At 61.3% G+C, this 43,696-nt stretch carries 39 protein-coding genes and 4 pseudogenes (1 of these 43 cut by a window edge); 25 read left to right on the forward strand and 18 right to left on the reverse strand.

Features of this window, described 5'->3' with window-relative positions; all coding sequences use genetic code 11:
* The 5 genes from AC1D05_RS20115 to AC1D05_RS20135 form a co-directional block, all read left to right on the forward strand.
* Positions 1-646, forward strand: partial view of a carbohydrate ABC transporter permease gene (locus AC1D05_RS20115; RefSeq protein WP_477443267.1) — the 3' portion only. The gene continues 245 nt to the left of window position 1, outside the view; only the last 646 of its 891 coding nucleotides appear in the window; its start codon lies beyond the left edge, outside the window; it ends in the stop codon at positions 644-646.
* A gap of 10 nt (positions 647-656) precedes the next feature.
* Entirely contained in the window at positions 657-1,754 is a 1,098-nt protein-coding gene (locus AC1D05_RS20120; protein WP_477443269.1) for an ABC transporter ATP-binding protein, read from the forward strand.
* Between the two features lie 32 nt (positions 1,755-1,786).
* The gene (locus AC1D05_RS20125; RefSeq protein ID WP_477443271.1) at positions 1,787-2,950 is read left to right on the forward strand and encodes a mandelate racemase/muconate lactonizing enzyme family protein; all 1,164 of its coding nucleotides are present in this window, start codon (positions 1,787-1,789) and stop codon (positions 2,948-2,950) included.
* A gap of 22 nt (positions 2,951-2,972) precedes the next feature.
* A complete protein-coding gene (locus AC1D05_RS20130) occupies positions 2,973-3,707 on the forward strand; it encodes a ribonuclease activity regulator RraA (RefSeq protein WP_477443363.1) in 735 nt (244 codons plus the stop codon).
* A gap of 166 nt (positions 3,708-3,873) precedes the next feature.
* Complete coding sequence (locus tag AC1D05_RS20135; RefSeq protein ID WP_477443273.1) at positions 3,874-4,509, forward strand: CapA family protein; 636 nt, start codon at positions 3,874-3,876, stop codon at positions 4,507-4,509.
* Positions 4,510-4,530: 21 nt separating this feature from the next.
* Here the strand turns inward: AC1D05_RS20135 and AC1D05_RS20140 are convergent, their stop codons facing one another.
* The 7 genes from AC1D05_RS20140 to AC1D05_RS20170 all read right to left on the reverse strand — a co-directional run bounded on the left by AC1D05_RS20140 (position 4,531) and on the right by AC1D05_RS20170 (position 11,558).
* Complete coding sequence (locus tag AC1D05_RS20140) at positions 4,531-5,358, reverse strand: PA3715 family protein (protein WP_477443275.1); 828 nt, start codon at positions 5,356-5,358, stop codon at positions 4,531-4,533.
* Positions 5,359-5,539: 181 nt separating this feature from the next.
* Complete coding sequence (locus AC1D05_RS20145) at positions 5,540-6,064, reverse strand: helix-turn-helix domain-containing protein (RefSeq protein ID WP_477443276.1); 525 nt, start codon at positions 6,062-6,064, stop codon at positions 5,540-5,542.
* A gap of 641 nt (positions 6,065-6,705) precedes the next feature.
* Positions 6,706-8,091: a dipeptidase gene (locus tag AC1D05_RS20150; RefSeq protein WP_477443278.1), complete on the reverse strand. Its 1,386-nt coding sequence runs from the start codon at positions 8,089-8,091 to the stop codon at positions 6,706-6,708.
* Positions 8,088-8,846: an SDR family NAD(P)-dependent oxidoreductase gene (locus tag AC1D05_RS20155; protein WP_477443280.1), complete on the reverse strand. Its 759-nt coding sequence runs from the start codon at positions 8,844-8,846 to the stop codon at positions 8,088-8,090. Before AC1D05_RS20155 ends, AC1D05_RS20150 begins: the two co-directional genes overlap by 4 nt.
* A complete protein-coding gene (locus tag AC1D05_RS20160) occupies positions 8,843-9,889 on the reverse strand; it encodes a ketopantoate reductase family protein (protein WP_477443282.1) in 1,047 nt (348 codons plus the stop codon). Before AC1D05_RS20160 ends, AC1D05_RS20155 begins: the two co-directional genes overlap by 4 nt.
* A complete protein-coding gene (locus AC1D05_RS20165) occupies positions 9,886-10,587 on the reverse strand; it encodes a creatininase family protein (RefSeq protein ID WP_477443283.1) in 702 nt (233 codons plus the stop codon). The genes AC1D05_RS20160 and AC1D05_RS20165 overlap by 4 nt, the downstream gene beginning before the upstream one ends.
* Positions 10,584-11,558, reverse strand: coding sequence for a GntR family transcriptional regulator (locus AC1D05_RS20170; RefSeq protein ID WP_477443285.1), 975 nt, complete (start codon positions 11,556-11,558; stop codon positions 10,584-10,586). The genes AC1D05_RS20165 and AC1D05_RS20170 overlap by 4 nt, the downstream gene beginning before the upstream one ends.
* 189 nt (positions 11,559-11,747) lie before the next feature.
* On the opposite strand from AC1D05_RS20170, the gene AC1D05_RS20175 reads away from it, so the two are divergent.
* The 6 genes from AC1D05_RS20175 to AC1D05_RS20200 all read left to right on the forward strand — a co-directional run bounded on the left by AC1D05_RS20175 (position 11,748) and on the right by AC1D05_RS20200 (position 18,752).
* Complete coding sequence (locus AC1D05_RS20175; RefSeq protein ID WP_477443287.1) at positions 11,748-13,325, forward strand: ABC transporter substrate-binding protein; 1,578 nt, start codon at positions 11,748-11,750, stop codon at positions 13,323-13,325.
* A gap of 76 nt (positions 13,326-13,401) precedes the next feature.
* Entirely contained in the window at positions 13,402-14,340 is a 939-nt protein-coding gene (locus AC1D05_RS20180; protein WP_477443289.1) for an ABC transporter permease, read from the forward strand.
* Positions 14,337-15,185: an ABC transporter permease gene (locus AC1D05_RS20185; RefSeq protein WP_477443291.1), complete on the forward strand. Its 849-nt coding sequence runs from the start codon at positions 14,337-14,339 to the stop codon at positions 15,183-15,185. The genes AC1D05_RS20180 and AC1D05_RS20185 overlap by 4 nt, the downstream gene beginning before the upstream one ends.
* Positions 15,182-16,183, forward strand: a complete 1,002-nt coding sequence (locus AC1D05_RS20190) for an ABC transporter ATP-binding protein (RefSeq protein WP_477443293.1) — start codon at positions 15,182-15,184, stop codon at positions 16,181-16,183. The genes AC1D05_RS20185 and AC1D05_RS20190 overlap by 4 nt, the downstream gene beginning before the upstream one ends.
* Complete coding sequence (locus AC1D05_RS20195) at positions 16,183-17,202, forward strand: ABC transporter ATP-binding protein (protein ID WP_477443294.1); 1,020 nt, start codon at positions 16,183-16,185, stop codon at positions 17,200-17,202. Before AC1D05_RS20190 ends, AC1D05_RS20195 begins: the two co-directional genes overlap by 1 nt.
* A 32-nt stretch (positions 17,203-17,234) precedes the next feature.
* A complete protein-coding gene (locus AC1D05_RS20200) occupies positions 17,235-18,752 on the forward strand; it encodes a carboxypeptidase M32 (RefSeq protein ID WP_477443296.1) in 1,518 nt (505 codons plus the stop codon).
* A 243-nt stretch (positions 18,753-18,995) separates the two neighbouring features.
* Here the strand turns inward: AC1D05_RS20200 and AC1D05_RS20205 are convergent, their stop codons facing one another.
* Positions 18,996-23,735, reverse strand: a complete 4,740-nt coding sequence (locus tag AC1D05_RS20205) for an autotransporter outer membrane beta-barrel domain-containing protein (protein ID WP_477443298.1) — start codon at positions 23,733-23,735, stop codon at positions 18,996-18,998.
* Between the two features lie 918 nt (positions 23,736-24,653).
* On the opposite strand from AC1D05_RS20205, the gene AC1D05_RS20210 reads away from it, so the two are divergent.
* Both AC1D05_RS20210 and AC1D05_RS20215 read left to right on the forward strand, forming a co-directional pair.
* A complete protein-coding gene (locus tag AC1D05_RS20210; protein WP_477443300.1) occupies positions 24,654-24,872 on the forward strand; it encodes a hypothetical protein in 219 nt (72 codons plus the stop codon).
* A gap of 207 nt (positions 24,873-25,079) precedes the next feature.
* The gene (locus AC1D05_RS20215; RefSeq protein ID WP_477443302.1) at positions 25,080-25,361 is read left to right on the forward strand and encodes a hypothetical protein; all 282 of its coding nucleotides are present in this window, start codon (positions 25,080-25,082) and stop codon (positions 25,359-25,361) included.
* Positions 25,362-25,461: 100 nt separating this feature from the next.
* On the opposite strand, the gene AC1D05_RS20220 is transcribed toward AC1D05_RS20215, so the two are convergent.
* Positions 25,462-25,665: a hypothetical protein gene (locus AC1D05_RS20220; protein ID WP_477443304.1), complete on the reverse strand. Its 204-nt coding sequence runs from the start codon at positions 25,663-25,665 to the stop codon at positions 25,462-25,464.
* Positions 25,666-26,289: 624 nt separating this feature from the next.
* On the opposite strand from AC1D05_RS20220, the gene AC1D05_RS20225 reads away from it, so the two are divergent.
* Both AC1D05_RS20225 and AC1D05_RS20230 read left to right on the forward strand, forming a co-directional pair.
* A complete protein-coding gene (locus tag AC1D05_RS20225; protein ID WP_477443306.1) occupies positions 26,290-26,580 on the forward strand; it encodes a hypothetical protein in 291 nt (96 codons plus the stop codon).
* An 829-nt stretch (positions 26,581-27,409) separates the two neighbouring features.
* Positions 27,410-27,793 (forward strand): hypothetical protein, encoded by a 384-nt coding sequence (locus AC1D05_RS20230; protein WP_477443308.1) that lies wholly within the window; start codon positions 27,410-27,412, stop codon positions 27,791-27,793.
* Positions 27,794-28,020: 227 nt separating this feature from the next.
* On the opposite strand, the gene AC1D05_RS20235 is transcribed toward AC1D05_RS20230, so the two are convergent.
* On the reverse strand, positions 28,021-29,067 hold the full coding sequence (locus AC1D05_RS20235) for a YihY/virulence factor BrkB family protein (RefSeq protein ID WP_477443310.1): 1,047 nt from the start codon (positions 29,065-29,067) through the stop codon (positions 28,021-28,023).
* Positions 29,068-29,378: 311 nt separating this feature from the next.
* Between AC1D05_RS20235 and AC1D05_RS20240 the strand changes: the two genes are divergently transcribed.
* A complete protein-coding gene (locus tag AC1D05_RS20240; protein ID WP_477443312.1) occupies positions 29,379-29,570 on the forward strand; it encodes a hypothetical protein in 192 nt (63 codons plus the stop codon).
* An 869-nt stretch (positions 29,571-30,439) separates the two neighbouring features.
* Entirely contained in the window at positions 30,440-30,670 is a 231-nt protein-coding gene (locus AC1D05_RS20245) for a hypothetical protein (protein ID WP_477443313.1), read from the forward strand.
* A 151-nt stretch (positions 30,671-30,821) separates the two neighbouring features.
* On the opposite strand, the gene AC1D05_RS20250 is transcribed toward AC1D05_RS20245, so the two are convergent.
* Both AC1D05_RS20250 and AC1D05_RS20255 read right to left on the reverse strand, forming a co-directional pair.
* Positions 30,822-31,826 carry a L,D-transpeptidase family protein gene (locus tag AC1D05_RS20250; RefSeq protein WP_477443315.1) on the reverse strand — a complete coding sequence of 335 codons (1,005 nt, stop codon included), beginning with the start codon at positions 31,824-31,826 and terminating at the stop codon, positions 30,822-30,824.
* Positions 31,827-31,973: 147 nt separating this feature from the next.
* The gene (locus AC1D05_RS20255) at positions 31,974-32,663 is read right to left on the reverse strand and encodes a DUF1236 domain-containing protein (RefSeq protein WP_477443365.1); all 690 of its coding nucleotides are present in this window, start codon (positions 32,661-32,663) and stop codon (positions 31,974-31,976) included.
* A gap of 203 nt (positions 32,664-32,866) precedes the next feature.
* Between AC1D05_RS20255 and AC1D05_RS20260 the strand changes: the two are divergent.
* Positions 32,867-33,167: pseudogene (locus tag AC1D05_RS20260) on the forward strand (DUF1236 domain-containing protein).
* Positions 33,168-33,598: 431 nt separating this feature from the next.
* Here AC1D05_RS20260 and AC1D05_RS20265 read toward each other — a convergent pair.
* Positions 33,599-34,030 (reverse strand): hypothetical protein, encoded by a 432-nt coding sequence (locus AC1D05_RS20265; protein WP_477443317.1) that lies wholly within the window; start codon positions 34,028-34,030, stop codon positions 33,599-33,601.
* A gap of 421 nt (positions 34,031-34,451) precedes the next feature.
* On the opposite strand from AC1D05_RS20265, the gene AC1D05_RS20270 reads away from it, so the two are divergent.
* The 4 genes from AC1D05_RS20270 (at position 34,452) to AC1D05_RS20285 (ending at position 37,871) form a co-directional block, all read left to right on the forward strand.
* A complete protein-coding gene (locus AC1D05_RS20270) occupies positions 34,452-34,622 on the forward strand; it encodes a hypothetical protein (protein WP_477443318.1) in 171 nt (56 codons plus the stop codon).
* A gap of 373 nt (positions 34,623-34,995) precedes the next feature.
* A complete protein-coding gene (locus AC1D05_RS20275; protein WP_477443320.1) occupies positions 34,996-35,943 on the forward strand; it encodes an HlyD family secretion protein in 948 nt (315 codons plus the stop codon).
* A gap of 8 nt (positions 35,944-35,951) precedes the next feature.
* Entirely contained in the window at positions 35,952-37,538 is a 1,587-nt protein-coding gene (locus tag AC1D05_RS20280) for a DHA2 family efflux MFS transporter permease subunit (protein ID WP_477443322.1), read from the forward strand.
* A gap of 24 nt (positions 37,539-37,562) precedes the next feature.
* On the forward strand, positions 37,563-37,871 hold the full coding sequence (locus AC1D05_RS20285; protein WP_477443324.1) for a GlsB/YeaQ/YmgE family stress response membrane protein: 309 nt from the start codon (positions 37,563-37,565) through the stop codon (positions 37,869-37,871).
* A 151-nt stretch (positions 37,872-38,022) separates the two neighbouring features.
* Here the strand turns inward: AC1D05_RS20285 and AC1D05_RS20290 are convergent, their stop codons facing one another.
* The 5 genes and pseudogenes from AC1D05_RS20290 to AC1D05_RS20310 form a co-directional block, all read right to left on the reverse strand.
* Positions 38,023-38,217, reverse strand: coding sequence for a DUF2934 domain-containing protein (locus AC1D05_RS20290; protein ID WP_477443326.1), 195 nt, complete (start codon positions 38,215-38,217; stop codon positions 38,023-38,025).
* A 754-nt stretch (positions 38,218-38,971) separates the two neighbouring features.
* Positions 38,972-39,178, reverse strand: a pseudogene (locus AC1D05_RS20295) (hypothetical protein); the annotation flags it as partial.
* A 58-nt stretch (positions 39,179-39,236) separates the two neighbouring features.
* Positions 39,237-39,317: pseudogene (locus AC1D05_RS20300) on the reverse strand (hypothetical protein); the annotation flags it as partial.
* Between the two features lie 121 nt (positions 39,318-39,438).
* Positions 39,439-39,780: pseudogene (locus AC1D05_RS20305) on the reverse strand (phage protease); the annotation flags it as partial.
* Between the two features lie 113 nt (positions 39,781-39,893).
* Positions 39,894-40,547: a hydrolase gene (locus tag AC1D05_RS20310; protein WP_477443328.1), complete on the reverse strand. Its 654-nt coding sequence runs from the start codon at positions 40,545-40,547 to the stop codon at positions 39,894-39,896.
* 152 nt (positions 40,548-40,699) lie between these two features.
* Between AC1D05_RS20310 and AC1D05_RS20315 the strand changes: the two genes are divergently transcribed.
* The 3 genes from AC1D05_RS20315 to AC1D05_RS20325 all read left to right on the forward strand — a co-directional run bounded on the left by AC1D05_RS20315 (position 40,700) and on the right by AC1D05_RS20325 (position 43,268).
* Positions 40,700-41,593 (forward strand): LysR family transcriptional regulator, encoded by an 894-nt coding sequence (locus AC1D05_RS20315; RefSeq protein WP_477443330.1) that lies wholly within the window; start codon positions 40,700-40,702, stop codon positions 41,591-41,593.
* A 394-nt stretch (positions 41,594-41,987) separates the two neighbouring features.
* Positions 41,988-42,728, forward strand: coding sequence for an SDR family NAD(P)-dependent oxidoreductase (locus AC1D05_RS20320; RefSeq protein ID WP_477443332.1), 741 nt, complete (start codon positions 41,988-41,990; stop codon positions 42,726-42,728).
* A gap of 189 nt (positions 42,729-42,917) precedes the next feature.
* A complete protein-coding gene (locus tag AC1D05_RS20325) occupies positions 42,918-43,268 on the forward strand; it encodes an ethanolamine utilization protein (protein ID WP_477443334.1) in 351 nt (116 codons plus the stop codon).
* The last annotated feature ends 428 nt before the right edge of the window (positions 43,269-43,696 follow it).

Raw genomic sequence — 43,696 nt, forward strand, 5'->3', positions numbered from 1 at the left:
CGGCCAGGACTTCCTCCGCTTCTTCTGGAACAGCCTTTACGTCTCCACTGCCACCACTATCCTTTCGGTGATCGTGGCGGTTCCCGCGGCCTATGCGTTTTCGCGCTTCACCTTCCCGGGCCGGAACTTCCTGTTCTTCGCCGTGTTGCTGCGCAACATGTTCCCGGCGGTGATCTTTCTCGTGCCGCTCTTCATCCTGATGCGCGCGATCGGGCTGGTGAACACACACGGCTCGCTAATCCTGACCTATCTCACTTTCGGCCTGCCGCTGGCGATCTGGCTGCTGAAGGGCTTTTACGACAACATCCCGGTGCAACTCGAGCAGGCGGCGCGCATCGACGGGGCGACGCGGTTCCAGGCTTTTATCCTGATCGTGATGCCGCTCTCGGCGCCAGGAATCATCGCCACGGCGATCTATTCCTTTATCGGCGCGTGGAACGAATACATTTACGCCTACACGTTCCTCTCCAAGAACGAGCAGCTGACGTTGCCGGTCGGCATCCAGCGCTTTTTCTCGGAAAATACGACGGACTTTCCAGGCCTGATGGCAGCCAGCTTTATCATGAGCGTGCCCGTCGTGGTCCTCTTCCTCGTCCTGCAACGATACTTCGTACGCGCCCTCACAGAAGGCGCGGTCAAGCACTAGGGAGTTGCCGATGGCCCATGTGGTCCTCAAAGATCTCGTCAAGACCTATGGCAGCTTCAAAGCCGTCAACGAGGTTTCGCTGACCGTCAATGACGGTGAGTTCGTTGCGCTCGTCGGTCCGTCAGGCTGCGGCAAGACAACGACCCTCAATCTCGTCGCGGGTCTGATTCCGATCACATCGGGCGATATCGTCATCGGAGACCGGGTGGTCAATGACCTCGACCCGAAGGACCGGGACATCGCAATGGTGTTCCAGAACTACGCGCTCTACCCGCAAAAGTCGGTCTATAAGAATCTCGCCTTCCCGCTGCAGATGCGCAAACTGCCCAAGGACGAGATCGACAGGAAGGTCAAGGAAGCGGCGCGCGTACTCGACATGACACAGCTGCTCGAGCGCAAGCCGCGCGAACTTTCGGGCGGGCAGCAGCAGCGTGTGGCCCTGGGCCGTGCCCTCGTCCGCGATCCCGCTGTGTTCCTGATGGACGAGCCGCTTTCCAATCTCGATGCAAAACTGCGCGTGCAAATGCGGTCGGAGATAAAGCGCTTCCACCAGGACCTTAAGGCCACGATCATCTACGTGACGCACGACCAGCTCGAAGCCGTGACCATGGCAGACAGGATGGCGGTGATGAACGGCGGCTACCTGCAGCAATACGATTCACCGGCGCAGGTCTTTGCCCATCCGGTGAACATGTTCGTCGCCAGCTTCATCGGCAGCCCGGCGATGAGCCTTGTTCCACTGGAAGCATCGACGACAAACGGCAACACCGTGCTGACGGGCGCGGAGCGCTGGAGCCTCGAGCTCTCGCCGCGCAACGCCCGGAAAGTCGCGCGGGCGACGACCAAGAAAGTCGTGCTCGGCGCACGTCACTCGACGATCAAGCTCCACAAGAGCGCGGTGCCAGGCGCCGTTCCTGCCAAGGCCTACACGGTGGAGCCTACCGGAGACATCACCTTCGTGCAGGCGTTTCTGTCTGGCGCCATCGTCAACGTCAGCGTACCGCCGACCATTGCCGTCGCGCCAGACGAGCAGATCTGGCTCGAGTTCGACCAGGAGCGGATGCACCTGTTCGACGGCGAAACCGAAATCGCCCTCGAGGCTGACTGAGACAAGGCGGGTGCGTTTGGAATGGGGGCCGAATGACCGAGAAGCTTAAGATTACCGCGATCAAGCCCTACCCAGTGTGGGTAGGAACGCGCAACCAGATGCTCGTCAAGATCGAGACCGACCAAGGCATCTTCGGCTGGGGCGAGAGCGGCTTGAGCGGCCGCGAGAGGGCGGTGACCGGCGCGGTCGAGCACTATCGCGAGTTTCTGATCGGCCTCGACCCCATGCAGATCGGGCGGATATGGCAGGAGGTTTATCGCAGCCAGTACTTCGAAGGCGGGCGCGTTCTGCAGGCGGCGATTTCAGCCATCGACATCGCGCTTCACGACATCAAGGGCAAGGCGCTGGGGGTGCCGGTCTACGAGTTGCTCGGCGGCAAGCAGCGCGACCGCATCCCCACCTTCGCATCGACCGGAGACGAGGCCGAGGGCGATGTTGCCATCGAACGAGCCCGGGAACTGCGCGCGCAGGGCTGGCAGGCAATCCGCTTCTTCCCCGCCGGGCAAAGCAGCCGAGACATCTTCGAACCGCGCGAGTCGATCGGCGCGACCGCTCGGATGTTGAACAAGGGACGCGAGGCGCTAGGCGACGAGATCGTCCTCGGCATCGACTATCATCATCGGCTGTCGGTGGCCGAGGCGGCGAGCTTCTGCAACAAGCTGGGCCGCGGCGTGCTCGATTTCTTAGAGGAGCCGATACGCGACGAGACACCAGAGGCCTACGAATCCCTGCGCACGATGACGGACATCCCGTTCGCCATCGGCGAGGAATTTGCCAGCAAATGGCAGTTCCTGCCCTACATCGAACGCGGCATCCATCAATTCAACCGGCTCGACATCTGCAATGTCGGCGGGTTCACCGAGGCGATGAAAGTCGCTGGCTGGAGCGAGGCGCACTATGTCGACCTGATGCCGCACAATCCCCTTGGCCCGGTGTGCACCGCCGCGACCATCCATCTCGGTGCGGCGGTGCCGAATTTCGCGTGGCTCGAGACCAGGGCGCCGGAAAGGAAGCTGGGCTTCGACAATTCCGAGTTCTTTCCCGTGCAACCACGGCTGGACGGCGCTGACTATCCGGTCAGCGACCTGCCCGGGCTTGGCGTCGAGGTCAACGAGGAGGCGATCCGGGCGCAGAGTTTCCGTTTCTGGGAAGCGCCCCACCTCAAGCGCCGCGATGGTTCTGTCACCAACTGGTAGTTCAATTCAACCGGAGTCCATCATGACGCATACCCCCGACATCACGCGGCCACCCAAGGACCTGATCGACGCCCTAAGGGAGATCGGCGCCGCGACGGTTGCCGGCACGCTCGGCCATATGGGCTTCCGCAATCCGCACATGGTTGGTCCGGTGGCCCAGAACCATGGGAAGTCGATCGTCGGGCCGGCGCTGACGCTGCAGTTCTTGCCGCAGCGGCCTGACCTCTTCAACGAGGGAGAATATGCCGATCCGGAAACGCAATTACACCGGCACGTGCTCTATCATGCGCAGGACGGCGATGTGGTCGTCGTCGACGCGCGCGGCGACATGAGCTCGGGCGTCTTCGGCGATATGATGTCGACCTATTTCAAGGGCAGAGGCGGCGCGGGCATCGTCATCGATGGATGCATGCGCGACCGACCGAATGTCGAGAAGCTCGATCTGCCGTTGTGGCTGCGCGGCTGGACGCCCAACTACCATGTGCAGACCAGCATCTATCCAAACGCCGTCAACGTTCCGATTGCCTGCGGCGGCGTCACCGTGATCCCCGGCGACATTATCGTGGCCGACGACGACGGAGTGGTGGTGGTTCCAGTCGCAATGGCCTCAAAAGTGATTGAAGAATCGCAGAAGCATCACGATTGGGAAGAGTTTTCGCGAGAGAAGCTCATGCAGGGCGCGCCGCTGCAACGCTACTATCCGCTGCATGACGATGCCCGCGCAGAATACGAGGCGTGGCGCAACGCGAAGCGCTAGCAGAACCAGCTGGCGTACGGATCACCAGCGCGTCTCGACCAGAACTTTGTGTACTTGGAGCGGTGCAACTTCAAACCAGGATGGGTGAACCGCTCCAAGTGCTTTCTGCTTGCAAAGCTCCCCCTTTGAACTGACCATTTATGCCCAACCGGAGGATCCGGTAGAGGTGTCGGCCGGCAAGGAGATCAATTTCTACGGCACCGTGTTCACGCAAGCCGCCGATTTCGGCCGGCTGATCGAGGTCGACCAGCAAAGTGCGGCCATCCATTTATCCGCTATCCGGCACGCCGCGGCACAAGGCGATTTCGTCATCGCCTATCTGCACCACCATCATTGGGAACCAGGGTGGCAGGACGTGCCGCGGTGGGTGCAGACCTTCGCGCGGATGTGCATCGACGCCGGCGCCAACCTCTTCGTCAGCCACGGCGCTCCAGTGCTGCAGGCCGTGGAAATCCACAATGGCGCGCCGATCTTCTACGGCCTCGGAAACTTCCTCTTCCACGTCCACCCAGACGAAATCGAATGGGATCCACCAGAAGTCTGGCAGAGCATCGTCGCCGCGTGCCGCTATGATGCGGGCGGAAACCTCGCAGGCATTGATCTCTTGCCCGTCGTGATCGGCGGGGAACCTCAGTCGCTCGGATCGACAACCGGCCGACTGGTGCCCATGGTCGCGACTGGAAACACTGCGCGAGACATCATCGAGGGATTCGCCACGCGATCGCGGGCGTTCGGCGTCGAGATCGAACTTTCCTCGACCTGCGGCCGCATCACTGCGCCCCTTGCCCGAAAATTCGGCTGATGAGGCCGGCGCCTGCACCGGTCAATTCGCCAGGGCCTTGAGCGTCTCGGGAACCGGATACCGGCTGCCATCGTAGCGCAGCCGGTAGGTTTTGCTTTCGGACTTTCCCGGATGCGATTCGCATTCGCCGTTGGCGTCAGGCGCGGGGTTGTCCGTATCGACCTGCTCGACGGCGGTGATGTCACTATAGCCACGGTGGCTTGTCGACCCCATCGACAAACTGACCTCGCTGGAATGAAAGGAGCCCGCGCAATTGGCGTCGCCCTCTCCGCCAGATCCCGAAACGACGAGGCCGTCGAGCATGACGCGCAGCATGCCCGCCACAAGCGCATAAAGCCTGAGGTCGGTTTCGCCGAAGGGATTTGGCTGTGACTGGTTTGCCATGGCGATGCGCAAGCCGAAGGCGGTGACATCTGGCGACAGCCTATAGCGGGCGGTATCGAACTCGATCTTCCGGATGGCGATGGCATCGTCGTTCAACAGCCCGGGCTGCAGCAGCCGCAGGCGCACCCGCAAATCCTTCCGGCTGACGACCAGGATTTCGATATCGCCAAAATGCCCGTCATCGGTGGACTGCGCACTGTCGATCAGAGGCACGGCGACCAGAAGCAGATCATCATGGGCGGGCCATGCCTTGCAGGTCAGGCCAAAAGGCGAGTCATCCGCAATCGCGCCAACCGAGATCCTGGTGTGTGGTTCGAGCGTGAACGAGGCGCCGTCGGCGCTTCTTGTGGCGGCAGGATAGGCCTGCCGCAAAAGAGTGTCGACATCGCCGCACTCGTCAGCCCGCGCCGCCGACATGCTGGCAGCGAGGCCAGCCGCAAGCAGGAAAGCGCTGGACAGTCGCATGGCGTATTTCGCCTCTGGGCGGGTTTGATCTGGCCTTCAATGCTCATACCTGCGTTTGGGCCATTCCGCGAGTGATGCGTCTCGTGATCATCAAACCAACAGACAAAACGGATCCACCGACTTCGGGGGGAACGCATTCCGCGATTGCCAGGAACGGCGCAGAGACACGCGCAACAAGTCGTCAAGCGATCTTGCGTTCGGCCGGCCCCGCTTCGCCCGCCGTCTTGCTGTTTGCATCTGATGATGCCAGCTCTTCCCCCAATGCGGCGATCAGCGCGGAGACGCGGCCGCGCACGCGCGGCGGCAGGATCATCAACCCTTCGATAAGACGCCGGCCTTCCGCGCTGGCGATGAAGTCCAGGCGCTCATCGACCGGCAGCGGCCGCGCCTCGACGCTCGTCTGGTCGTTTCCCGGCAGGCCTGCGAAGAAGCGGCCGACAGGGACGCCGAGCGAATTTGCGATCTCGTAAAGCATCGACGCGCTCACACGATTGCGCGCGTTCTCGTATTTCTGGAGCTGCTGGAAACTGATGCCTATCGATCGGGCAAGTTGGGCTTGTGATACGTCGGACTGGACGCGAACGGTCGCAATCTGCCTGCCGACATGCTGATCGGCGGGATGAGGGTCAGTGTCGATCTTTGGCTTCGGCCCGGTCCGAGGGAGGACGGAGCGTTGCGGTTTCAACAAGGCCTTTCGATCCTCCACTAGTCAGCCAGACAGAGAGTCTGTCGCCTACGCTCCGGGCTCTTCGCACCGACGTTATCTCCAGATCGAATCGCCATTTAATATACCTTATAGGGTGCAAAATGACCCTATAGGTGGCAAAAATCGGCCTGCCGATTGTGGTCTCATGGTCAGTCCACGACAGATTCGAGCCGCACGGGCTTTGCTTCAACCTCGAGGCCCGATCTTTGCTCCATAACCCTCATCAGTCCCTCCAACGACCACTTCGGGGCCGCAAGCGGACTATCCGCTTTGGGCATCGGACCTCGAAGAGCAGGCGCTGGAGTGACATTCGCCCTGAAGCGGTTCCCGCGGCCGGCCGCATCCTGGGCTCGACAAGATCGATCCTTCTGGCCGCGCTAAAGGAGGCCAGGAAGCGCCGGCATGTCTCGCTGCGCGCGCGACGATTTTCACGACGAGATCGTGCAGCCGGCAATACTTTCCACAGCGCGGCGCGCGCCGCCAGCATGGCGCCCAGGAATTCGGCCGTCGATATTCCCGGCCGATTGCACAGCTTGCTCATCAGTGACTTCGAGCGCCGGGGCCGCAGGCGCGTTCGGCCCCTCTTATGAAAGCATGACTGCCCGGTTTGCCTCCACGGAAGGCGGTGCCACGGAGCCCGGTTACTTTCCGCCCATCGATAAGCCCAGGCGCTGGAACAGTCGGGCCCAGGCGATCTGGCCGATGCTGAAATTTTCCAGCCGGAAGAATTCGTTCGGCGCATGGTAGTCCTCGTCGGAGGTCGAGAACGAGAAGAAGATTGTGCCGACGCCGAGATGCTCCTTGAAGACGCTGCCGATCGGGATCGTCGCGCCCATGGCAACCCGCAGCGATTTCGCGCCCATCATGTCGCCGAGCAGCGTCTCGGCGACGGCAAGCGCGGGCAGGCCGGGATCGATCGAGAACGCTTGGGTGCCCGGGCCGTGGCGGTTGACGTCAAGCGAATAGCCAGTCGGCAATTGTGCTTCGAGGTGGTGCCGGATCGCCTTGGCAACCTTGCCGGGCTCCTGCCCGGCGACGAGGCGGCAGGTGATCTTGGCGCCCGCCGACGACGGAATGACGGTCTTGGTGCCCGGTCCCGAATAGCCGCCGAATATGCCGTTGAATTCAAGTGTCGGCACCAGCCATTGACGAACCAGAAGGTCGTGGCCGGAGGGTTGTGGATCGGGCACCGGAGCGCCGATCCCGGCGAAGTAGGCAGCGGTATCGAAGCCGGCGGCATCGATCGCGTCGAGAATGGCTGGATCGGGCGATGTAACGCCGTCCATGAAGCCCGGGACGGTAACGGCGCCGTCGCTGTCGTGCAGGCTGGCCAGCATGGCCGCGAGCGCGCGAATGGGATTTGGCGCACTGCCGCCGTGGCGGCCAGAGTGAAGGTCCTTCGTCGCGCCCGTCACCACCACGTCGAGCGCGACCATGCCGCGGCTGGCCACGGTCATCGATGGCCGGTCGGCGCGCCACATGGCGCCATCGGCGGAGACAACGAGGTCGCAGGCTAGGCGCTGGCGCATCTTTTCGACCAGCGGCGGGAAATGCGGGCTGCCGGATTCCTCCTCGCCTTCGACCAGCATCTTGATGTTGAGCGGCAAGCGCCCGGCGGTCTTCAGGAATGCCTCGACGACGAGGATCGGGATCAGCATCGGACCTTTGTCGTCCGAGACGCCGCGCCCATAGAGGCGGTTGTCGCGCACAGTCGGCTCGAAGGGCGGCGTGATCCATTTCTCGACCGGATCCGGCGGCTGCACATCGTAGTGACCGTAGACGAGGATGGTCGGCGCGGCGGCGTCGCCGATGATTTCACCGAACACGGCTGGATGGCCGTCTGTCTCGACGATTTCGACGGTTGGGAACCCGGCCTGCGTCAGCCGCACGGCGACGAAGCTTGCCGCCTGGCGAATTCCGTCGCGATAGGCCGGATCGGTGCTGACGCTCGGAATGCGACAGAAGGCCTTCAAGTCTTCCAGTGCATCGTCGGCGTGGGCGACGAGATAGGCCTCGACGGCGCTCACTTTCCACCATCCACGCTGATCACCTGGCCGCTGACCCAGCCGGCGAAATCGGACGCGAAGAACATCACCATCGCGGCGATGTCGTCGGGTGAGCCAAGCCGTTTCATCGCGATGTTCTGGAGGAGCTTTTGCTGACCGTCCTCGCCCATCGCCTCCCATTGCCGCTCGGTGGTGGGATTGGAGCGCACGAAACCCGGTGCGACGTTGTTGACGGTGATGTTCCAGGGGCCCAGTTCATGCGCGAGCTGGCGCGTCAGCCCGATCTGGCCAGCCTTGGCGCTGGCATAGGCCTGGATGCCGGTGAGGCTGATGCCGAGCCCGGCGCCGCTGGAGATGTTGATGATGCGCCCATAACGGCGGCTTTTCATGCCCGGCGCCACAGCCTGCGTCAAGAAGAAGGCGCCGGAGAGATTGACGTCGAAAATGGTCTGCCAGTCGGCCTGCGAGATGTCCTCCAGCGGTCGGCCAACCTGCCCGCGCACGCCGCCAGCATTGTTGATGAGGATATCCACCGCGCCCGCATCGGCCTCGATCGCGCCGACGACCAGTTGTACAGCGCCGCGATCGCCGACATCGACGACATGCGGGCGGCAATTTTCGCCGCAGAGTTGATGGGTTTCCGCAAGGCCGGCGTCGTTGACGTCCAGGATATGAACCGCCGCGCCGCGTTCGGCGAACGCTTTGGCGATCGCACGGCCAAAGCCATGCGCGGCGCCGGTGACGATGACGGTTCGCTCGTCGAAGCTTATGTTCATTGGGCGCTTGCCGGAGTGCTCGGCATGACTTTGGCCAGTTCATCGAGATTGCTCAGAACGAGCCGCCGCTTACCGTCCTCGATCTCGTGGATCATCTCGACGGTGCGCGCCGTCAACGGCGTCGCGATACCGAGTTTTCGCCCGATCTCGACGATCGGGAAAATCTGCGCATCGACCTCCGTCTTGCGCTTGCGGATGGCGAGGTCGCGCCAGATGCCGGTGTGGGACTTCGCCGACCGACGGTTGTGCACGACCATCTCGTCAAAGGAGCGGTCGGTGGCGGCGGTGGATGAGCCGGGCGCGAAAGCGCCGGGGTCGAAGCCGTCGAATGCCTCTGCCCTGACGCCGTTCGCCTTGGCGACGGCGCCGACTTCCAGCCCCACCGCCGAGAGGACAGCGCGATAACGCCTGTCGGCAAACACGTCGGCGATGGCATCGTCGGTCAGCGCCGTGGCGAAGAGCAGCGCGCCGTAGATCATCTTGCCCCAGAGGTAGCCCCAGATGTTGTCGGTAAGCACTGCCTTCGGTTCGAAATCCTGCATCAGCCGGTAAAGCTCTGCGATACGCGGGGTGCGCTTACCGTCGAGTTCGCCGATGACCACCGCCCCATGGCCGCTGTAGTGGACGACGCCCGGCTCTAGATAATCCGCGCCGAAATTGACGAAACAGCCGATCGTGCGCTGGTTGCCGACGATTTCAGCGATGGTGAGTTCGTTCAACCCGTTCTGCGCCGAAACCACGCAGCCGCCATCGGCCAGATGAGGCAACAGCGCAGTCGCGGCAATGCGCGTATGGTGCGCCTTGACGCACAGGAAAATCCGCTCGAAACGGCCAGTTACGGCGGCAGGAAGGAAGGCCGGTGCCTTCACCACATCCTGAAGGATCGGCCCGGCGATGCGCAAGCCATCGGCGTTTATCGCCTTGACGTGGCCGACATCACTGTCGACGAAAGTGACGGCATGGCCGGCGCGGATGAAGGCGGCGCCAAGCGTGCCACCGATCGCCCCGGCACCCCAGATCAGGATCGGTCCGGTCTCCGTCATGACCATGGCCCTTCGAGCAGATCGCGCGTCTCCTTGACCGCGATGTCCCAGATCGCCTGCATCTCATCGTCCGGCCGCTCGTAGTAGCCCCCGAAATTGCCGTCGCCGAGATAGTCGCGAACAGCCATGGGCGACATCAACCTCATGCGGGCAAGGTCGATCATCGGCTTCTGCTGCGTTGGCGGTTTCACGCCGGCAAGCCGGGTCCAAGGGAAATTCTCCATCCAGGAGGCGTGCGAAGCGACTGGATCGATCTCCAGCACCTTGCTCATCGTTGCGGAGGCGGCCCACCAATTGTGGAACTTTATCGTGGTGTCCGGATTGTCGGCCATCCACTCGATGGCCAAAGAGCTTGCCGGCTGGTTGCCGCCATGGCCGTTGACGATCAGGATGCGCCGGAACCCCTGCCCGCGCAGGCCATCGAGAATGTCCCGCACGAGGCGTATGTAGGTTTCGGTGCGCAGGCTGATCGAGCCGGGATAGGCCATGAAATAGGGGGTCAGCCCATAGGCGACGACCGGAAATACCGGAATGCCAAGCGGCTCGGCCGCTTCCGTCGCGACGCGCTCGGAGAGTATAGAATCGACAGACAACGACAGCTGCGCGTGTTGTTCGGTGCTGCCTAGCGGAAGAACCGCGCGGTCGTCCTTGCCGAGATACTGCTCGACCTGCCGCCAGTTGCATTCGGAAATCTTCACGATGCCTTCCTCTCCTCGTCCGTTGCATTGATCAGCGGCACCAGCACACGCTCGATCTCGGCGGTGTCGGGGGCGTGCCGGTATTCGAACGCGGTGACGCCCGCCTGCAATTTCGTCAGGACGTCCTCGGCGCCGCTCGCGAACACCACGACATCGGAGCCACCGAGCAGTGCCTCCAGGTCCGGCGTTTCGAGCGTGGCACCGGTCAGATGCTCGACATGGGGGGCGAAGCGCTGAACGCCAGCCTTCATGATCGGCAGGAAATCCGGAAACCTGGATATGACCGCCACGCGCGCCAGCGAATCCAGCGCGGCCAGCGCCTTCCGCGTTTCTTCCGAAGGGATGAAGCTGATCGACACCACCTTGGTGTTGGTGACCAGCGACATCACCTCGCGCTGGCGATTGACGAAGGTGACGGCGAGATCGGCCGAGTTGGCGCGCGCCCGGGCGTCGGGATCCCGTTCGATGGCCGAGATCGTCAGCGGCTCGACGGTCACACCATTTCCGAGACGCGCGGCGATGAAGCGCGAATAGCTGGCCGTGGCGTCGGCGAACAGCCCGATCATGACGACCCTGGTCCGGGCACCTATGCTGTCGCGATAGAAGGCGCGAGCGCTGACCAGCGAGACGAGTTCGGCCGGCCGAATTCCAGCGGCTGTTCCGGCGTCAATCAGCGCGTCGATCCGCCTGTGCAACTCCGTCGCCTCCGGACGGGCGGCGAGGCGCGCGCGCCCACTGCCGGTGACGAAGGAGCCGGACCCGGGACGCGTCTCGATCATGCCTGAAGCCTTGAGGTCGCCATAGACCTGGCTGACCGTCATCGGGGCCACGCCGACGCGCTCGGCCAGTTCCCTGACCGACGGAAGCAACTCTCCCGGCACCAATTCGCCACAGGCGATGCCGTATTCGATCAGCCCCTGCAGCTGCGTTCGCAGCGGTACGGGCAGATCGCGGTCAACCGAGAACTCCATTCAGGTTAGTCCAATCAACTGTATCATCCACCTATAACGATTAGTCCGGCCGAACTTGGGTGACAAGCACGTTCTTGCGCCAGGACAGCGCTTCTAGTGGGATAATCCCGTTGACAGGATAGGCCACGCATGAAAACGTTATGGCCAACAAGAACACTTGAAAATTCCTCTGGAGATACGGGAGCCGTCATGAACACGCTCGTCAAGGCCGCGCTGAGTGCGGCACTTCTCGTTGGAACCAGCTACGGCGCGCTTGCGGTCGAACGCGGCGGCACGCTGAAATACGGCCGCTATGCCGACAGCCTCTTTCTCGATCCGGTGCTCAACGATGCCAATGTCGACATCTGGGTCCTGTCCAATCTCTACGACACGCTGATCCTGCCCACCGACGACGGCAAGGGCCTGAAGCCGGGCCTGGCGACGGACTGGAAGGTCTCCGACGATGGGCTTACCGTCACGCTGACACTGCGTGACGGCATCAAATTCTCCGACGGATCGCCGATCACCCCAGCCGACGTGCAATGGTCGCTGAAACGCGCCGCCGATCCGAAGAAAGGCATCTGGAATTTCCTGGTCGGCTCGATCCAGGACGTCGCCACCGAAGGCGATCACACCGTCATCATCAAGCTCAAGAACACCGATCCGGCGATCCTCGCCGCGCTCACCGTGTTCAACACCGCGATCCTGCCGATGAAGGCATTCGAAGCCTCAGAAGGGACGACCGACGAGGAAAAGGCGAAGAGCTTCTCGGCGCATCCGATCAGTTCCGGTCCGTTCGTCCTCAAATCCTGGGACCACGGCCAGTCGATGAAGTTGACACGTAATGAGAACTATTGGGCGAAGGGAGAGGACGGCAAGCCGCTGCCCTATCTCGACGGCATCGATTTCGAGGTGATCCCCGATGATGCCACCCGCATTCTGAAATTGCAGTCGGGCGAAATCGACGGCGCCGAATTCATCCCCTATGCGCGCGTCGACGAATTGAAGCAGGCCGACGGCATCGATATGAAACTCTACCCGTCGACCCGCGTCGAATACATCACCATGAACGTGCGCCCGAAGATCGGCGACAAGGACAATCCGCTGTCGAACGAAAAAGTGCGCCAGGCGATGAACTACGCGACCAACAAGGAGGCGATCATCCAGGTGGTGACCCATGGCGTGGGGTCGCAGATGACCTCGTTCATGTCCTCGGCGACGCCGCTGCACAAGGGTGACAAGCCGCTCTATCCATACGATCTCGACAAGGCCAAGCAGTTGATGAAGGATGCCGGCTTCGAGAATGGGTTCGAAACCAGCCTGCTCGTGCTTGCAGGCAACCAGGACGAGATCGGCATCGCCACTGCGGTGCAGCAGATGTGGGGGCAGATCGGCATCAAGCTCGACCTGCAACAGGTCGACAATCCAAGCCGCACGCAGCAATACCGCGACGGCACATTCACGATGCGCGAAGCGGCGTGGACCGATGATATCGCCGACCCGAACGAGATCGCTTCGTACTTCGTCTATTCGCCGACCATCGGCGCGCTGCACAGCGGCTGGAAGAACGAAGAGGCCGACAAGCTTTTCGAAGCCTCGCAGAAAGAGATCGATGCCGCCAAACGCGCCGATCAGTATGCCAAGATGCAGGACATCTACAACAGCAGCGGACCGATCGTCCCACTTTACGAAACCCCTTATCCGGTCGCGTTGAGCAAGAAGGTGCAAGGCTTCGTGCAGATCCCGCTCGGCAACAACATCTTTGGCGCCGCGTGGCTGCAGAAGTAGGCTGATCGCCTGAGGCGGCGAACGTCACGGCGTTCGCCGCTATCGTGCTCCTAGTCAACAAGGTCTGGATCGCCTCTTGCCACTGTTGGCCTTCATTTTCCGACGAGTTCTGCAGACCATTCCGACCATTGCCTTCATCTTGGTGGTCACCTTCATTCTCGTTCGGCTTTTGCCGGGCGATCCGGCCAGCGCAATGCTCGGCGACCGCGCCATCGACGCCGACGTCCAGCGCATCAATGCCAAGCTCGGGCTCGACCAGCCGATCCCCGTGCAGTTCCTCTACTTCACCAAGGCGGTCTTTACCGGCGATCTCGGCAATTCGATCGGCCTGAAGCTGCCGGTGATGGAGCTGATCTCACGCCGCCTGCCCGTCACATTGATGCTTACCGGAATGGCCGCCCTGATCGCACTGCTGGTGGCGGTGCCGCTGTCCTTCGTCGCGGCACTCAACCGTGGCGGCGCGCCGGACGCCATCATCCGCGGCACCTTCCAAATCGGCCTGTCCATGCCCGTCTTCTATGTCGGGCTGGTGCTACTGACCGTGTTTGCGGCAAAGTTGCGCTGGTTTCCGGTCGGCGGCTATGGCGAGAACTTCCTCGACGATCTCTATCATCTCTTCCTACCCGCCACGACGCTGGCTCTCAGCCTTTCGGCCGTCCTCATGCGCAATCTGCGCGCCGCCATCATCGGGGTGGTGGGCGCCGACTATGTCGACTTTGCCCGCGCCAAGGGTCTGCGCGCGAGGGTGATCATGGCGCGCCATGTCCTGCGCAATGCGCTGATTTCGACGGTCACGCTGTTCGGCCTGTCGATCGGCACGCTTCTCGGCGGCGCGGTTATCACCGAAACGGTGTTCGCGATTCCCGGCGCGGGGCGGCTGATGATCGAGGCCATCTATGGCCGAGACTATCCCGTCATCCAGGGGCTGACGATCGCGCTGGCGCTGCTCGTATCGTTCACCTTTCTCCTGACCGACATCGTCCAGGCCTGGCTCGATCCCCGGGTGGCGCGATGAGCGCGAGCGTGGTCCAGATCGCCTTGCCGGCGAAACGGCGCCGGGCAATGCCGGGCACCCTTGTGGGCGCGGTCATCGTGCTTGGCGCGAGCCTGGCCATGGCGTTCTTTCCAGGTCTCTTCGCGCCCTACGATCCGACTGCCTTCGACTACAACGCCATCATGCACGGGCCGAGTTGGGCGCACCCGTTCGGCACCGACAATTTCGGCCGCGACATGCTTTCGCGCGTCATCCACGCCTATCGCATCGACATGCAGATCGCGGTGTTTGCGACGACGGGCCCGTTCATCTTCGGCACAGTCGTCGGCGCCCTGGTCGGCTATGTGGGCGGCTGGGTGGAGGCGGTGTTCGGGCGTGTGGTCGATGCGGTCATCACCTTTCCGTTCCTGGTGCTGGTCATCGCCATCGTCTCGGTGCTCGGTCCCGGTCTCGGAAACATGTACATCGCCGTTGGTGTCGTCGGCTGGGTGTTCTATGCTCGGCTGGTCGCCGCGGAGATCAAGATCCAGCGCCGGCTCGATTATGCCGACGCGGCGCGAGGCATGGGCTACGGCCACATGCGCATCATCTTCCGGCATCTGTTGCCCAACGCGGTAACGCCGGCCGTCGTCTACTGGATGACCGACATGGCGCTCGCCATCCTGCTCGGCTCTAGCCTCGGCTATCTCGGTCTCGGCGCGCAGCCACCGGCGGCCGAATGGGGCGTGCTGATCGCCGACGGCAAGAATTTCATGACCACCGCATGGTGGGTGTCGGTCTTCCCCGGTATCGCAATCGTCATCACCGGTCTCGGCTTCAGCCTTGCCGGAGACGCGCTGGCCGATCTTCTGAGGGTCAACCGATGACGGCGCCGATGCCCGGCGTCGGCCTCAAGGTGCGCGGCCTCACCGCCACCTTCCTGACGCCACGAGGCCCGGTCACGGTTGTCGACGGCATCAATCTCGATGTCGCCCCGGGCGAAATCGTCGGCCTGGTCGGCGAGTCCGGATCGGGCAAGAGCATCACGCTGCGCTCGATCGCGCGGCTGGTGCACGAACCGGGCAAGGTGAGCGGACAGGTCGAGTGGCAGGGCCGCAATCTGCTGACGATGAGCCAGGCGGAGATTCGCAAGGTGCGCGGCGCAGAAATCGCGATGATCTTTCAAGAACCGATGACGGCGCTCAACCCGGTGCTGCCGGTCCGCCTGCAGATCGAGGAGAACCTTAGCGCCCACACCACACTCGACCGCCGCGGCCGCCATCAACGCGCGCTGGAACTGATGAACATTGTCGGCATTCCAGGCGCGGAGCGGCGGCTCGACGAATACCCGCACCAGTTTTCGGGTGGGATGCGCCAACGGGTGATGATCGCGATCGCGCTGGCCTGTTCGCCGAAACTGCTGCTCGCCGACGAACCGACAACGGCGCTCGACGTGACCATCCAGGACCAGATCCTGAAACTTATCCTCGACCTGCGCGATCGTTTCGGCATGAGCGTGGTGTTCGTAACCCACGATCTCGGCGTCGTGGCCGCGACCTGCGACCGCATGGCGGTGATGTATGCCGGGCGCATCGTCGAGACCGGCACGGTGACGCAGGTGTTCGCCGAGCCGCATCATCCCTATACGCGCGGGCTGCTCGGTTCCGTGCCGCGCATCGGCGCCGAGCGCAGCATGCTTTTGTCAATCGAGGGAACGCCACCGAGCCTGACCAATTTGCCGGACGGTTGCGCCTTTCATCCGCGCTGTTCCTTCGCCACGGATCGCTGCCGCGCCGAGCGCCCGCCGCTCGAAAGCTTCGCCACCGGCAGAGAGGTCGCCTGCTTCCACCATCGCACGGTGGCCACGATTTCCGAGGCAGCCTGATGCGGGAAATGCCGCTGATCTCCGTCGAAGGTGTCTCCAAGCAGTTCCGCTTTGCCCGGACCGCGTCCGACATACTCACGGGCAGACTTCCAGCCGCTGTCCATGCATTGAACAGTGTCGATCTGGAAGTGCATCGCGGCGAGACGCTCGGTATCGTTGGCGAATCCGGTTGCGGGAAATCCACGCTGGCGCGCTGTCTCGTGCGGCTCCTGGAGCCAGACGAAGGACTGGTGCGTTTCGACGGCAAGGATATCGGTCTGCTGCGCCCGGCGGAACGGCGCGACTTCAACCGCCGTGTTCAGATGATCTTCCAGGATCCCTACTCCTCGCTCAATCCGCGCATGTCGGTGCGACAGGTTCTGTCCGAAGCGCTGAGCGTCCATGCGATGCGGCCGAAGGCCGATATACCTGGGCGTATCACCGAGTTATTGGGCCTTGTGCGCCTCCCGGCGGACGCTGCCGACCGCTATCCGCACGAATTCTCCGGCGGGCAGCGCCAGCGCATCGGCATCGCGCGCGCTCTGGCTGTCGAGCCGGAGGTGTTGGTCGCCGACGAACTGGTCTCAGCGCTCGACGTCTCGGTGCAGGCACAAGTCATCAATCTTCTGCTGGACCTTCAGGAAAGGCTGAAGCTTACCGTTGTTTTCGTTGCGCATGACCTCAGGCTCGTACGTCACATCTCACACCGAGTCGCGGTAATGTACCTGGGCAAAGTGGTCGAGACCGGCCCAACGGAAGCGCTGTTCGCAGGGCCCCGGCATCCCTATTCGAAGGCGCTGCTCGATGCTGCGCCCGAGCTCGACCCATCGCGACGGACGCGCGTTGCGGCAGCACGTGGCGAACTGCCAAATCCGCTTGACCTGCCGGCAGGCTGCCTTTTCAACACGCGGTGTCCGTTCGCGTTCGAGCGTTGCTTTGCCGAGCGGCCCCATCTGTCCGCCCGAGGACCGGCTCACTTTGCTGCCTGTCACCTGACTGAATTCGGCAAACAGGCGCCCGAAACATCCGCAGCACAATGACCGGCTGAAATTTCCACCCAGATGAGACGCCGATGAGCTACGCCGCATTCGAAGCCCAGGTCGCCAAGGTCAACGACATTTTGTGTGCGGTGAACGTGCTCGTCTGGGATTCGCGTACCATGATGCCCCCGCTTGCAGCCGAGGCGCGCGCCAAGCAATTGGGCACGCTGGCGGCAGTCGCACGCGAAATCGCAACCAGCGACAGCATGCTGAAGGCCCTCGACACTGCGCGCATGGAACTCACGGGAATGCCCGGCGAGCAACTTCGAAGGCGGGCGCTCAATGACGCGGCGGCCGCGATCGCCATACTCGGCCGCATCCCGGCGCGATTGGTGCAGGAAGCAGCAGAGCGGCGAACCGAAGGCCAGGCGGCGTGGATCAGCGCGCGTGCCGAGAACGATTTCCCTGCCTTCGCGCCGGTGCTAGAGCGAACCGTCGCGCTGCAGCGAGAGATCTGCGAGCATATCGGCTATGCCGACCATCCCTACGATGCGGCGTGCGGCACCTTCGAGCCCGACATAAGCTGGGCGCGGCTCAAGGGTCTGTATGCCGAACTGAAATCCGCGATCGGGCCATTGCTCCAGGCCGCGCTGCAAGCACGGCCGGCTCGCGTCGATGTTCTGCAACGCGCGTATCCGATCGAAAAGCAGAAAGCCTTCTCCAAGGCCGTGGCCGCCACCATGGGGTATGACTTCAAGCGCGGCCGGCTCGACGACACTGTTCATCCGTTCGAGATTTCCTTCACGCGCGCCGACGCGCGTATCACCGGCCGCTTCCGTGAGAATTGGCTGCCTGGCGGCCTTTTCGCCGTCTGGCACGAAGCCGGCCACGGCATCTATGAGCAGGGCATTTCTCCCGAGTTCACGCGCTCGGTCTTCACCACAGATCTCGTCAATCTCTACGCGGTCGGCGGCACCAGCTTTGGCATGCATGAATCGCAATCACGCCTATGGGAGAACCGCGTCGGCCGCTCTCGGCGCTTCTGGGAGCAGAATTTCGGGGCATTGCGCGCCGAGTTCCCCGACCAACTCGCCGACGTCTCGGTCGCCGACTTCTGGCGCGCGGTGAATGCGCCACGTCCTAGCCTGATCCGGGTAGAGGCCGACGAACTCACCTACGACCTGCACATCATCTTGCGTTCGGAGATAGAGGCCGGATTGATGGACGGCAGCCTGCGTGTCCCCGACCTTCCGGCGATCTGGGCGGACAAGGTCGGCAGCTATCTTGGCCTCGATGTACCGACCGACACGCTGGGCGTGTTGCAGGATGTGCATTGGTCAGCAGGCATGATCGGATCCTTCCCGACCTACACGATGGGCAACATCATGTCCTCGCAACTGTTCAAGGCGGCGACCAAGATGCCTGAGGTTGAGCGCGGCCTCGAGACCGGCGACTGTGCGCCGCTGAGGACGTGGCTGGCGGACAAGGTGCATCGCCACGGCCGCTCGCTGACGCCAGCCGAAATCCTGAAGGCCGCAACCGGCAAGGTGCTAGGGACCGACGACTACATTGACGATCTCCGTCGCAAGGTGGCCGAGTTGCACCGATAGCGCCTGCATGGAGAGGCTTCGTGTCATCAATAATCACCATCCCGACGATTCAGGGATTTCATCAGGCACGAGACTCTTGGGACCTTGCTCAGCATGCAAGAGATGAGTTGGACGCGCTTGTCAGACGTTACGCGGAGTTTGGCCGTTCGAACTGGCGGATCGCAATGTCCGCTCAGTGGCGCTAAACGTGCAGTGTCAGATGGCTCCTTTCAAGGCGCAGAGCTGCCGTTGACGCTGCCCTCGCTACCACTTCACGCTGAAGCCGACCGAGCCGCCGAAGGAATGGCTGTCGCCGAAATCCTCCAGGCTGGTGCGGGCAAGCAGCTCGCCATGCACGGCGTAGCGGTCGTCGGCCCAGCTTAGCGAGCCACCGAAGCCCAGCCCGCCCCAAAGCTGCTGTGGTTTGCTGCTCAACCGGGTGCCCGAGACGTCGACATCGGTGCCATCGAGAAAGTCATAGTAGAGATTGCCGATGCCGTAGACATGCGAACGGGTCGTGCGGCCCGCTCTGTCCTTCCATTCGCTCTCATAGTCGGCGGACAGCCCAAGGCGCCCGATCAGGCTGTCGCTGCTACCGTTGGATACAAGAGCCCCATAGGGGTCGGTGAAATTGTCGAAGTCGACCGAGGCGTAGCTGAGCTGCGCCTGCGGCGTCAGCGACCAGTTGCCATGGAGGGCGATTTTCTGCCCCGCCTCGATGCCAAGACCGTAGCCGAAGCCGTTGTTGCCATTGGCGAGCTTCTTGCCAAGCGTGGCGGAAGAAAGGTCGCTGTCGAACCAGGTGAGCTCGGCCTGCGTGTCGACATAAAAACCGTTCTTGCCGTACCAGGTCAGCGTGCCACCGAAGCCATAGCCATTGGTGTCGATCGAGCCTGTGCCGAAGGACGAGGAGACATCCGATTTCACCGTGCCGTAGTGAACAGTGAGGCCGCCGACCAGCATTCCGGAGGCCGTCTCGGATAGCAGTAAGTCGAGGCCGGCCTGCAGCCGCCAGAGATCGGCGTCGTAATCGGTCCCGGTCGTGGTGGTGGCTGGCTCGAACTCGTTGTGCGAAGCTTCGATGCGGCCCCAGACCGGGCCCTGCGCGCCGTCGCCTGCCGTCGATTGCGCGGCGCCCGTCCATGAACGGTTGCCCATGCGCTGCTGCAGCGTGCCGAGCTGGGTGAAGCTCTGCAGCACGCCGGGATAGGTCTCATAGATCGGCACGGCCGGCGAATAGAGCGGCGTCGTCGGGCCGCCCGGATCGACGGGATTGATCAGCGCCGAGCGCAGATACCAGTCGCCGTCGGCAGGCGTGCTGATGCCGTTCTGGTAGAGCCGGTAGGCATAGGCGCCGGCCACGACGGCCTGATCGCCCTGGAAGACATAGTCGCCTTGCAGGTTGAAGGCGCCGGCTGAGAGACCGCCCACATCGATGATCTTGATGCCGTTGTCGGTCTGCGCGCCGGCGCCGCCAAGGCCGATCACCTTGAGGTTGGCACTGCCCGAGGTGTTGCCGGTGATGATGAGCTTGTCGGTGGAAGAAGCGTCGCCGTCGAGCATCGCCTCGATCTCGACCGTGCCGCCGGCGCCGGTGAAATTGCCCTGGACGGTGAGCTGGCCGATCGAATTGCCGGGCGCGATGACGCCGCCGGTCTGCAGCGTCGTGTCGCCCACTGCGCCGTTGCCTCCCAGCGCGCCGCCATTGAGGATGGTGACAGCCGAGGCGGCAAGCGAGCCGTTGACCGAGAGCTTGCCGGCCCCGATTGTGGTGGCGCCACTGAGCGTGTTGGCGCCGGTGAGGTTGAGATTGCCGGCGCCCGTCTTGGTGAGCGAGCCGGTGCCGTCAATTGTCTGCGCGAAGCTGGCATCGGTCGCCTGGTCGAAGACGAGTGCGGCGTTGTCATGGATGTTACCTGTGCCGAAGCTCGTTGCCTGGCCGATCAGCGTGCCGGTCGAGATCGTCGTGCCGCCGCTGTAGGTGTTCGTACCGGAAAGCACGAGCGTGCCGGAATCGGTCTTCACCAGACCGCCGGTTCCGGTGATCTCCGCGGCGATTGTCGCCGTCACACCGGCGTCGGTCCTGATCGTCGTGGCGGCAGTGTCGGTGGTGAGGGTATCGCCGGCGATCACATAGCCGTCGGTCATGAACTGCATGCCGGTGAAGCCGACCGTGCCGGCGGAAACGTCGACCGTGACGGTGCCGGCCTGACCGGCGAACACCGCGAAATCCTGACCCCACTTGCCGTTGATCGCGCCGTCGGCTTCCGTCCAGTTGCGGTTTGTCGCGTCCCACACGCCATCACCGCCGTCGATCACGCCGTTGTCATGCAGCCCTGCGTTGCTGCCGTCCCAGAAGCCCAGGGTTGCCCCGGCCGTGGAGATCAAATTGACCTGTCCGTTGATTGCGGTCTGGATGAAGAGATCGCTCGCGGAGACGGGCGTGGTCCCGAACTGAAGTCCGTTGTCCGTCAATGCACCGCCGTAGTTTATGAGCCGGTAGACGCCGGGACCGAAGCCGCCGACATCGGTGATGTTCAGCGTGCCGTCGAGGGTGAGATCACCGTTGACCTCGATCAAGTCGTTGACGCCGTTGCCGACCGTCCCGGCAACGCCGAGCTCGTAGTCGAGTTTCGCGCCTGCGTTGAGCGTCAGCGAACCGACCGTGAGCGTGCCGGGGCTATCGCCCGGCGCGATTGTGCCATCCACCGTCACCGGCCCCGCGATCGTTCCCACCCCCGACAGGGTTCCGGAACTGTTGACGCCGACAGCTGTATTTCCGAGCGAGCCATCGACGCGCAACCTTCCTGCATCGACCGTCGTTGCGCCGGTATAAGCGTTCGTGCCGGAGAGCGTGAGCGTGCCGTTGCCCAGCTTGGCAAGAGAACCGCCGGCGCCTGAGACCGAGCCGGAGAACGCGGTGCTGGCGTCGCCGCCGATCGTCAGTTTCCTGTCGCTGAGATTGATATTGCCGGCACCCGACAACGAGCCGATCGTCTCGTCATCGCTGTCTATGCCCGTGAAGATAGAGGAGATAGAGGGCCGTGCGAGCGACAGCGTGGCGCCGGCCGCAACCGTCACGGCCGAGGCGTCGGGAATGGAGTCGATGCCCGCACCGACCGCATAGAGCGTCCCGGCCAGGATTTGTGTCGCGCCCTGATAGCTATTGTTGCCAGCCAGCACCTGGCGGTAGGCGCCGTTCTTGACGAAGCCGCCGGCTCCACTGATGCCGCCGTAGAACAAAGCGGTCGTGTTGGCGAAATTTGTGCTGGTCGTGAGGTCGCCGACAAGCTCCACCGTGCCGGCATCTCCCGAGAGCGTGCCGATGGTCTCGTTGCCGAGGACGCGGAACACACCAGCCTGGGCAATCACGGCAGACTGGTCGCCGATCGCGTTGCCGCCCTCGGCCTCGAGGGTCCCGCCCAGAATTCGCGTGCCGCCCGTATAGCTGTTGTTGCCCGACAAAGTCAGCGTGCCGGCGCCAGTCTTGGTGAAAAGGCCGCTGCCGCTGATGCCGCCTGTCAGGCCAAGGTCGGCATCGGTCTGGAACGTGCCATTGCCAGTCAGGGTGACATTGCGGCTGCTGGTGAACGCGGACGTGGTCTGCAGCGTTCCGCCGTTGAAGGCCAGGCCGCCGGAAGCAGCGCCGAGATTGCCGTCGGCGGAGACCGACAGCACGCCGTTGGAGATCGTGGTCCCGCCGCCATAGGTGTTGGCGCCGGTGAGTATGGTCGTGCCGGAACCGATCTGGTTTACAGCGCCGGTGCCGGAGATGGTGCCGGCGAAGGTGGAGGTGTCGGAACGATCGAAGGTTAAAGTGGCGTTGTCGGTGATGTCGCCGATGATCGAGCCGCTGGTGCCGCCATTGCCGATCTGCAGCGTGCCTTGCGAGATCGTCCAGTTGGTGGTGGCTGTGCCGGCGCCGGTCAGCGTCCAGGTGCTGGTGCCGGTCTTCTCGAAATTGTCGAAGTTCTGGTACTGCGCGGAAGGGCCGATCAAGGACACATCGAAGCTGCTGTCGGTCGAGCCGCCGAGCCGCAGCGTATCGCTGGTGCTCAGGCTGCCGGCAAGCACATCGCCAATGATTTGCGAGCCGGCCTGGAGCTCTAGCGTTGACTTGGAACCCACGTTGTCACTGAACAGGATGGCGGTGGTCGACCCGATGCCAGCACGGATCGTCCCGCTGTTGACGACCGTGACGTTCCAGATCGTGCTTAGATCACGACCGATTGCCGCCGCCCCGTTGCCGCCCTCCAACGTGCCGTAGTTGGTAATCGCGACATTGGTTCCACGGCTGCGGACGGCGAAATTGCCCGCGCTGTTGCCGGTCAGGTCCGAGCCGCCGCGGATCGTGCCGTAGTTGACGAGGGTCGCGGGCTTCGCGGCGGTGCCGGTCATTGAGACGCCGGCGCCGGCATATGCGCCCTGGGTGTTGCCGCCCTGGATCGTGCCGGTGGCATTGTTGATGACTGTTGCGCCGGAGTTCGAGATGTTCACGCCGGCCCCGTTGTTGCCGAGGCCTCCGCTGGTCCCTCCCGTTCCGCCAGTGACGGTGCCGTTATTGACGAAAGTCACGACATTGGCGAGCGAAGCGCCAATGCCGCCAGAGCCGCCTGCTGCTGCAGCAGCACCGCCCCTAATTGCCCCGTTGTTGATAAGCTGCGCGGTGGTGCCGCCGACCGTCGTTACGCCGCTGTCGAAGACCAGGCCGGTGCCGGCCGCGATGGCACCAAGCTGCCCGGCGCCGGTGATTGTGCCGGACAAAGTCACCGTACCGCTTGTAAGGGTTCCGCCGCTGAACCTGACATTGCCCGAATTGGCCGGAACGCTGACGCCCGACAACGTAAAGCCCTGCGTGTCGATCGACAGCGATTTGGTCGGAACCGGCAGAGTGTTCGGCGCGGTCACGCCGAAGCTGTTCAACATCACGATTGACGAGCTTGGGTCGCCGTCGGCATTGGCCGCGTTGATCGCGGCGGTCAGTTCGATCTCGTTGCTGACCATGTAGGTTGCTGCCGGGGCCGCACCTGGAAACAGGCAGGCGATAGCCGCGCCGCTCGCGCCCGCCAGCAGACTTAAGTTACGAATACGTTTGAATTCAATCCTGCCGCCGCTCACTCTCATGCCCCCTGCCAGCCCGCTGAAATGCGCCGACCAGCCATACCGGATAGCTGAGCTTTGCCGATGCGCGGCGCACCAAACCGCCAATAGATTAATGTGGCGTTTGATTCCTGTATCGACGTTGAAATAGAAATTCCTGATTTTTGTCGGCCGTGACTTGAAAGCAACATTAGAGACTGCGAATTTAGTAAGTAAAGATATGAGAACCTCCTCAAATAAGACTGAGTCCAAATAAGGCTGAGTTCCAGGATGCTGAGTTCTTGCTCCGGGCCTGCTTCCCTCTCACCTGCCAAGGCCGATGGCACCCTGGGCAAGTGGCGACCGCTGTCAGACGAGGACAAAGCTGGATGCAGCGTCCGGCCTTAAGGCGCATTGCGGTCCGGCAGCCTTGGGCCGTTAGCGAACCAGCAGCTTCGGGCTTCAAATCTTCAAGAGCGGACATTCAGTTGGCGTGGACATGGTCGCGACCTGACCCAACGAGGTCATTCCCGACGCGAAGCGCCTTCTCCACAACGGAACTTCACCGCGGCCGGTGAGACATCCCCGGCCGTGAAGCGGTGACGGCTCCGGGATCGCACCTGAAGCTTCTGGAATGCCTCCAAGTAGTCTATTTCCAAGGTATGATGCCCTTAAGGGCCGATGGAGTTCGAAGCGCCAGGAGGATATTGGCAGCGCGCTTCGGCAAAGTATGACACCGGCCGGCGGAAACGCGCGCTGGTGAGGCTCTAGTCGCCACCGACTCTTTGGCCAATTAGCGCGATACTTTTGGATAGCAAGGTTCGGATGCGGCAGGAGGGTGCCATGCGAGAATTGCCATCCAACGTCGATGCGGATGCCGTGATTGAAGTTGGCTGTTATCTGGACGATCACGCCAAGACCACAGCAGTTTCGATATCCGAAGCGCTCGGCGTAATTAGGAGGCACATCAACGGCCCGTCGATCCGCGACAGTGGTCTGGAGGAACTGATTATGGAAAGCGCCTCAACTAGACATTTGGCCATCCTGCTTGATAACCGCTAGCGCTTTGATGGCGCTGTTCCTTACATGCATTCACGACTACGAGCGCCAGCAGCAGGCGCTCAATCGTGACTGCAAGCCGACCTTCGATCGGGCCAAGCCGGGTTGAACATTAGCGGCCACCAAAGGTTTGTGCCTGGCGGCAGGAACCGAGTTGCTCAGATGACGTTTCTCTTGAAGGTCACGTTGAATGACCAAATGGAGGAAAAAATGAACATCAAGCTTCTCACAGCGGGCGCAATGGCGCTTGCAATGATGACGGGTTCGGCACTCGCCGCAGGCAACACATCCGCACTCGACGATCCGGCAAAGATGTCGCCGTTTTTCACAGATCCCGGCATGAAAACGTTGAGGACCGAAAAGGATTTCAAGACCGCATGGATGGCCATGAAACCCGATGAACAGAAGGCGGTGCTGAAAGACTGCGGCGATACCACGCTCAACAAGTCGCATGCAGAGTTTTGCGCGATGGCGAAGAAGATGGGTGGCTAACCAGCCCTCCACAGCAGCGCCCGATTTATCCTTCCTGTCTCCAGGCCCGCTGCACACTGCAGCGGGCCATTTTTGGCACCCAATCGTATCACGGAAGGAACTAGCGCGCCGACTGTTTCTTGGCCTGTGATGCGACGGCACAGAGGAATGCCAGTGCGGCGGCATCGCATGCCTCCCGGGACGGACCCTTGGCGAAAATAACGGCCTCGGCAGCCGGTATTGTCAGGCCATGCCTTCTAGCGAATGAGGTAACTTCGTAAGGCTGATTTTCTGGTTGATTGTCGGCGTCGAAATCGTACTCCATGGGTCGAATTCCTCCCAGTCCGCGACCTTTCACTCCTCGCCCTAAGGCAGATTTAACAGCCGGTGTGGTGAGCCGGTCTAGCAATTGGGGATTGCGTAAATCGATAAAACTACACGGCGCCTACATCCTTTTGTTGTCGATGGCGCCTATGCTAGTGGTTACGAAAGCCGCGCCTGTCGCGGCCCGATACTGCTACACTCGCCTTATGGCAGTTCGAATAGTGGTTGTGCTGGCGCTTCTTTTCGCCTTCGCCTACGGATTCGCAAAACTCGCGGAACGTTATGGCAGCGTGGGCGATCGGACCCGAAAGCGCCGCCTTCTAAGCCTAAGTCTTCTTAAGCCTCACCCGGCGCCGCCGCCATTCTCGGGAATGAACTCGACGCGGCCCATGGGAGCGGCATACGGCCTCGACAGTTGTTGGAAAATGGCCAGCGCCAAACAGGGGGCGGGGGTGGGGTGGGTTGCCTGATAAGCGCCGGCCGTGCAGCTTTGGGCAAGCCGCGAGCCAATGATAGCAGTGCCGGAAGGTCGGAAGCCATGGCGTGATCGCGGAAGCCCGGCCGCGCGGCCGTCGCCTAATGAAGCCCGCCACCTCAAGTGGCGGGCAGACGTTTGCGGAAAACCTTGCCCAAGAGGCTACCTATAATAGTACCTGTGGTGGTGGTGCCTGTAGTGGTGGTAATAGTACCTGGGGTGGTGGTGCCTGTAGTGGTGATAATAGTGCCTGTTGTGGTGATAATAGTGCCTGTGGTGGTAGTAATACCTTTGCTGGTAGTAATAGCGGTTGTAATACCTGCGGTGGTATCTGTAGTATGGGCGATACGGTGCGTAATAGGGGTCGCCGTAGTAATCATCGCTATAGCGGTAGGGGAAAGGAAACCCTCCGAAACCACCATAATAGCCGCCGAAGGGTGAGAAGAGAAACTGTGCCTGCGAGGGTGAAGTGACAGCGGCTGTGGTAGCAAACGCAAGCACGGATGCGAGTATCAGCTTCCTCATGGGTGCCTCCATCGGTTCTATGATGAATAACGCAAACGCTGGCCGACTCGTTCCTTCCTTGGACCCTCAACGAAGGCCCGCCCACCGTGAGGCGACGGGCCATTGTGTGAATCTCGTTAAAGACACAATCTTCGATGGCCTGCCCAAAGTCCTCAGAGCGCCCCCGTGTGGACGCCTGGAGGTCTTGCTACCGGCACCGGTATATCACGGCCCGCGCTAAGCGGCAGGTTCAGATTCCCCAGGTGTTTGATGAAAGCCGTCTCGAACGGGGCCTGACGGGCCAGCCGATTACCCCGATCAGAACATGCACGATATGATGCGGCTCGTCCCCGCCAATACGCGAGCGGGACTGTTTCACTTTCCATTGTACGGCAACCCTGGGAGCCCTTGGGATGCCATCCCGTCACCAGCCACCCGCGCACTCGCAGTAATGACGGCGGCAGGAGTCGATTGGAGAATGGCAACGATACTATCTAGCTTGCATTGATCGACCCTTTGCAATTAGCGCCAGGTCGCCTGGCCGGGCGCTATCGATTTAGGCGCTCGGTGTGCCATTGGATCTTGTCATGCGCATGATCCTATTTGGTGCAGCCAGCGTTGGACATGCGCCGTGCAGGCGCGCCGGGGTGCGTTGGATAGTGGTCATGTTGGTTCGTGTGGGAGGTGGCGCGCTTGGGGACGTATTGTGTGGATAAACCGTCCAACGCCTATTGGTGCTCCACGCCGTACCGCGCACTCTCGCGCCATGAAGGCGCAGTATGTTGAACTCGTCTTGTTGGAGCAATCTCTCGCCCATGCAGGCGATATGAATCGGCCGTTTTCCGATCGAGTGAGCGACGTTGCTGAGAAAACGGGCGGATTGGTCTTGTTCGACATTCGCGTCGACGGCGACACTCGCGTTACCAGGATGGCGGCCGTCGGCTATGGGGCAAGTGGCGCCGTGGCAATCATGATGGACAAATACGGCCAACTTAGCTCCGCGCCGATAAGCGAAGACACCGACTTTCTGATTGCCGAGCTAACCGCATGGGCTTTGCTGCCGATGGCAGAGCAGGCTTGTGTCAACTACGGCGGGACGGCAGCCATCTTGCTTGCCAAGCTTCGTAGATCTGGTCGGATTCCTAAATGAAGAAGGCCGCCCGGAGGCCGGCCGGAATTTACCAATACGGTGAGCCTGGCGTGCTTGGTCTCCTAAGAGCGCTCAAGGCCGCCGGCGTCGCGCGAAAACGCACGCATTGCGCAGTTCATCATTGTATCGGCCCATCGTCTCAAAACGCTTCGGCAATGGGAAGAGTTGTCGCCGTTTTCAGTCGCCTTAACGAGCACCACCCCACGCATGCTCTGTCCTCCTTGACCCTACGGGCGACGATGCCCCAGCAGAAAGGCTGTCATCGTTGCACTCACGCACCCAACCGCCAACAACGCAACGATGCCCGAAGATCTGGCCTTTCGAATTGAACCAAGCTTATCCGGAGCGGGAGCATTTTGAACCAGCCCGTCCAAGTCGGACCTGCTGCCATGTCGAACGGAATAGGCGCGGGTCAACTCTGCACCGAGCAGAAAGATTTCCGATGAGTAGTAGACCCAGAGCAGTATGACGAGCAGCCCTCCGGCCGCACCATATGACGATGCGACCGCACTTGTGCCGATATACCAACCGATAAGCGACTTCCCCAGTGTGAACAGTGCGGCGGTCACCACGGCACCGATCCCGACATCACGCCATTCTAGAGTCCGATCCGGCAAGACTTTGTAGATAGCGGCAAACATCACAGAGATCAGGGCAAAAGAAATGAAGGTGTTGATCGCGCTGAGAACAAACGTGCCGAACGGCAGTTGATCGCTGATCACACTGCCTAGAGCCGAGATCGCTGCGCTCGCCACCAGAGATACCAGCAACACAAAGCCGAGTGCTGCGACCAAGCCGAGACTTGCTGCACGCGCGCGCAACAGACGCGACAACGAACTCCCTTTCGCTTCAACCTTCCATATTGCGTTCAGCGCCTGCTGCATTTCGCCAAAGACGGCGGAGGCCGTCACGAACAAGGTGGCCACGCCGGCGATGGCCGCCAGAGTCCCCGATGATTTGCTGGATGCCGATTCGAGCGCTGTCTGAAGGAGCGCCGCACTTTCTGACCCCATTAGACCCGAGATCTGCGCAGACAAAGCCACCTGCGCCGCGTCATGACCAAATGCGATGCCAGCTATCGCGACGACGATTATCACAACCGGGGCCAGCGACGTGGCGGCATAAAAGGCCATCGAGGCGCCATGACTAAGGGCATTGTCGTTGACAAAGCCAACCACGCTTTCTCGCACCAAGTCCCATGCTTTTCTAATCGTGGGTCGCACTTTGTATCCATATGAAATGGTTGGAAACCGTCTCCTATCAATGCGGTTCATCTTCCGATGTTCCAGCCGATTGCCTCGCTGCAGGGTTTTCGGGAAGAGTGAGGCAACTCTGGCTCAGGTGTACGGAATCGTACGCAACCGCCCAATATGTCAAACTTTATTGCTGGTAACGGTCGCTCGGCAGACAATCCCGGTGCTTGGCGGGGTGGGCCTGCGGCCCGCGCGCTTCTTCCGTGCAGGGAGAAGGCGCGGACTCTCGATTTGAGTTTGGTCGAGACCCTACAGATTTTTGTTACTTGAAGGACTGATTTCGGCGGTCCTATAGATTCGTGATTGTCCAATTGCGCGGGAGGCAGTGCGAAATGGATGATGTAACATTGAACGCCTGGGTTTGCCCCTGTGTTGAAGTGATCGAGGCCTGCGGCGAATGGTTCGTCCGCGTGGTTGAGGATGACCAGGAACTGACCCGATCATTCGACCTGGAATCGTTCGCACTGGCCTATGCGGAAGGCCAGCGAATACGGTTAGGGCTTGCCGACTTCAAGCGATTGTAGACCGTCAGTACATAAGGCAATGGAACGGCTGGACGCCTCGCCCAAGGTGATAGAGGGCGCATTGGCCACTGGCAGGCCTGTAGGCGCTACCCCAGCTGTAGGGACGAAAAACTAAAAAGGCCCCGGCGCTGGGTCGATGCGCTGGGGCCTTAGGCATGTACGAGGTACCTAGCATGTCCGCTTATGAGTGTTGGCTAATATGGTCAACAAACGGTGAATAATCGCTGACCCCTGCCAGTGATTGACAGATTGCCTTGATCACGCCGGGAACCTTTCATCGGCAAGCCGATTTGTCTGCATGTCCCGAGCCGTCGAACCACCCATATTGCCAAAGGATAGCCCAGACCGGGAGGCCAACTGTGAGGTCGCCTTGGAAGCCGCATTCGCAGCGCTGGTGACTGCCTCGGAAGCGCAGGGGTGGACGCCGCACGAAACGGCTTCATCCCTCCTGAAAATCGCTACGGAGCATGCCCAGCAGTTCAGGCTTGTACCGGCTGAGCCGCCAAGATGGCAATCGCGAAGAGGTATATTGATTACGTGTGCCGCGCTCGTGTTTTTGCTGTGTGCCGCCATCGTTTGGTGGGCGCTGAGGTGAGCGCGCCGATCGCGACAAGGTCCGGGTCGAAGAGTTCACTCCGAAGTCGAAGCGATAGAGTGGCCGACCCGGTGTTACCGAGACAACAGTGAAGCCCGCGTCGGCCACTGCGGCTTCTTGAGGGGTTGCCGCCCACAAGAGCTAGAACCTGTCAGCAGGCTGGCAATCACCCTTGTGGCCCTTGGCTATAAACGTACAATCGAGGGGTCGGGAACGTTACATTCCGCTAATGCGTTCATGACCCTGTAAGGGACGATTTTAGTGGAGGCTCAACATGCGCAGCTTCGAAATGATCGATCTGCTTTGCGTGGTCGAGGCCTGCAAGCACGATCGAGCGGTCGGGAATTTTGTCTCGATGGCTGAAGGCGTGGAAGAGTTGCGGGTGCTGACTGGCGATTTCGTGTCGCCGGACGATGTGGTGGCAAACGCTCTTTCCACGGTTGCGCTTGCGCGAGGCTGCTCAGTTTTGTTCGACGAACAGGCCGGCGCTGAAATCCATTTTTAGGTCCTCCAGCCGAATCCTAGCTGCCTTGCCCCAGCACATGGCTAGACCTATGAGGCATTCAAAAGTCCGCAAAGACGGCGAAAGGCGCTGAGTTTCCAATTTCGGTCGGGATCCTTGACGCCTGGGCAGCCCATAGCCAAGTGCGCATGGTCTAATCGGCGAGCTTGACGCCTGCGTCCGTCATCTCGTCCTTGAAGTTAACTTTCGTGCCCTTCTGCACCATAGAGGCGAGGTCTTCGGCATCCCAGTTGGTCAGCCGGATGCAGCCGTGTGAGAAAGTCGCGCCGATCTTGCCGGGTTCGGGTGTGCCGTGAATGCCGTAACTTTCGATCGAGAGATCGATCCAGACCGATCCGACGGGATTGTTCGGTCCAGCAGCTATGGTGAAAGGCCGCTTGGTCTTCACTCCCTTGAAGGCGAAGCGCGGATCGTAGTGATAGGTTGGATTGTGCACAACGCGTTTGATCTCTGCCATGCCGCTCGGCGCCGGCTTCTCATCGCTCCCGATCGATGCGGGGTAGATTGCGAGCCATTTGCCGGAAGGATCGAGCACACGCACCAGGCGGGCGCCCTTGTCGACCTCGACGCTGGCAACGACGGCAGGAGGATCGCCCCGGCCCACATCCGGCACCATCAAGGTCGCACCGGCCCTCCCGAAGCCAGCGTCGGGATTGAGCCTTCTCAGCAATTGTTCGCTAATATGGAAGCGCTCCGCCAACCTCTCCACAGCGTTGCGATAGCCCAGCCGTGGCAGACGGGCCATCCTCTCCATACGGGTCGGAATCCGCTTGGTGAAGGGTCCGCGCACATCCTTGCGCGTCACCTCGTAAGCTACCAGGGCCGGACTTGCGGAGGTTGCCATCAGCTTGTCCCAAGTGTCCTGAGTGAGCTTGCCATCGGACTGGAATCCGTTCGCGGTCTGAAAAGCGCTAACCGCCTTGGCGAAGTTCTCTGAAAGGCGGCCATCGATCAGGCCCGGCGAGTATCGGGCACGATCCAGAAGAATCTGCGCTTTCAGTACGGCTGGGTTGACGCCTTTGGGTTGGCCGACGCCAAATTGGGCCTGATTTACGGCAAGTTGGTCAAGCTTGGCCGCCTCCGTCTCACTGGGTGCGAGGGCGAGCGCCGCAGCGACGACAAGAAGGAGCCTAAACATCGATGTCAACTCCGGTAGCTGCATAGGAATCTGCTTCTATGACGCGGAAAGGTCTTCCTGGTTCCGTTCGCCCACAGTCGATTCATCAGTAGATAGAGAGGCCCGCCACGTGGATGTGGCGGGCGTTTCGGTGCGATAGGCACAAAGTCAGGTCAGGATAAGGACGATCTTCAACGTGTCCGGATCGACGATGACGATCCGACCGTCGGCCAATAGGAAATACTCGTAGGTTTCGTAGGCTGGGACGATCTTGACGATACGCGCCGGCAGACGATGCAACCGTATCTTGTGCCGGGGAACCTCAATGCCGACCGAAATGTCGAAATCGACGTTGGACACCGGCTCGACCTTGGTCTCCTTGATGACCTGGGTGATCTGGGTTTTCTGTTCGACCGTCACATTGGTGATGGAAGCAGTCGACCCCTGATCAGTCTGTGTCGAGGTCTTGCCCTGAGCCTGCTGGTCCGTCTGGACCTTGGGCTTGCCCTGGGCCTGCTGGTCTGTTTGGATTTTGGTCTTGCCCTGAGCCTGCTGATCGGGGGTGGTTGCACCTGCCTTGCCCTGGGCCTGCTCTTCGGTCTTGACCTTGGTCTTGCCCTGAGCCTGCTCGTCGGTCTTGAGCTTGGGCTTGCCTTGAGCCTGCTGGTCCGTCTGGGCCTTGGCCTTGCCTTGGGCCTGCTCGCCCATCTTCATCTTCGAGCCCTTTTGACAGCCGGCGGTGCCGGCCGCGCAATTGGCGTCGCCGCCAGACTGGGTTTCAGCCGGCTGTGTCTGAGCAATCGCGGCACCACATCCGATGCCGAGCGCCAACATGCTGGTGATCAGAACATGTTTCATGGAAAATCTCCTCGAAAGCGTCAGTCCCTTCGCTGGGTAAACCTCAACGGAAAAACTTCGTTCCAGGCGAATTGGCAAACCGACAGTGCGGAAATTTGAAGGAACAAGCCACATCCGATGGCGTTACGACCGTGAGGCCCCGGCTGCGAATGGTATCAAACCGCGCGGCGCAAGGGCTCGCTCACAAAGGAAAGGAGATGATCATGAGGATGCATCTTACCACTACCGCGGCAGGACTTTTGCTACTCGCCGGTGTTGGCGCTGCTGCCGCTCAGGATGTGATCATCCAGCCCGAGCAGGAAACAGTGATCAAGGAGTATGTGCACAAACAGCCGCTGGCTTCCGTCAAGCTTCCCGGGGTGGAACTTAATGTCGGGACGGCTCTGCCCGACACCGTCGAGCTTCATTGAAGTGCCCAACGTCAAATACCGCTACGTCGTGGTCGACAACCAAACCGTTGTAGTTGATCCCGGCACGCGTAAGATCGTGAAGATTATTCAGTGATCTCGTTCATCCAAGCCTGCCGCTTTCCGGAGTGGCGGGCTTCTTGCCGGAGGCGCCAAAGCACCGAGACCGCCGATGAAGCTGGGTGATCAATCTCCCCTTCAGGCGCGAAGCTGCGCCAGCGTCTTTTCCGATTTTTGCTGTCCGGTTTTCACTGCTTGAGAAAATCCAGTCGATTGGGCCGCTCCAGAAGCTGATCCTCCCGCCCACCAGCACGCGCTCGCTAGACGTTGTGATTGTCTAACAAGAGGGCAAGCTGTCTGGCCGCCGCGCGAACCAGAAGACTAGTTGCACGATGCCCATTGCCGCGGAGCGGCAGAAACCAAACAGAATTGAGCGGTCCGTCCGGGTGTTTAGCAGCAGGACAGCAGTTGCGGAAGGGCGCTCTCCGTCATCGGGAAAGGCCACTACGCTCCGTCCCGCATGTTAGTTCAATGTACGATCCTCCCTCTTAGCCAAGCAAAAAACCCATTCCTGCTGATTGTCGCGCGGACACGAGCGGCGGCCCACCGCGCTTGCATCGTAGCACCGACATGGCAACTGCAGACGATTCCATGCAATTGCCAATCGGTGAGTTCGAAGAAGCGTTTGGCCTCACCGTAGGTGTCGTCTTTCAAACCCAGCGCGCGCAATACCGGATCCTCGAAGGCAACAGTGATTGGCGATCCCCCACCGCGCGCCTCATTGCGTGATTGCGGACTCAGATATTCGGTGCCTGTAAGTGCTCCAAGGCATCGCCCGGGCTGTTGTTCGAGAAGCTCTGCCCAACGCTCGATACGTTGGCTTCGAGTCATTGTCGAATATGGCGCCAAGGGTTCAACCCTTGCGATTGCATTCAGTTGGTCGAGTGTTTGGTGTTTCATGTTCGGCTCCTTTTGACAGTCGAAGCGCCCACGCCTTAACGAGAATTATTGCGCCGTGACGCAGCGACAAGGCCAGTCTGAGCGAAAATGAAGAGGCCTAATATCGCCGATCGGGTGGTCGGCCATGCACGAGAACTCAGGCGCACTTGAAGCACTCGCGGGCACCGTCGGCGGCCCTGACCGCTCAATCTATGGGTTTCTTCAAAACCGCCAACGTTCCTGCAAAGTGCTAAGGGCGTGAACCCAGCGGAACCCAGGGGCTCGTCCCAGTCCGTCAGCGCTGCGACTGCAACAATCTCAACAACAACAATGCCGCGCTCACGTATGTGTGATCGCCTCTTTGTTCTCAGAGGGGATGCATCCGGAACTTCACGCGCAGGGCCGTGGTTATCGTTCGACAACGGCACGCAATGGGCGAATCATGAGCGATGATCGGCATCAGGACCACAAGGACGATGGACCCGTGTTTTCGGCGGAGCAAGCACGACAGGGCGAGATCATTCTGCGAACCCGTACGCGTCGGTTCATCTTCATCGCCGGCCTGGTCGGCATCGTATTGCTGGCCCTGCTGGTGCGTCTCGCAGGCGGATGAACTCTCAGCACAGCCGCGGGAATGACGTCGCCGTTCATCCGCCGGTGTGACTTCAGAGCAGGAACTTTTGCCAAGGCATTCCGTTGACCCGCGTCCGCCGCCGCGGATGTCCTCCTCCAGCTGAGAGTCATTTCCGTTGGATACGAAAACTCAGATAGCCGAGCCTGACGCGGATCCTGCCGATGACAGATTTGGGCCAACTCGAGAGCAGCGCGAGGGTGACGGACAACCAAGCTCCCAACAAGGCAAGCCAGTCGACGATAGACCACAGGCCAATAGGCCGCAAAAGTCGAATGCGCTCGGCTTTCCCCGTCGCCATCCCTATTGGACGGCCGCAGCTGTCCTTGTCCTATTGCTGCTCGTGACAGGTGCGGTGATCTGGTGGCTGAACGCGCGCCAGTACGAATCGACAGACGACGCTTTCATCGACGCCCGCACGATAACCGTCAGCGCCGAAATCGCAGGACGTATCACCGACGTCGCAGTGACCGATAATCAACCGGTTCAGGCGGGCAACGTCCTGCTGCGCATAGATGATAGCGATTACCAGGCCACCCTCAAACAGGCCGATGCCGCAGTCGCCGCGGCGCAAGCGGATATTCTCGACGTCGAGGCTCAGATAGAGGCACAAAACGCAAAGATCGACGCGGCGCAGAAGCAGGTTGCGCAGGCACAAGCAGCACTCGATTTCGCCAAGGCCGAGGACCAGCGCAACCGTGAACTTCTGGCCAAGGGCACAGCCACCCAACAGCAGGCGCAGCAGGCCGCTTCGACGCTGCGCCAGGACCAGGCTGCTCTCGATAACGCCGAAGCCAACGTGGCTGCCGCGAAGAGCCAAGTGGTCGTTTTGCAGGCACAGACCAAGAGCGCCGAAGCCAAGCTCGATCAGGTCAAGGCCAGCCAGGTCCAGGCCCGCACCACGCTGTCGCGCACGACCATCACCGCGCCGGTTACCGGACGGGCAACCAGCATCTCGGTCGCCAACGGTACCTATGCCCAGCCCGGCCAGGTGCTGATGATGTTCGTTCCGGACGAAGTCTGGGTGAAGGCCAATTTCAAGGAAACACAGCTCGATCTGATGCGACCGGGACAGGCGGTCGACATCGATGTCGACGCCTATCCTGAAAAGACCTTTCACGGCCGCGTCGACAGCATCCAGGCGGGCAGTGGCACCGCCTTCAGTCTGCTGCCAGCCGAAAACGCCACCGGCAATTTCGTCAAAGTGGTGCAGCGCGTGCCGGTGAAGATCGTCTTCGATAAACCGCCCGGCGTGCTGCTAGGCCCGGGCCTGTCGGTGGTGCCGACGGTCAAGGTGCGATGAGTGACGAAATGGCCAGTGTCCAAAGCGAAAGTCGGTCGGCTGCTGGTGGACGCAACCCTTGGCTGATCGCCATCGTCGTCTCCATCGCGACCTTCATGCTGGTGCTGGACACGTCCATCGCAAACGTGGCCCTGCGCAACATCGCGGGCAGCCTGGCGGCCGGGATCGACGAGAGCACCTGGGTGATCACCACCTATCTTGTCGCGAATTCCGTCATCATCCCGGTCAGCGGCTGGCTTGCCAGCGTGATCGGCCGCAAGCGCTATTACATGTTTTGCGTGGCGACCTTCACCCTCGCATCGCTACTGTGCGGCCTGGCGCCAAATTTGGGAATGCTCATCTTCTTCAGGATCTTGCAAGGTCTCGGCGGCGGCGGCATGGCGCCGAGCGAACAATCCATCCTTGCCGACAGCTTTCCGCCGGAAAAGCGCTCCCAGGCGTTTGCCCTCTATGGCATCGCCGTCATCGTCGCACCGACAGTCGGGCCGACCATTGGCGGCTGGCTGACCGACCATTTCTCCTGGCACTGGATCTTCTTCATCAACGTGCCGTTCGGCATCATGTCGGTCGCCTTGGTGCAGTGGCTGCTCATCGAGCCGGACGTGCTCGAACGCGAACGTCTGGAGCGGCTGAAGGGCGGCCTCAGAATAGACTGGGTCGGGTTTATTCTGGTGGCGACCGCGCTTGGCTGCCTGGAAATCTTCCTTGATGAAGGTCAGCGAAACGACTGGTTCGCATCGGGCTTCATCACGACCTTTGCAGTGATTTCGGCGATCTCGTTCCTGTTGCTCATCCCATGGGAGTTCAGTCACCGCGATCCGATCGTCGACATCCGCCTGCTGTTCACTCGTCAGTTCGGCACGTCGTTCCTGGTGATGATGGCCGTTGGCGCCGTGCTATTCAGCACCACGCAGTTGATGCCGCAGCTGCAACAGACCGCATTCGACTATACGGCGACCCTGTCCGGTCTTTCGATGATGCCCGGCGGCATCGCTATGCTGATGCTGATGCCGATTTCCGGATTCGCTGCCGGCATAGTTCAGCCCAAATACCTGATCATGGCGGGTATGTCGGTCGTCGCCGTCGCGCTGTGGCATATGACGTCGCTCACCCCGGACGCCAGCTTCCGCTTCTTTGCCTTCGCGCGCATCTTTCTGATGATCGGTCTGCCGTTCCTGTTCATCCCAATTTCGACAGCGGCCTACGTCGGTCTTGCTCCGCAGCAGACCAACCAGGCGTCGGCCCTGATCAACGTTGCCCGCAACATCGGCGGCAGCATCGGCGTGTCACTGTCCAACACCGTGATCGTTCAAAACGCACAACTCCATCAGGCAAACCTTGTCGGCCACACCGCGCAGTCGTCACCGACCTATCAACAGGTTCTCCGCCAGGCGACCGAGCACTTCGCCGCCCAGGGTTCGCCGATGATCGAAGCCAAGCAGCAGGCGATCGGCTGGCTAGGGCAGTTGATAGCGCGTCAGGCCTCGCTGCTCGCCTATATTGATGTCTTTCGTTACTGCGCGGTCGCGACGGCGCTGCTCGTTCCCCTCGCCTTGCTGCTGCGGTCGCCAAAACCCAAGCCTACCAAACGCTAACCGAGGGAGCCCGGGAGGATCACCATGTATTTGTCGAACGAGAGCATCATTGTCATATTGGTAGTCGGCCTTATTGCCGGATGGTTGGCCGGGAAGATCGTTCGGGGGGCCGGCTTTGGTCTGATCGGGGACATAGCAATCGGGATCATCGGCGCCTTCATCGGTGACTGGTTGCTGCCTCGCTTGGGCATCCATCTCGGGATCGGAACGATCAGCTTGATCGTCAACGCCACCGTCGGCGCGATTGTCCTTCTCCTTATCATCCGTTTGGTTGCCGGTGGCGGTCGTTTCAGCGGCGGATGGAGTGGTCGATTTGGTCGTCGGTGGTGGTAACCGGGGTTGTCGAGAGGATTGAACGCCAACGAGTTCGGCAAAATCGGCGGCCCGCGTTTTGAGGCGGAGTCGAAAATCGAAGCTCCGCGAATTTGGTTGCCTGGCTTGACGATCAAGGCGCCAAACGGAGGCGTCACAACTTTTGCGACGTTCAATCCTTCGAGCTTTTTGAGCCGGCTCCAACTGTCGGGTCAGGCACGACTGCACCGCGTTCCGTCTCCGAACCTTCAGCCTCTATCTCCTGCACGGCCTGATCCCAGTGCTCCTGCTCGCGTCCAACCGGACGGCCCTCCCGCTCCCAAATTTCATAGGCTCGCCGTTTGATGCGTTGTTCCCTGGTGTCCATGAGAGACGATCCTCCGATCTGCCAGACTCGATCGCCTACGATATTTTTTGTTCCTCATTTGTGCGAACGAGCCGTTGCGATCGCCGACATCAATTGAGCCACCGGACGGGATGGCGCGCGAAAAAAGCAGATTCGAAATCCTCTTGGGGTCAGGGGGCGGGCGCGTCGTCGAAATATTCGCCAGCATGCTGCCTTACTGCGCTGGGCATTCTCGTCAGCAGTATTTTCCAGAGATCCCTGTGCTCAACGGCATCCAGGACGGCGGCGGCCAGGATGGGCCGTACACCGTTGCTGGAAATCAGCTTCGCCCTAGATGCCATTAACGCATTCAGCACGGAGCGGAGTCATGGCTCACGAAACTCGGCGATCGAAACTCGACCGATTCGCAACGTCCATTCCAAAGCACGAATTCGAATTTCTGATGAAGATCGGAAAGCTAGACCGACAAGAGGTACTCGCCCTCATTGAGAAACATGATGGCGATCGCGAGAAGATCTACCGAGACCTTGCACGTCAGAGGTCGGATAGGTGGGCCGTGATATCTGGATACCCGAGATAAGATGAACCGGCACCGATAAGCCGCCTCTCCCCAATCCTGACGAAAACGACGCGCCGCCGAAGCACGCCTTCAGCCGCTACATTTTTGGATTCCGCAGCCAATTACAGGTTTGAGAGCAAACGCTGTCGGGTATGGCCGTTTTCCATCAAACAGTACGGCAAACCGCAATATCCGCTGTCGGGACCAACCTTGCCACTACTTACACCCCAGCACCGCCCTCACGCGTTCGCGCGTATGGGGAAGGTCGTAAGTCCGTTTTCCCGTGGCGTGCCGGAACGCATTGGCAATCGCACCGGCCGTTGGCCCCTGGGCTGCTTCCGCTATGCCGAGATAGGGCGAGCCTGGATTGTCGACGACATACACCTCGACGCTGTCGGGCACGGCGCTGAAGCGCAGGATAGGAGAGAGCAGCGACTGGCGCCCACTTCGTCGGATCGGGATTGCCCACCGACAGTGCGGCCGAAACGGTGCCGACGATCTCGTCGGTGGTAGCCGTTTCCTTCAGACCGGCGGCCTTCGCGATCTTGCCGCGATCGGACATCACTGAGTTGACTGCAGCAACCACCGCCGTCGATTTGGCATCCTCGGTGAGGCCCGCTGCCCTGGCCAGCGCTGAGCTGGACGTGAGCAGGCCGTTGAGGGCGGAAAGGGACCGCGTCCTCCCCGCTGCCCTTGGGCAAGCCCAGGGCCGTCAGGATCTTCTCCATTTCGGTTCCTTCTTCGGAGAGGTGAGAAAAGACTGCACTTGCCGCCGCTGCTTCGAGATCGAGCGCCGGGGTATTCGTCAGTGCCGCGCTGAGGATCATTAGAACGCGGCCATCCGCCTTGCGGTGCGGAATGACGGGAGAGAGGTAGCGGTACTCTTCGGCCTTGATCGAGGCGGATGCGGCGGCCGTCCAAGCGACCCGTCCGTAAATGCCGTCGTCGCGGACCTGAAGCTCTTTGACCCGGCCGGCGGCCTTCGCGGTGCCGCCGACGCCATCACCAGCATTCGCCGTCAGCATCCCGTGCGAGATACCAGGATAGGCCTTCAGCGCACGGACGGCCGTGCTGCGGGACGGGATGACGAGAGTCAGCGCGGTCACTGCAGCGGATCGCTCGACATCCCCGAGCAAGCTTAGCCCGCAGTGCTCGGCACCGGCGTGTTGAGCAGCTGCTGCTCCCAAAGATACGCGATGCCGCTGCCGCCGAAGTGCTGGATGAGAATCTCGGTCAACTCCTCGACATGCTCGGTGCGCGCCCAATCGCGTTGCCATTCGCCAGCGAGCGCCATCACGGTCATCACGTTCGCGCCGGCCGCGATCATGCGCTGGATGGCAACTTCGTGAGACTCCTTCGAAATCCCGCCCGACGCGTCGGTGATCACGGTCACGTCCCAGCCTTCGCCGGCGGCCTGGATCACAGGCATTGCGACGCAGACCTCGGTCCACAGGCCGGCGATGATCAACTGCTTGCGACCGGTCGCCTTGACGACGTTCACCACATTCTCGTCCTGCCAGGTGTTCACCCAGGTGCGATCGATGACTTCCTGGCCCGGAAATACGTCGGTGATATGCTTAAAGAGAAGTCCACCGCGCGCCGCGATCACGCTGGTGAGAATGGTCGGAACATTGAAGGCTTTTGCTAGCTTCGCCAGCGCGGTTGTGTTGTTGACCACCATGTGCGGATCGTGGCTGTTCAGGTTCGCGAGCTGGTACGGCTGGTGGTCGATGAGAACGAGCACCGAATCCTCGGGGCGGAGAAGTGAATCAAGGCCGTTACGAAGGGTCATACAAAGGTCCTTTCTCCGCCGCTATGGACGGCAATGAGTTCATGGGAGACATCCGCCGGCGGCGATGTTGCCTCGCCGCAACTTGCTGTTCCTTCGTGTGATGGGGTAGTGCCATAGTTGGGCAAGCTGTGTCGCGGAATGAGGAACGCCGGATGGACATCGAAGATCTACAAACATTCGTCGCAGTGGCCGATGCAGGGGGCGTATCGGCCGCCGCGCGCAGGCTCGGCGTCTCCAAGTCAATCGTCAGTCGACGGCTCTTTCGGGTCGAAGCGGAGCTTGGCGTCCAGCTTCTTGCACGAACGACCCGAGGCGCCGCGCTCACGGAAGCGGGAATCACGTTCAGAGACCATGCGGCCCGAGCCAGCGCCGAGATCGATACGGCCAGGGAAACGATTCTGCCCAGCGGTGAGTTGCGCGGCCGCCTGAGGGTTGCCATGCCGGTTTCTTTCGGACCGACCCACTTCGCCCCGGTGCTCGCGGAAATGGCGCGCCAGCACCCGCAGCTTCACATTCATACCTCCTACAGCGATCGGTTCGTCGACCTCATCGCAGAGGGTTTCGATTGCGCGATCCGGGCTGGCTACCTTCACGACTCCAACCTGATCGCGAAGCGCGTCGGGCCATTCCATGGCAAGCTTGTCGCAAGCCCGGACTATATCGAAGCGCACGGTTCACCCGAGACTCCGGACGAACTCGTCACCCATCAAGCCCTCATGCAGGGAACGGAAACCTGGCAGTTCATGGATGGCAGCAAGATTGTCACGGTTCAGCCGCAGGGCAGGTTCAAGGCCGATAGCGCTACGGCGCTTGCCGCCGCGGCGGCGGCAGGTCTCGGCATCGCCTGGCTGGCCGATTGCATCACACATGAACATGTGGCCTCCGGCGCGCTGGTCCCGATCATGACACGCTATCCGGTACCTCCGGCGGCCGCGTATGTCGTCCGTCCGCCGGGTCAGCATCCCACGCGGAAAGTGCGGGTGCTCACCGAGATGCTGATCGAGTATTTCAAACGGAACCCGGAACTTTGGGGTCTCGACCCCTAGAACGCGAACCGTTCAAGGCCCTGTCAAGGAACCGACTTCCATCACCGGGACACCACCGGGGGCGCGGTGTCGCCCATCCGGAGTGCACATCAGCGGCCGCCCGAGGCGGTGCGAACAGCCTGTTCGGGATCCAGACAGCCTGGCTGGGCCCTACCGGGCCGGTGGCTTCCCTAGGCTCCAGGACGAAGCGGCCATCGCTCCTGAGGATGATTGCCATGGCTGCCTTGTGCAGCCATCGGGAAGCGTTCCTCCCCCCGCAACACGGTTTGGCACTTCTCGACACTAGTCGGGACCGATGCAGAACACCAAATCCCGGATCAGGCCGTCGAGCGGGTGTCGCATCCTACGCGAGCCAATGGATGCCTGAACAAAGTTGGTAGAAAAGGACGGACACATGATCGATCTGAGTGGGAAGCGTGCATTGGTGACTGGAGGATCGCGGGGTATCGGGGCCGCGATCGCGTTAGCACTGGCGGAGAACGGCGCCGACGTTGCATTTACTTACCGGCGCTCCGCCGAGAAGGCTGATGCGGTGGTCAAGTCCATCGAAAGCATGGGGCGTCGCGCAGTCGCCATCCAAGCCGACAGCGCCGCCCCGCAGGCCATCATGCGCTCAGTGAGCCAAGCCGTCTCGGTGCTCGGTGGACTCGATATCCTCGTCAACAGCGCGGCTATCGGCCACACCGGAACGATCGCCGAGATCGACGTGAACGACTATCAGGCCGTGATGGACGTCAACGTGCGAGCGCCAGTGCTGTTTGCGACAGCCGTTATCCCGCATCTCACCGAAGGAGGCCGCATCATCACGATCGGTTCGGCCCTGGGAGAGCGGGTCCCGTTCCCAGGCATAACGGTTTACGCGATGTCCAAAGCAGCACTTACCTCCTTCACCCGCGGTCTTTCGCGTGAACTCGGCCCGAACGGCATCACCGTGAATCTCGTGCAGCCCGGCGCGACCAATACGGATGCAAATCCGGCGGATGGGGAGGCTGCCGATTTCCAGCGAAGCCTGACGTCACTGGGACGCTACGCCGAACCGCGCGAAATCGCGAACGCTGTGGTCTTTCTGGCAAGTCCCGCCGCGAGCGTGATCACGGGCGCCATCCTGACCGCCGACGGTGGCGCAACCGCCTGAGCGGACTTGATGTTCGCAAGCGGGCCAATTGCGTGCTCGGCAATGTATCGAGCGCCCCATTGCCATTCGCGCTAAGCCCCGGCCTTGACAGATTCGGGCCGAGGACGACGTGAAGGAGGCCGCCCTGTGGACACCACGCTTAGACTCGAGCCAACCGCTCAACGACACCAGTTGGAAGGAGAAATTCCCGTGAAGGTTCGCAAGTTCACCATCACCGACGCTGCGCTGGAGCGTTCCCCCGGACAGGACGGAGACGTTTTTGTGGGCAATCTGGTCGACCAGCGCCATGCCTCCCCGATCACCATAGGGTATGGGCGCTATGGGCCGAACCAGACACTCGAGGAGACAATGGCCGTCGATGATGTGATGGTTGTCATCGAGGGGCGGCTGTCGGTGTCCGGAAAGTCAGGCAGCATCACCGCAGGGCCGGGCGAGATCGTGCATATGTCCAAAGGCCAGAAGGTCACGATCTGCGCGCACGAGCAAGGCGCGGTCACCGCCTATGTCACCTATCCCCACTGGCTGGAGGCACGGGGGTAAGTCCTCCGGGCGACGCCGCAGGCTCGACGTCTAAGCGGATCATAGTCAACCGGGTAGGCGCTCAGATCTTGGCTGTGCAGATCTGGCACGAAACCTTGACCATTCGCAAGGCCAGCTTGCGATACCTGGTTTCGGCATTGGCCGCTTTCAGGCGCTGGAAATGGCCATCCTGGACGGCTGACATTTGGGGCCGTGTATGGACGGCTCTCCGTTGGCAAGGGATTTGTGAGCTTTTGCAGTTGCTGGTTGGTGCGGCCATGTATCCGACCTGTAGGTGCGGCCTTTCATGTGCCGCTGGCCATAATGCCATTCGCGCGTTTCAGGTCCCGATCGAAAGCTCGCACTTATAGTGCACGGCCCCAGTGGGTTTTCCTGATCCGGCGGTTTCAACCGGCTTTGTGCATTAGCTCCTGTCCGCCCTTTCCAAC

This window comes from Mesorhizobium sp. P2_E9, assembly GCF_056403815.1.

Bases quoted from the DNA above. Each gene is read 5' to 3' on its own strand.
- AC1D05_RS20120 (WP_477443269.1), top strand. From the start codon at position 657: ATGGCCCATGTGGTCCTCAAAGATCTCGTCAAGACCTATGGCAGCTTC.
- AC1D05_RS20125 (WP_477443271.1), top strand. From the start codon at position 1,787: ATGACCGAGAAGCTTAAGATTACCGCGATCAAGCCCTACCCAGTGTGG.
- AC1D05_RS20130 (WP_477443363.1), top strand. From the start codon at position 2,973: ATGACGCATACCCCCGACATCACGCGGCCACCCAAGGACCTGATCGAC.
- AC1D05_RS20140 (WP_477443275.1), bottom strand. From the start codon at position 5,358: ATGCGACTGTCCAGCGCTTTCCTGCTTGCGGCTGGCCTCGCTGCCAGC.
- AC1D05_RS20155 (WP_477443280.1), bottom strand. From the start codon at position 8,846: ATGAACATAAGCTTCGACGAGCGAACCGTCATCGTCACCGGCGCCGCG.
- AC1D05_RS20160 (WP_477443282.1), bottom strand. From the start codon at position 9,889: ATGACGGAGACCGGACCGATCCTGATCTGGGGTGCCGGGGCGATCGGT.
- AC1D05_RS20170 (WP_477443285.1), bottom strand. From the start codon at position 11,558: ATGGAGTTCTCGGTTGACCGCGATCTGCCCGTACCGCTGCGAACGCAG.
- AC1D05_RS20175 (WP_477443287.1), top strand. From the start codon at position 11,748: ATGAACACGCTCGTCAAGGCCGCGCTGAGTGCGGCACTTCTCGTTGGA.
- AC1D05_RS20185 (WP_477443291.1), top strand. From the start codon at position 14,337: ATGAGCGCGAGCGTGGTCCAGATCGCCTTGCCGGCGAAACGGCGCCGG.
- AC1D05_RS20190 (WP_477443293.1), top strand. From the start codon at position 15,182: ATGACGGCGCCGATGCCCGGCGTCGGCCTCAAGGTGCGCGGCCTCACC.
- AC1D05_RS20195 (WP_477443294.1), top strand. From the start codon at position 16,183: ATGCGGGAAATGCCGCTGATCTCCGTCGAAGGTGTCTCCAAGCAGTTC.
- AC1D05_RS20200 (WP_477443296.1), top strand. From the start codon at position 17,235: ATGAGCTACGCCGCATTCGAAGCCCAGGTCGCCAAGGTCAACGACATT.
- AC1D05_RS20205 (WP_477443298.1), bottom strand. From the start codon at position 23,735: ATGGTCAGCAACGAGATCGAACTGACCGCCGCGATCAACGCGGCCAAT.
- AC1D05_RS20210 (WP_477443300.1), top strand. From the start codon at position 24,654: ATGCGAGAATTGCCATCCAACGTCGATGCGGATGCCGTGATTGAAGTT.
- AC1D05_RS20215 (WP_477443302.1), top strand. From the start codon at position 25,080: ATGAACATCAAGCTTCTCACAGCGGGCGCAATGGCGCTTGCAATGATG.
- AC1D05_RS20220 (WP_477443304.1), bottom strand. From the start codon at position 25,665: ATGGAGTACGATTTCGACGCCGACAATCAACCAGAAAATCAGCCTTAC.
- AC1D05_RS20230 (WP_477443308.1), top strand. From the start codon at position 27,410: ATGAAGGCGCAGTATGTTGAACTCGTCTTGTTGGAGCAATCTCTCGCC.
- AC1D05_RS20235 (WP_477443310.1), bottom strand. From the start codon at position 29,067: ATGAACCGCATTGATAGGAGACGGTTTCCAACCATTTCATATGGATAC.
- AC1D05_RS20240 (WP_477443312.1), top strand. From the start codon at position 29,379: ATGGATGATGTAACATTGAACGCCTGGGTTTGCCCCTGTGTTGAAGTG.
- AC1D05_RS20245 (WP_477443313.1), top strand. From the start codon at position 30,440: ATGCGCAGCTTCGAAATGATCGATCTGCTTTGCGTGGTCGAGGCCTGC.
- AC1D05_RS20250 (WP_477443315.1), bottom strand. From the start codon at position 31,826: ATGTTTAGGCTCCTTCTTGTCGTCGCTGCGGCGCTCGCCCTCGCACCC.
- AC1D05_RS20255 (WP_477443365.1), bottom strand. From the start codon at position 32,663: ATGAAACATGTTCTGATCACCAGCATGTTGGCGCTCGGCATCGGATGT.
- AC1D05_RS20265 (WP_477443317.1), bottom strand. From the start codon at position 34,030: ATGAAACACCAAACACTCGACCAACTGAATGCAATCGCAAGGGTTGAA.
- AC1D05_RS20270 (WP_477443318.1), top strand. From the start codon at position 34,452: ATGAGCGATGATCGGCATCAGGACCACAAGGACGATGGACCCGTGTTT.
- AC1D05_RS20280 (WP_477443322.1), top strand. From the start codon at position 35,952: ATGGCCAGTGTCCAAAGCGAAAGTCGGTCGGCTGCTGGTGGACGCAAC.
- AC1D05_RS20285 (WP_477443324.1), top strand. From the start codon at position 37,563: ATGTATTTGTCGAACGAGAGCATCATTGTCATATTGGTAGTCGGCCTT.
- AC1D05_RS20290 (WP_477443326.1), bottom strand. From the start codon at position 38,217: ATGGACACCAGGGAACAACGCATCAAACGGCGAGCCTATGAAATTTGG.
- AC1D05_RS20310 (WP_477443328.1), bottom strand. From the start codon at position 40,547: ATGACCCTTCGTAACGGCCTTGATTCACTTCTCCGCCCCGAGGATTCG.
- AC1D05_RS20315 (WP_477443330.1), top strand. From the start codon at position 40,700: ATGGACATCGAAGATCTACAAACATTCGTCGCAGTGGCCGATGCAGGG.
- AC1D05_RS20320 (WP_477443332.1), top strand. From the start codon at position 41,988: ATGATCGATCTGAGTGGGAAGCGTGCATTGGTGACTGGAGGATCGCGG.